The organism is Polynucleobacter yangtzensis (genome assembly GCF_027924165.1).
Taxonomy (GTDB): Bacteria; Pseudomonadota; Gammaproteobacteria; order Burkholderiales; family Burkholderiaceae; genus Polynucleobacter; species Polynucleobacter yangtzensis.
Genome location: NZ_AP026973.1, coordinates 1,777,515 through 1,835,185 on the forward strand (window position 1 = coordinate 1,777,515; position 57,671 = coordinate 1,835,185).

Sequence of the window (57,671 nt, forward strand, 5' to 3'; positions counted from 1 at the left end):
ATAAGCTACCCATTGCAAAAATGATGCACTACCAAGTGCTGCAGAAAAATGGTCAATTGGCTGACGTGCAGTTTGCCCGCCCTGCTCACCGCATCATCGCACTTCATGGGAGCACCATTCTCAATATCAGTGCTTTAGGCATTGATGCTGCCAATCAAACTGAAGGGCATCGCTTCCTGGCGCCTGGCAATGTAACGGTTTCTAGCGCAGATCAATACGAAACCGATTTGCAATCCAAAGCTAAGATTATTCCTAGCTTTAACCAGCGTCGCGCACAAATTGAAGCTGAACTTTTAAAGGCGGCTGGCGATGATTTAGTTTTGATGCCAGACAGCCTCTTAGATGAAGTGACTGCCCTCGTCGAATGGCCGGCTATCTATGAGTGCCACTTCGATCAAGAGTTCTTGGAAGTTCCACAAGAATGCTTGATTTTGACAATGCAAACCAATCAAAAGTACTTTGCGTTAACCGATAAGCAAGGCAAGTTACGCAATCGTTTCTTGATTGTTTCTAATATTGAAACCAATAAGCCTCATGCGATTATTTCTGGTAACGAACGTGTTGTGCGTCCTCGCTTATCGGATGCCCGCTTCTTCTTTCAGCAAGATCAAAAACGCCCGCTAGCTTCACGTGTAGTCGATCTTGGCAAAGTGGTTTATCACAATCAATTAGGCAACCAGCTAGACCGCACCAAGCGCGTTCAAGGCCTTGCTGTAGGCATCGCCAAAAAACTGAATGCCGATGAAAAACTTGCTTCACGTGCTGCTGAAATTGCTAAAACAGACTTATTGACCGATATGGTTGGCGAGTTTCCAGAGCTTCAAGGCATCATGGGTCGCTACTACGCCAATCATGATGGTGAGAATGCTGATGTTGCTAGCGCCTGCAGCGAACACTACATGCCACGCTTTGCGGGCGATGCATTGCCGCAAACCCAAACTGGAACCATTCTGGCAATTGCCGACAAATTAGAAACTCTCGTTGGTATTTGGGGGGTTGGTCTCGCGCCAACGGGCGATAAAGACCCATATGCATTGCGCCGTCATGCTCTTGGTATTTGCCGTTTGCTCTTAGAAAAAAATCTTTCACTCAATTTGCCTGAACTCATTGAATTGTCTCGTGCGCAGTTTCCACAGGCTGATGTGCAAGAAAAGGCAAAGGCTGCTGATATCTACGCTTTCATCATCGATCGCTTACGCGCCTATCTACGCGACCAATCTGTTGCTGGCAAAGCATTTACTAGCGCAGAAATTGATGCTGTTTTAAGTCAAGATCCAGCCCAAATTAATGATCTGATCGAACGCTTAACTGCATTGCGTGAATTTAATGCCCTTGCAGAAGCTGCTCAGCTTGCAGCCGCAAATAAGCGCATTAGCAACATCCTCAAGAAAACGACTACTGCCATCCCTGCGACTTGTTCAGCAAAATTACTACAAATTCCAGCAGAAGCTTCATTACATCAAGCATTGGAAGCGGTTACACCTACAATCAATGCGGCTTATGAAAAACGTCAATTTGTAGAACTATTGAGATCTCTTGTAGCTTTAAGTGGTCCAATTGATCAATTCTTTGCTGATGTGATGGTAATGGATCCGAATCCTGAGCTGCGCGATAACCGCTTAGCTCTTCTGCAACAACTTCACCAGAAAATGAATCTCATTGCCGATCTTGGCAAATTAGCATGAGCACCAGCTCTTCTAAACTTATCATTCTCGATCGCGATGGCGTGATCAATGAAGACAGTGATGATTACGTCAAGTCGGTGGATGAGTGGATTCCACTCCCAGGCAGTCTTGAAGCAATAGCTCTGCTAAATCAAGCAGGCTACCAAATTGCTATAGCGACAAATCAATCAGGCCTCTCCAGAGGCTACTTCACAATCAATGATTTGCATGCGATGCATAGCAAAATGGAGGCCTTGCTTAAGCCGTTGGGCGGTCGTATCGACAGCATCTTCTTTTGCCCCCACCAGGATGCGCATCAATGTGATTGCCGTAAACCTGCGCCTGGCCTGATGAAAGAAATTGCTTTGCGCTATAAAAAAACTGACAGCATCAAGCCACTTACCGGTACCCCTATTGTGGGTGACTCTTTGCGTGATCTTCAAGCTGGTGTTGCTTTAGGAGCAACACCCCACTTGGTTCTCACCGGCAAAGGCGAAAAGACGCTGGCTAAAGGTAATCTACCAGATGGCACCCAAATACATGCCGATCTCTTGGCTTTTGCTAATGCACTTTTAGAAGATAAGGCCTAAATTCATCATGCAATTCATTCGCTCGATTCTCTTTGCCATATTTCTAGTAGTGTTCACACCCATTTGGTCTGTGTTGTGCATGCTGGCATTTCCTTTTTTAAGCCCCGAAAATCGCTATACCTTTATTGGGCTCTGGAACAAAATCGTTATTGCACTACTGAAGCCGCTATGCGGAATTCATTATGAAATCCGCGGCATGGAAAACATGCAAGCGGTGCTCAATGAGCGCGTCATTATCCTTAGCAAACACCAGTCTGCTTACGAGACGATCGCTTATATTGCCTTGCTACCAAAACAACTTTGTTTTGTATTTAAGCGCGAGCTACTCTGGATCCCTTTCTTTGGTTGGGCATTAGCCTTGCTCAAAATGATTCACATTAATCGCTCCAACAAACAGACTGCAGCCCATTCTGTAGCCACCCAAGGGCGCAAGCGCTTAAGTGAAGGCAAATGGATCATGCTCTTTCCAGAGGGCACCAGAACAGCCACAGGCTCAACCAAGCCTTACCGCAAAGGCGGCGCACGCCTAGCCAGCGCTACCGATGCACTTGTCATCCCAATTGCACACAATGCTGGGCGCTGCTGGCCAAAAAATAGCTTTATCAAGAATCCAGGTACAGTCATTTTTTCAATAGGGCCTGCGATCAGCTCAGCCAACAAGTCAGCAGAACAGCTTCAGAAAGAGGTTGAAGGTTGGATTGAATCTGAAATGCGCGTTATTGACCCAAGCGCGTACAAATAGAATTGTTTCTAAACGTTTAATACGTCAGACACCCCTGGGGCTGACTTAAGCAGCTAAAACCTTAGCCCACTCAATATAACGATCTACTGAAATATCTTGTGCTCTTGCTTTGAGCTCAATTTCAGTTAGATTAAGCCTGTCAGCAAATGCTTGTAAATTGGTTCGAAGCATTTTTCTTCTTTGGGAAAAGGCTGCAGCAACTACTTTTTCCAAAGCGCTCCACTGGATATCACTCAAGGTGAAATCTCTTCTGGGGATCATTCTCACTACAGCTGAATTCACCTTAGGCTGCGGATCAAAAGCCTCAGGCAGAACTTCCAGCACCAAGTCCATATCGTAACGAGCTTGCAGCATCACGGAAAGACGACTGAAATCCGAACTTCCTTCCTTAGCAACCATTCGCTCCACAACCTCTGCTTGCAACATAAAGACTTGTTCATCAATTGAATTTGCAGCAGAAACCAAATGAAATAGAAGCGGTGAAGAGATGTTGTAAGGCAGATTACCGACTACCTTACATAAACCCTTCTTGCCAGCGCGATTCTGCGCCCATGCTAAGAAATCAAACTTGAGGGCATCTCCCTCGATCACCGTTAGGCCTTTGAGATTTTTTTCATTCCAAAAAGCGACCAAATCACGATCAATCTCTAAAAGATCTAAATGATCAAGATTCTCTAATAAAGGTAGTGTTAATGCACCAAGACCTGGACCAATCTCAATCACATGCGCATCAGCGGTGGGATTAATTAAGGCAACAATGGAATAAATAATTCCGTTGTCCTGTAAAAAGTTCTGACCAAATCGTTTACGTGCACGATGCATGTATTAGGGTTGCTTTCTTTGATTGACGGCTAATTGATAAGCCAGGCGTAAAGCTTCAAGCATGCTGCCGAAATCAGCAATACCTTTGCCAGCAATATCTAAAGCAGTTCCGTGATCTACTGAGGTGCGGATAATTGGCAATCCCAAGGTTACATTTACACCATTGCCAAAAGTGACAAACTTAAAAGGCGCTAAACCTTGGTCGTGATACATCGCAATAAAAGCATCTACCGTTGCAACTGATTCAGGATCAAACATTGTGTCACCTGGATAAGGGCCAGATACCTGAATGCCCATTGCCTTAGCCGCTTCAATTGCAGGCGTAATGATTTCAATTTCCTCGCGCCCCAAGTAGCCAGACTCTCCAGCATGAGGATTTAAACCGGCCATACGCACAACTGGGTTTGCTATGCCAAATTTTCTCTGCAAATCTCGATTCACAATTTGAATTGTTTCCAATATCAAGTCATAACTGAGGGCCTGTGGCACATCTTTCAACGGCACATGGGTGGTCACTAAGGCTACTCTTAAATCCCTAGGGGACTCAAGCCCTAAAAATCCAGTAGGCAATGGTGCACATAACATCATGACCACATGAGAAATATTGCATCGCTGCGCAAGGTGTTCGGTATGCCCCGTAAAAGGAGTACCGGCATCGTTAATGATGCTTTTTTGAAGTGGTGCAGTTACCATCGCGTCAAAACGACCTTGCTGACAACCATTAATCGCTTGATCTAATAGGGCGATGACATACTGAGCATTTTGGGGATTCAAGACGCCTGAAACAACCGGCGTTTTAAGCTTAATAGACTCAACCTGCAATCGACTAGCTAATGATGGATCAATGTTTTTTGGTAGAGTCAATAAATGATCATCGCCGAGCAAGGTAATGGCGACGCCATTCTGTTCGCGCAAAAATTCGACAGCGGCAGCAAGAGAAACCTCGGGCCCAATACCGGCTGGCTCGCCGGTACTTATAGCCAGATTAACGAGGGGTGCTACTTGCTTCATCATCCACGTTCAGAATTTTGACAGTGGCGTTATCACGTAATTCGCGCATCCACTCTTGATAAGCTTGATCAAATTTTCTTTCACGGATTGCTGCGCGTGCAAATTGACGTTGTTTCTCTACAGTCAGCTGACCTTCACGACGATCCATCACTTGAATCAAATGCCAACCGAACTCAGATTTAACTGGATTGCTGACTTCACCTATTTGCAAACGATTCATGGCCTGTTCAAACTCTGGAACCAAGTCGCCAGGACTCATCCACCCCAGATCGCCACCGTTTGGTGCCGAACCATCTTCAGAGTATTTTTTTGCCAGCTCAGCGAAATCTGCCGTCTTAGCGCGCACCTGATCGCGATATCCCTGCAAGCGTCTTTCAGCATCTTGATCACTTAAACCAGGACGATTACGCAGCAAAATATGACGAGATAAGGTTTGTGTAATAGGGATATTTTGCGGAGTGGTTGAGCCAGCATCTGGTACAGCTGCCTGCTGAGGAGGGACACTCGCTCCTGCTGCCCGGCGATCCAAAACCTTTAGAACGTGGTAACCGGCAGGACTCTTTACAACTGTATTTGCCACTTGTCCCCCACCAGTATTTCGAATGGCCTCATAAAATAATTGCGGCAAACGATCGGGGGTACGGTAACCCAAATCCTGAAACTTAATCTTGGGATTTTCTTTTGCAGCCATAGCGCCCAACTGCAAGAAATCAACATCGCCACGCGCATCCCGCAATAGAGCATCAGCTTTCTTTTTGGCCTCAGCCTGTGCTCCAGCACCAGCACCACCATCCACAGGAATAAAGATTTGGGCAACATCAATTTCTTCTGGCTCGCCCTTAGCTGCTGGCGCTGATCGCTGCGTCCCACCGGAGGTCATTGCCCTGGTGCGCTCGGTAATAAAGTTATCGATTTCAGCATCAGATATTTTGAGCTTAGCCTCAACTTCACGCTCTCGGTACCGTGTGATCAAGATATCATCACGGAGTAATTGTTTGTAGCGCTCGAAAGTAGAACCTGAAGCAATGACTTTTGCTTTAAATTCCGCAACTGTTAATTTATTTTTTGCAGCTATATCGCCAATGATCTTGTCTAGCTCTTTATTGCTTACAGATATACCCTCTTGCTCAGCATTTTGTAATTGAATTTTTTCAAGAATAAGACGATCCAAAATTGTTTTTCGCAAAGACCCATCTTCAGGCAGTTTCACGCCCTGCTTTTTCAGTGCTGCAATTCGATCATCAATTTCTTTGCGAGTGACAAAACCCGTGTTAACTACCGCAGCCACACCATCAATATTACGAATCTTGCTCTCAGCAACAGTATTTGATTTTGCTGCATCCTGAGCAAATGTGACATTCACAAACAATCCCAAGCCAATAAATATGGCGTGAACGCTGATCTTTTTAAAACGATTCATACAAAGCATCATTGATAGTTCTCGTATGTTGAAGGTGGTATAGGCTTAGAGGTAGGCATATATCCAGGAACATTTAGCCTCATGATATCAACTGGATTGCTGCCGGCGCTACCAAAGCCCCTAAATTCGATTTGAAATAGCACCTGAGTGGTGGTTATTTGGGAAGTATTCAAAACTTGAGAGTAGGCACCTCGGAAAGTCCAGCAATCTCTGCTCCACTCTAGAGCTAACAAGCTATTTAAAGTCTTAGTTGTCAACGCGTCGTATCCCCAGCGACCTAAGACTGATACTTCCCTGGTAATAGGCCATTGCCCAGAAATATTGTATTGATCTGTAGTGGTTGCTGCGGGCACAAACGCCTGGTTATTTTGAATGGATGCCTGAACTGGTGGAGACCATACATTGCGGTACCCGAAATTCAAACTTCTACCTTGGGTTGGGCGCCAGCTACCCCCAACCGTGCTTTGAACAAAACGATTGAGTTGGGTGTTGTATTGTCCAAAAATATCTGCGCTAAAGTTACCCAGTAATCGAACTGAGCCGGAACCTAAGGTATCCGAATAGGTAGTGGGATTAGCAATCGTGCCATTCAAGCCAACTCGCTGCCCTGTAAATTGCTGCTTTTGAGCTAATGTGACATTAGCACGTTCTGCTCCAGTATTTGCCTCAATCATGCGACTTGTGAGACCAAGAGTAGCTGCATTGTTGTCGGCAATACGGTCATTACCAATAAAAGTATTTTCACTAAAAATTTGCGAGATACCAAAGCCAGCATCCGCCGTATCAAACAAAGGAGTCTGCGCCTGACTTTGAAATGGCGTATACACATACAGAGCGCGAGGTTCCATAGTTAACAACATATCGCGACCATAAAAACCTTTTAATTCAGCAGCATCTCTTTCAAAAGCCAAACCAGAATCCAAGCTAAAAGTTGGAATTGTGAAGCCTTGCGCCACTGGCGCACCAGTTGCTGTAAACGGTGTGGCGTTATACATGTTTGACTGAAAACTCACTTTTGGAGTGATGTAATAGCCTGGTGTTATTTGTGGCAGGGCCATGGCACCCTTAATCACTGTTCTATCTGCCTGACTGTATACGCCTGGTGCAGTAGCTGCTAAATTACCGCCGATGTTGTATGAGAAGCGCGTGTAATCAGCAGAGAAAGTGGTTGCAGGTCCAGTCGGCAAAGTTACATACTTTCCACTTGTATCCGCTACTGCAGGAGTTAGTCGATTGTTGTAAGCCGCAGTAATGTTTGGCAATACGTTGTAAGGCGCCTGAATTGGAGTTGGGTCTGGTTGCAAAGTTTGGAAAGTTAAAGCCCTTGCTGACACATTCCAATTACTCAAGCTACCCGTTAATCCCTTAGTCGTCCCCACCTCTTGACGGAATTGACTTGTCACTGCTCCAGCAATACTTTGAGAGAAGTCGGTTGGATAAAAGTTATCTGAAACTCGCGACATATTGGCGTAACCAGTCCATGAGCCTGGGAGGGGTACACCGCCTGGTGCGAGACCACCACTAAACACCTGTCGCTGCTGCCAGTCATAGCGCCAACGATCGGTTCCCGTTTTATTGTCATGAGCCAAATAATCGCCAGCCAAAGTGCCGCTGTACTTGCTATCTAGAAAACGATAATTTGCACCAACCTGCAAGCCACGCTCACTCATATAACGCGGAAGAATCAATAAATCTCTATTAGGCGCAATATTGACGTAGTACGGCTGGGTGGCATCAAAACCATTATTAGAGTTATAGCCAACAACCGGTGCCAGAATGCCAGTACGCCTCTGATTAGATGTAGGCGCAGTGAAATATGGAACATATGCAATAGGCACATCGAAGAAACGCATCACACCATGCGTGCCAACCATTTCTTTTTGTTCGTTATCAATCTCTAAAGTGCTGGCCGAAAAATACCAATCCATATTTTGCGGTGTACATGTGGTGTAAGTGGCTTTATCAAAAACAAAAATATCTGAGTTTTCAATCGTCAGTTTTTTGGCAGAGCCGTTACCGCGGGTGTCACGCAGTTCATATGTAGGCGTCTCCATCTCACCTTCGCGTGCATCCACTTTAAATTGAGCTGTTGGACCCTTAAAAGTAGTGTTGCCTTTTGTTAACTCAGCATTCCCAATTAAGTCTGCAATATCGGTATCAGGGTCGTAAATGATTTCATCTGCTTTAATAACTCCGCCGTTACGACGCATTTGCGCGCGACCCTTGAGTTTCATCTTACGGTCAACGACACCTTCAATGACATCGCTAGATGTAAACGTTAGTGCTTTACTATCGTCTATTGGTACACCGGTACGTAACTGATCATCCAACTTTAAAACGGTGACATTTCCACGATCAGGCAATAAAACAGTGTTCGAGTTAGCCTGTGCATTTGCGGGTAAAGGAGCAGGAGCCTGAGCATATCCCTGGAGCGTAAATTGCAGCAATACCACCCCGGTCATTACGCGCAGGGTTACATGCAAAAAAAGAGGGGCGCGAAGGCCGGCGCGAAGGCGATAATGACTCATAGATCCAGACCGCCTTATTATACGAATCGACCATGACTGACGCACGCTTAAACACCCTCCGCAACTGGCTAAAAGCCCTAGAAGCTAGCTGGCAATTAGATCTCGACTCTTTGGTACCAGCCTCGGCTGATGCCAGCTTTCGGCGCTATTTCCGAATTACATCTAAAAACCCCAGTTTTGGGACTTTGATCGTGATGGATGCACCGCCCCAACATGAGCCTTTAGATGCCTTTATTAAGGTCGATTTATTGCTCTCAGAAGCTGGTTTAAATGTGCCAAAAATACTAGAGCAAAATATTGCTGAAGGCTTTTTGCTATTAAACGATTTGGGTACAAAAACTTACCTGGCTGAACTGAATAATGAGACTGCAGATCATCTTTATAAAGATGCAACTCATGCGCTAGTTTTAATGCAGTTGGCAAGCAAGCCTGGCGTCCTACCAAACTATGACCAGGCATTGTTACAACGAGAGCTCGATTTGCTTCCTGAATGGTATTTAAAGAAACATCTCAGCATTGAACTCAGCACACAACAATCGGATCAACTAAAAAAATCATTTGAGCTCATTATTGAAAATAATTTAGCTCAAGCAAAAGTCTATGTTCATCGTGATTACCACTCGCGTAATTTAATGGTTACAGAAAAAAATAATCCTGGAGTAATTGACTTTCAGGATGCAGTTTATGGTCCCATTACTTATGACGCTGCATCTCTTTGGCGCGATGCCTATATTGCATGGCCAGAAGAGCGAGTAATTGATTGGGTTATTAAATTCTGGGAGGCAGGCCGTAAGGCAGGGTTGCCGATGCCAGACGATTTTGGTCACTTCTATCGTGATTTTGAATGGATGGGTTTACAGCGTCACCTTAAGGTACTTGGCATCTTTGCACGGCTATATCACCGCGACGGCAAAGACGGCTATCTCAAAGATATTCCACTCGTGCTTGAGTATGCAATTGCAACAGCCAATCGTTATATTGAATTAAAGCCTTTGGCTCGCATTCTGGAATCGACTCGCATTCGTAAAGACTAGTTAGATATACATGATGAATAAGAGCAATCTCATTCCTTGTTTTTTACTTGCTGCTGGTAGAGGTGAGCGTATGCGACCTCTCACAGATGTCTTACCCAAACCCTTATTAACCATTCAGAACAAATCTTTACTAGCCTGGCATTTAGAAGCTTTAGCTAAGGCAGGAATTCAGAATGTCGTCATTAACCATGCTTGGTTGGGTGAAAAAATTGAGGCAGCTCTCGGGAACGGTCAGCAATTTGGTCTCAACATCCAATACTCCCCTGAAGGTAGCGCTCTAGAGACTGCGGGCGGAATTTGCAAGGCATTACCCATAATTGCACCCGATGATTACTTTCTGGTTATCAATGGAGATGTATTTAGCCCCAATTTGCCTATAAGTACGCTATTGGAAACAGTCCCCAGAATGCGCGCTGACCCAAGTAAGCCATTGGCCCACTTACTCATGGTTCCCAACCCAGTGCAGCACCCTGAAGGGGATTTTTACCTGCAAGACACCACCGTGGGAGACACTGAATCCGTAGAGAGCGAAAAGCTAACCTTCTCAGGGATTGGGGTTTATCACAAAGACCTCTTTAAGGACCTGGAATTCGGAGCGCCTGCCAAGTTAGCCCCTTTGCTGAGAACCGCGATGGAGCAAAATAAAGTGACCGGTGAAAAATATACCGGTCCATGGCACGATGTAGGTACGCCACAACGCTTACAAGAGCTTAATGCAGCATATGAATAAACCAGATATTTATCAACTTCGTCGAAATGAATTAGCAAAACAAATATTTGCTAAGACTGGCGGCGGAATTGCAGTCGTTTCTACAGCGCCTGAAATTGCTCGCAATCGCGATAGTGAATTTCCATATCGTCACGATAGCGACTTTTACTATCTGACGGGCTTTGAAGAACCAGGCGCAACCCTTGTAATGAAAGTTGATGGTGATGGAAAAAATCTTCAACTTCAATCTCATTTATTTTGCAGACCCAAGGATCCCGAGAGGGAAATTTGGGATGGTATTCGTCTTGGCCCTGAAGCAGCGCCTGAAGTTTTGGGTGTTGAATATGCGCATAGCAACCAGGAGCTCGATCGAAAACTAGGCGAGCTAATGGCAGATCAAGACGCAGTCTATATTCGTCTTGCGGAAAGTGCTGAGGCTGATAGGCGCTTGCGTCATTGGATGAAACAAGTTCGCGGGCAAGTTCGCTCAGGCGTGAATCCACCATCAGAGTTTCATGACATTGAAGTGCTGATTCATGAAATGCGTCTATTTAAAGATGCACATGAAATTGACATCATGCGCCGTGCTGCTGCCATCTCTGCTCGCGCACATATCCGCGCCATGCAAATCTGCAAGCCTGGTATGCGTGAATATCAACTCGAAGCTGAATTGCTCCATGAGTTCCGCAATAGCGGTGCGCAAAACGTTGCCTACAACAGCATTGTTGCTGGTGGCGCTAACTCATGCATCCTGCACTATCGCGCAGGCTCAACAGAATTACGTAGCGGCGAACTTTGCTTAATTGATGCTGGTTGCGAACTGGATGGTTATGCATCCGACATCACTCGGACCTTTCCAGTAAATGGAAAATTTACTGGCCCGCAACGTGCTCTATACGACATTACATTAGCTGCGCAAGAGGCCGCAATTGCCATGACCAAACCGGGCAATACTTTTATGCAGCCGCATGAAGCAGCACTGAAAGTACTAACTCAAGGCTTACTTGATGAAAAGTTAATCAAGCTTGCCGATCTAGGCTCACTTGAAAATGCCATAGAAACAGGTGCTTACCGCCGCTTTTACATGCACCGCACATCACATTGGTTGGGCATGGATGTGCATGACGTAGGCTCCTATCGCGAGACCAACCATGCTTCATCTAGTGAAGATAAGCCATGGCGCGTCCTCAAGAGCGGCATGGTAATTACGATTGAGCCTGGTCTCTATATCAGACCAGCTGCCGATGTGGATGAGAAATTTTGGAACATTGGTATTCGCATTGAAGATGATGCCGTCCTTAACAACTCTGGGTGTGAATTAATTTCTCGTGGTGTACCCGTCAAAGCAGATGAGATTGAAGCTCTCATGAAAAACTCTTGAACACATTTAATTACCAATGAGCTCATCCAATTGCGATATTTTGATTCAAGGCGGTGGCCCGGTTGGACTTGCTTGTGCCGCGTGGACACTGCAGAAATTTCCAGATGCAAAAATCACACTACTCGATCGCAATCCAATTAATGATGATGATTTAGCAAATGCCGATAGTCGCGGCATTGCGCTATCACATGGCAGCAAGCTATTACTAGATACGATCAACGCTTGGCCAAAGGAATCCGCACAAATTCATCGCGTACATGTTTCACAAGCTGGACGCTTTGGCAGAGCCCTGATGACCCGAGAAGAACTCAATCAAGATGCCCTGGGGCACATTATTCGCTATCGTGATATCCACATCACACTGCGTCAGGCTTTAAGAGCGATTCAGGCAAAGTGCCCCAACTTTGTTTGGCGACATATCGATAAAGAAGCCGAAGAAAATAATATCCACGCCAACTGTATCGTGCATGCTGAAGGCGGCTTATTTAAAACACAAGATTGGGTTGAATCTGGTCGCGATTATGGTCAGTCAGCCTTAGTCGGATTGGTTGAGGTAGAAAATGCGGCGCCCCATCATGCTTGGGAACGTTTTACTGCTGAAGGTCCTTTAGCAGTTTTGCCAAGTCATTACGGCCCCAATATTTTGAATCTAGTTTGGTGTGGTTCACCAGAGTCGTCAGGACATCGCTTGCAACTCAGTGATGCCGATTTCTTAAACGAACTAGAAAAAGAATTTGGTTCACGCATTGGTCGCTTTCTGAAAATTCAGGATCGTCGTTTATATGAGCTAGGTTTGAACTATCGCAAAGAAATTACCAAAGACAATGAAGTGTGGATTGGTAACGCTGCTCAAACTTTGCACCCGGTAGCAGGCCAAGGGTTAAATCTAGGCTTAAGGGATGCCTTCTTGCTGGCGGAAAAATTGGTTGGCGTATTTTCTGGGTCAGCAGAAGATCAATCTCCAGTAGATATCCAAAATGCGCTCCAAAGCTATGCTCAAAGCCGCAAAATTGATAGAACAACTACGATTGGCCTAACGGACTTTATGGCCAGGGTGTTTACCTCTAATCTTGCCCCAGTTGTGCTAGCCAGAGGACTGGCTTTAAGCTCCCTTCAGTGGCTTCCACCAGTAAAGACAGCCTTAGCCCGCCAGATGATGTTTGGTAGGCACTAAAGGGCTTAAATCGCCCCTAAATATAAGTATTCCTGATTTGATCTGTAACAAGCAATCTGCCTAAAAAATAGGCAGATTTGGGGTCGACTGTGCTAAAGTGTCATGCTTTCCGCCCAAGCCCCCTTTTTGATGAACATTGGCCCTCACACACTCGCAAATAAGCTATTTGTAGCCCCCATGGCTGGGGTAACAGATCGCCCGTTTAGGCAGCTTTGCAAGAAATTGGGTGCAGGCTATGCGGTTTCTGAAATGGTGGCATCTAATGCCCTGCTTTGGAAAAGCGAGAAAACACAACGTCGCGCCAATCATGTCGGTGAATTCAAACCTATCGCAGTGCAAATCGCTGGGGCCGATCCAGCAATGATGGCAGCTGCGGCAAAAATTAACGTAGATCATGGCGCACAAATTATTGATATCAATATGGGTTGCCCCGCGAAGAAAGTTTGCAACGTAGCTGCTGGTTCTGCGCTATTGCGAGATGAACCTTTAGTGCAGAAAATTTTAGAAGCCGTTGTGAATGCTGTCGGTGTTGGACCAGATGCAGTGCCAGTTACCTTAAAGATTCGTACTGGTTGGGATCGCGAACATAAAAATGCAATCGAGATTGCGCGTCTCGCAGAAAAGTCTGGCATCTCCATGTTGACGGTTCATGGTCGCACTAGAGCTGACCTATATCACGGTGAAGCTGAGTACGAAACTATTACTGCAGTCAAAAGTAACGTAGGCATTCCGGTGGTTGCAAATGGTGACATTACAAGCCCCGAGAAAGCAGAGCAAGTTTTAAAGATCACTGGGGCTGATGCCATCATGATCGGACGTGCGGCACAAGGTCGCCCCTGGATCTTCCGCGAGATCAATCATTACCTTGAAACTGGTAGCAAGTTGCCAACACCTGAGATCAATGAGATTCAGGCGATTATGAATGCCCACCTCTTAGATCACTATGAGTTCTATGGTGAACATATCGGCCTTCGCACAGCTCGCAAGCATATCGGTTGGTATTGCAAAGGTCTACGAGACTCACATGCATTCCGTCAGCGCATGAATACTGCTGATGATTGCAAAACCCAATTGCAAATGGTGAATGATTATTTTGATGAGATGAAATTGCATTCTGAACGCTTACTATTTTTAGAGGCAGCTTAATTCCTGCCGAATCCCTGCTGTATTTTTTATTTTCTTGTTTTTGTATTGATAGACTGTTATGACCAATAAGCACCCAATTACCGAATGTATTGAAACCCAACTACAGGGTTACCTAAATGACCTCAAAGGAACTGCACCAACCGATATCTATCAAATGGTCTTGGCTGTTGTAGAAAAGCCTATGCTGGAACTAGTTATGCAGCACGCTAAACAGAATCAATCACTGGCAGCACAGTATCTTGGTATTAACCGCAACACACTTCATAAGAAGCTCGTTGAGCATCAGCTGCTGAAGTAAGCATTCATCACAAAGTCATTTCTTTTAATTAAACCCTCCGAAAACTATGATCCGTACAGCACTTCTCTCAGTATCCGATAAAAATGGCATCGTGCCTTTTGCTAAAGCCCTCCATGAGCAGGGTGTTAAGCTTATTTCTACTGGCGGCACCGCAAAACTTCTAGCTGAAAATAATCTGCCAGTAGTTGAAGTTTCTTCGCTAACAAAATTCCCAGAAATGCTCGATGGTCGCGTAAAAACCCTTCACCCTATGGTGCACGGTGGCTTGTTAGCTCGTAGAGACTTCCCAGAACATATGGCCGCCTTAAAAGAGCATGGAATCGATACCATCGATATGCTCGTCATCAACCTATACCCATTTAATGAGACAGTCGCTAAAGAAAGTTGCTCATTTGAGGATGCTGTAGAGAATATTGATATTGGTGGTCCTGCTATGTTGCGAGCCGCCGCAAAGAACCATCAAGACGTTACCGTTTTAATCTCGCCGGAAGATTACGCCCCAGTATTAGCTGAGATGAAGGCAAATAAAAATACCGTTTCTTATAAGACAAATTTAGCTTTAGCCAAAAAAGTATTTGCGCATACTGCTCAGTATGACGGCGCTATTGCCAATTACCTCTCTGCATTGGGCGATAATTTAGATCACAAAGCGCGTTCTGCTTACCCAGAAACTTTGCATCTTGCTTTTGAAAAAGTACAAGAGATGCGCTACGGCGAGAACCCACACCAATCTGCCGCCTTCTATAAAGATATTTACCCTGTTAATGGCGCGCTAGCCAATTACAAGCAACTTCAAGGTAAAGAGCTTTCGTACAACAATATTGCGGATGCTGACTCTGCCTGGGAATGTGTGAAGAGCTTCACCGGTAACGCTGGTGGCGCTGCTGCTTGCGTCATTATCAAACACGCCAATCCTTGTGGCGTAGCTGTTGGAGCCAGTGCTCTTGAAGCCTATCAAAAAGCATTCAAAACTGATCCTAGCTCAGCCTTTGGCGGAATTATTGCTTTTAACGTTCCTTGCGATGGTGCAGCGGCAGAAGCGATCTCCAAGCAATTCGTAGAAGTATTAATTGCCCCTAGCTTTAGCGATGAAGCAAAGGCAATCTTTGCTGCAAAACAAAATGTGCGTCTTTTAGAGATTCCATTGGGTACTGCATTTAATACGTTTGATTTCAAACGCGTTGGTGGTGGCTTGCTCGTGCAATCGCCTGATGCCAAAAATGTTCTCGAAAATGAAATGCGCGTTGTCAGCAAGCGTCTACCAACTCCAAGCGAAATGCATGACATGATGTTTGCATGGCGCGTTGCTAAATTTGTGAAGTCCAATGCCATCGTCTATTGTGCAAATGGCATGACTCTCGGTATTGGTGCAGGCCAAATGAGTCGTGTTGACTCTGCACGTATGGCCAGCATTAAAGCTGAGAATGCTGGCCTGAGCCTTAAAGGTTCTGCCGTTGCAAGCGATGCCTTCTTCCCGTTTCGTGATGGCTTGGATGTAGTCGTCAATGGCGGTGCAAGTTGCGCCATTCAGCCGGGCGGCAGTATGCGTGACGATGAAATCATTGCAGCCGCAAATGAACATGGTATTGCCATGATCTTTACTGGCACACGTCACTTCCGTCACTAAGCAAACAGGAAGTAATAAACAAACTTATGCGCTGGATAGGAATTGACCCAGGTTTGCGTACTACCGGTTTTGGCGTCATTGATGTCGACGGCCAAAAGCTGACCTACGTAGCCTCTGGGACGATTGAAAGTGGTGATCCAGCCAAAGGCTTACCTGAACGTTTGGGCGCTCTCTATGCGGGTCTTAAAGAAGTTTTAGAGACCTATCATCCTGAGTCTGCTGCGATTGAAGAGGTTTTCTTAAATGTGAATCCTCGTTCAACGCTAATGCTAGGTCAAGCAAGGGGTGCCGTGATCGCTGCGCTCGTATCTGAAAAGCTTCCTGTAGCCGAGTACAGCGCTCTGCGCGTGAAGCAAGCCATTGTTGGCACAGGTCGCGCAGCCAAGCCACAAGTGCAGGAGATGGTTAAGCGTCTTTTAAGACTAAATCGTGCCCCAGGTACTGACGCATCTGATGCATTGGGTGTTGCTATCTGCGCCGCTCATCATGCGCAAATACCAAAAGCTATAACTGCAGCTACCGCCGCATTAGCACCAAAGAAACGTAGCAAGTAAAAATACACATCACAGGTTAAGATCTCTACATGATTGGTCGCATTCAAGGTACTCTCGTTTCAGTTCATCCACCCCGTCTCTTGGTAGATTGCCAAGGTATTGGTTATGAGGTTGATGTACCTATGAGTACCCTTTATCAACTTCCTCAAGCCGGTCAAAAAATTACGCTTCTTACGCACTTTCAAGTTCGTGAAGATGCGCAGCAACTTTTTGGCTTTGCTACCGAGACTGAACGTGAAGCATTTAGACAGCTCATCAAGATTAGTGGTGTTGGTTCCCGTACCGCACTAGCAGTTCTCTCTGGTATGAGCGTCAATGAGTTAGCCCAAGCGATTGCCCTACAAGAGGCTGGACGCCTCACTCAAGTACCAGGCATTGGCAAGAAAACCGCTGAACGTCTTTGCCTAGAACTCAAAGGTAAGTTAGCCCCTGACCTGGGTATTACAGGCGGCAAATCACAGGCGATTGAAGCTAGCAGCGAAGTCTTGCAAGCTCTGTTGGCATTAGGCTACTCAGAAAAAGAAGCGCTCTTGGCGCTCAAGCAAATCCCGCCAGAGACAAATGTATCGGATGGTATCCGTATGGGCTTGAAGTATTTATCTAAAGCCTAATGCCAAACGGAACTAAACTCTAAACATGGCAATTCATACAGACGACCTAAGCTCCATCCCCGAAGATTTACCGGAAGGCAATGACCGCATTGTGAGCGGCTCAGCGGGTAATTCTGAGGCCGTCTTTGAGAGAGCGCTACGGCCAAAACAACTTGATGAGTATGTTGGTCAAACTAAAGCACGCGCCCAATTAGAGATTTTCATCAGCGCCACAAGAGCACGTCAAGAAGCCTTAGATCACGTTCTCTTATTTGGGCCTCCTGGCCTTGGTAAAACTACCTTGGCCCACATCATTGCCAGGGAGCTTGGCGTTAACTTGCGCCAAACTAGCGGCCCCGTACTGGATAGGCCCGGTGATCTTGCTGCCCTACTAACTAATCTAGAAGAAAACGATGTTCTCTTTATTGATGAGATTCATCGCCTATCTCCTGTGGTTGAGGAAATTCTTTACCCAGCACTAGAAGATTACAGTCTTGACATCATGATTGGCGAAGGCCCTGCAGCACGCAGCGTAAAAATTGATCTCAAGCCATTCACATTGATTGGTGCCACCACCCGTGCTGGCATGCTGACCAATCCATTACGTGATCGCTTTGGCATTGTGGCAAGACTGGAGTTCTACACCACCGAAGAACTGACCAAAATTATTAATCGCTCAGCCAGTCTGCTCAAGGCCGATATTGATCCAGAGGGATCAGTAGAAATTGCTAAGCGTGCACGTGGCACTCCACGTATCGCAAACCGATTACTACGTCGTGTACGTGACTACGCAGAAGTCAAAGGCACGGGAACCATTACTAAAGCTATGGCTGATGCAGCCTTGAAGATGCTAGATGTCGATCCAAGCGGCTTTGACGTAATGGATAGAAAATTACTAGAAGCCATCTTGCACAAGTTTGATGGTGGCCCAGTGGGTATCGATAACTTGGCAGCAGCTATTGGCGAAGAACGCGACACCATTGAAGACGTGCTTGAGCCATATCTGATTCAGCAGGGCTACTTACAGAGAACCTCGCGTGGACGAGTAGCAACACGCCAGGCTTATGAGCATTTTGGATTAACGCCGCCTAGCGGCAGCGCTAGTCTAGATATTTAAGCTAGCGTCACTTTCGCAAACTTACGTTTGCCTACTTGTACAACATAAGTTCCCGCTTCAACTTTCAGATGTTTATCAGTGATCGTTGCGCCATCAATCTTGACACCGTTTTGCTCGATATTGCGATTAGCCTCTGATGTGGATGGGGCTAAACCAGCAGCTTTCAAAAGATTGGCGATTTGCATTGGGGCTCCGGAGAGATTGACCTCTGGAATGTCATCCGGTACACCACCTTTAGCGCGGTGATTAAAGTCTTCTAATGCCTTTTCAGCTGCAGCTTGAGAGTGAAAGCGTGCAACAATTTCTTGTGCTAGCAGCACTTTGCAATCCTTTGGATTTCTACCGGCGGCAACTTCTTGCTTCATCAAGTCGATTTCAGCCATTGGACGGAAAGAAAGTAATGTGAAGTAATCCCACATCAATTCATCGGAGATGCTCAAAAGCTTGCCAAACATTTCTCCCGCCGGCTCGCTGATGCCAATGTAATTACCTTTGGACTTACTCATCTTGTCCACGCCATCCAAACCAACCAGGAGTGGCATCGTCAAAATACATTGAGGCTCTTGGCCATATTCACGCTGGAGCTCGCGCCCAACTAAGAGATTAAATTTCTGATCAGTACCACCGAGCTCTAAGTCGCTCTTCAAGGCAACAGAGTCGTAGCCCTGCATCAATGGATACAAGAACTCATGCACAGAGATGGGTACGCCACTACGGTAGCGCTTTGTAAAGTCATCGCGTTCTAACATCTGCGCAACGGTGTATCGCGCTGCTAACTGAATCATGCCGCGCGCACCCAATGGATCACACCATTCGCTGTTGTAACGCACTTCAGTTTTTGCAGGGTCAAGCACCATGCTCGCTTGACGATAGTAAGTCTCGGCATTAACCGCAATTTCTTCTGCAGTTAATGGTGGGCGAGTAGCGTTACGTCCAGATGGATCACCAATCATGCTGGTGAAGTCACCGATCAAGAAAATAACGGTATGGCCTAAATCTTGCAATTGGCGCAATTTATTCAAAACAACCGTATGCCCCAAATGAATATCAGGCGCCGTTGGATCTAAGCCTAATTTAATTCTGAGTGGGATCTTGGTAGCCTGACTGCGCGCCAGTTTTTGAACCCAATCAGCCTCAACTAATAACTCATCGCAGCCACGCTTAGTGACTTCGAGAGCTGCAAAGACTTCAGGGGTCAAAGGGTATTTTTGTTCTGGTTTAGCCGTCATGCTGATTCGGATTGCTGATTCAGTTAAATTAGTAGTTAAATTGCTAAAGCATAATTGTCGCATTCCTGAGAGCCACATGAACAAACCCCATTCCCTCTATATCGGACTGATGTCCGGCACCAGCCTGGATGGGATAGATGCCGTCCTGGCAAAGATTGGGTCCAGCGGGGAAGTAAGCGCCCTGGATGCGGTGAGCACCTCCTTTAGTACTGAACTACGCAAAGCCCTATTTGAGCTTCAAAGCCCTGGGACTAATGAGCTGCACCGGGAGAAACAGGCTGGAAATGCCCTAGCCTTGGCTTACGCAGAAGCAGTAAATCAATTGCTTCAAAAGACAAAATTGCAGGCGTCAGATATCACTGCTATTGGCGCTCATGGGCAGACCATTCGCCACCAACCGCATCTTGGCGAAATGGCCTATACCCACCAAACGCTCAATCCTGCTCTCTTGGCAGAAAAAACAGGCATCGATGTCATTGCTGATTTTAGAAGCCGAGATTTGGCTGCTGGTGGGCATGGCGCCCCTTTAGTCCCAGCGTTTCATGCGCAGCAATTTGTAGAAAATAAAAATTTAGCCATTCTCAATATTGGCGGCATTGCTAACTTCACGCTACTTCCCAAGGATGGGCAAGTGACCGGTTTTGATTGCGGTCCAGGAAACATGTTGATGGATGCCTGGATACACGAACATCAAGGTAATGCATTTGATGAGAATGGCAACTGGGCATTACAAGGCAAAGTTAATGAAGCATTGCTTGCAAGAATGCTGACTGATCCATTTTTTACAAAAGCGCCGCCTAAGAGTACAGGCAGAGATGACTTTCATCTTGGTTGGTTACAAGAAAAATTGAATGGTGATAATTTTCTTTGTGAAGACGTGCAAGCAACCTTGCTTCATCTAACAGCTCACTCAGCCTTAGAGGCTCTAGCGCGTTATGCCCCGCAGACCCAGAAGCTGATTATCTGCGGAGGTGGTGCCAGAAATCATGCACTAATGAATTTATTCAAAGTGAAGTCGCAACACTTCTTTAAACAACCCTTAGAGATTACAACTAGTGATTCTGCCGGGATCGATCCACAACTAGTTGAAGGTCTCGCTTTTGCATGGCTTGCATGGGCCTATAAAGAAAAACGGCCAGCAAATTTGCCAGCCGTTACGGGAGCGAAGGGCTCTAGAATTCTAGGCGCTTGCTACCCTGCTTAAATAATTAAATTTTTTCTTAAGCAGAGAAAGAAGATCCGCAGCCACAAGTTGTTTGTGCATTTGGATTCTTAATCACAAACTGTGAGCCGTTGATATCTTCTTTGTAGTCGATCTCAGCACCAACCAAATATTGGAAGCTCATTGAGTCTACTAACAAAGTGACGCCGTTCTTTTCAAAGAGTGTGTCGTCTTCATTTACGGCATCATCAAATGTGAAGCCATACTGAAAGCCTGAGCAACCACCACCTTGTACGAATACGCGCAACTTCAATTCTGGATTACCTTCTTCAGCAATCAAGTCAGCCACTTTTGCAGCAGCGCTATCGGTGAACACCAATGGGGTTGGTGGCTCAGCTAAATCTTGTGCAGGTTGTGTAGCTAATTCAGTCATGATTTACTCCTAATTCAAAAGGCAATGTCTCATTTTAGGCTTTTAATGCCCAGTTTGCTGAAGGGTCATTACGGGGATACAGCTATCTGGGTGAGCCCCGTAGTCTCTGGCAAGCCAAACATGAGGTTTAAACACTGAACCCCCTGTCCTGAGGCCCCTTTTACTAAATTGTCCTCAACCACCAAAATGACCAAAGTATCACCGCCGCCTGGACGATGGATCGCAATCCGAATGCCGTTGCTACCACGTACTGAACGTGTTTCTGGATGACTGCCTGCAGGCATCACATCGACAAATGGCTCATCTTTATAGAAAGTCTCATAAAGTTTTTGATAATCAATATCTTTACCAGCATCAGTCAAACGCACATATAGCGTTGAATGAATACCTCTAATCATCGGAGTTAAATGTGGCACAAAGGTCAGGCCAATTTGCTCGTGACCAGCAATCGCCTTTAAGCCTTGCTCAATTTCTGGCAAATGACGATGCCCTTTAACGCTATACGCCTTAAAGTTGTCACTTGCCTCAGACAATAATGTACCGATCTCTGCTTTACGGCCAGCACCAGAGGTGCCTGACTTGGAATCCGAGATGATGTGCGTGCCATCAATCAAGTGCTTGCCGCCAGTCGATTTTGGTGACAGCAAAGGTGCGAGTCCAAGCTGGACAGATGTTGGGTAGCAACCAGCCAAACCCACTACACGTGCTTTTTTAATTGCTTCGCGATTAATCTCTGGCAAACCATAAACAGCCTCAGCCAAAATTTCTGGACAACCATGCTCCATGCCGTACCACTTAGAAAATTCTTTAACATCCTTTAAACGGAAGTCTGCAGCAAGATCCAAAACCTTGACATTGTTAGCAAGCAATTCTTTTGCTTGCGCCATCGCAACACCATGTGGAGTTGCAAAGAACACTGCATCGCATTCGTTTAATTTAGCTTCATCAGGTGTTGTGAATTTCAGATCAACACGACCACGTAAAGATGGGAACATCTCAACCACAGGCATACCCGCTTCTGTACGAGAAGTAATTGCAGTCAGTTTTACCTCGGGATGCTGCGCCAATAAACGCAATAACTCCACTCCGGTATAACCAGTGCCACCTACGATGCCAACTTTAATCATGCCATTCTCCAAAATACCGACTGATGAATTTTATTTCTCTAATACCTAGATTGTAGAAACAAAAAGGGCCGCTTGCGCGACCCTTTCGATAAAACTTGAGCGACTGAAAGAATTAGCGCTTGCTGAACTGCTTACGACGACGCGCGCCGTGCAGACCAACTTTTTTACGCTCAACTTCACGAGCATCGCGAGTTACCAAACCTGCCTTAGACAGAGTTGGCTTCAAGGCGTTGTCGTAGTCGATCAATGCACGAGTAACACCGTGACGAACTGCACCAGCTTGGCCAGTTTCACCGCCACCAGAAACGTTTACTTTGATATCAAAGGTCGTTAAGTGAGCTGTGAGAGCCAAAGGCTGACGAGCGATCATACGTGATGTTTCACGAGCAAAATATGCATCGATAGGCTTACCATTAACAATGATGTCGCCTTTGCCAGATTTAATGAATACGCGCGCAACAGAACTCTTGCGGCGACCAGTACCGTAATTCCAATTTCCGTAATTAATAGCCATGTGGTTTCCTTAAATCTCTAACGCTTTTGGCTGTTGAGCCGCATGCGGATGATTGGCGTCGCCGTAGACTTTTAATTTCTTAATCATGGCATAGCCTAGTGGGCCTTTTGGCAACATACCCTTCACAGCCTTCTCCAAAGCGCGACCTGGGAAACGGTCTTGCATCTTGTCGAAGTTAGTTGAGCTAATACCACCAGGGTATCCGCTGTGACGGTAATAAATTTTGTTCAAGCCTTTTGTGCCTGTGACACGGAGCTTAGAAGAATTGATAACGACAATAAAGTCGCCAGTATCAACGTGTGGAGTGTATTCAGGCTTGTGCTTGCCGCGTAGACGGAGTGCCACTTCACTGGCGACACGACCGAGGACTTTGTCCGTAGCGTCAATCACGAACCATTCATGCACTACCTCATGGGATTTTGCAGAAAAAGTTTTCATGATTTCTCAAATTGTTATGGTCAAAAAAATTACCCCAACCAAACTACGTCCACCTTGGCCCTGCTTATGTTTGCAAGCTCGCAGATTCTGCAATTTAACTGGTACAACAAATTACCGCTGACCGGCTCGGTAATTCAGTAAAGCCTTGAATTGTAACCTAAAAAAAACCCAGGAACGAGTCCTGGGTTGGAATCCACCTATGTTTGGGTGGAGGAGACACTGGGAGGTAAGTCGCAGTCTTATACAAGACTGACTACCAATATGGTTATTCTACACAAACAATATGGTGCAACGCAAGAATATTGACCAAAATCAATTTTTTGATGCTTTTTGGCTATTTTGAGCAGCAAACGGCATGCCATAAATATTGGTAAACTATTGATAATATTGGTTAATTTAGTAAGTTAGGGGTCACTACGATGGATTGTCGAGTATCTTGGTTGGGTAATGGCGGTATGGCTTTTTCAGCCGAAACTGGCAGTGGCCACCTCGTCAACATGGATGGAGCCCCAGAAGCGGGTGGCAGAAACCTAGCTCCAAGGCCAATGGAGCTCCTTTTAGCCGGTGCGGGCGGCTGCTCTGCATTTGATGTGGTTTTAATCCTACAAAGGGCCCGTCAGGCCATTAGCGGCTGTGAAGTGAACCTCCAAGCAGAACGCGCCACAGATGACCCCAAAGTCTTCACCAAGATCAATCTGCACTTTACGGTCAAAGGAAAAGACCTTGATCAGGCTAAAGTGGATCGCGCTGTAAAACTTTCTCATGAGAAGTACTGCTCCGCCACCACCATGTTGGCCAAAACCGCAGAATTAACTTACAGCGTAGAAATCGTTTCAGAATAAGTGCAGAGTCAATCGATAAGCCGGATTCTGTCGCCTAGATTTGCATCTAGGGGCAATCATTCCTCTAGGCCGTTAGTTACCCAACGGCTCAAGCTCCCTACCCGCAGACTCAGCGGGACGCCTCATCGCCTGCTTACTTGGGATTGCTCCAGGTGGAGGTTACCGCGTTTCACCGTAACTAAATACGCTCGTCTCTGTGGCCCTATTCCTCACGTCGCCGTGGATGGCCGTTAGCCATCACCCTTCCCTATGGAGTCCGGACTTTCCTCCCCCTCAATAAAGAGGCGGCGATTGCCCAATTGACTCTGCGCCTGCAGTCTAACGCAGTCAGAGCAATTTGGCTAAGAAACTAATGATTTGAGTTTTTTAAACGAGTGACCAAGCAATCGTTTCGCCGGCGCGCAGCGGAACGATGGTGGCATCACCCAAAGGCAATTCCATAGGAATGCTTTGCGCGTGTTTTACCAAAGTAATCTTTTTACTATTGCGTGGCAAAGAATAAAAATCGGGGCCAAAGAAACTAGCAAAGCCTTCTAATTTATCCAACTTACCAACACTCTCAAATGCTTCGGCATATAAACCTAGTGCGTTAAATGCGCTGTAGCATCCCGCACAACCACAGGCCGCCTCCTTAGCACCCTTGGCATGCGGCGCACTATCAGTTCCCAAGAAGAAGCGAGAGTTACCACTTGTAGCAGCCTCCAAAAGCGCAACTCGATGCTCCTCACGCTTAAGAACCGGCAAGCAATAATTGTGTGGACGAATCCCACCCGCAAAAATCGCATTACGATTCATAAGCAAATGCTGAGGCGTAATCGTGGCCGCAATCGTATTTTTCCCACCAGTCACTGCATCACGAACATAGTGAGCGGCTTGCTTGGTAGTGATGTGTTCAAACACAATCTTGAGTTCAGGTAACTTTTTACGTAACGGCTCTAATACCGTATCAATAAATACCGCCTCACGATCAAAGATATCAATATCTGCATGTGTTACTTCGCCGTGCACAAGCAAGGGCATACCAACAGCCTGCATTGCCTCTAAAGCAGCATGGCAATGTTTAAGGTCACTCACACCAGCGTCGCTATTAGTGGTTGCTCCTGCGGGATACAACTTGAATGCAGCAATACCTGCATCCTTAGCCTTACGAACTTCATCTGCAGAAGTGTTATCAGTAAGATAGAGAGTCATCAAAGGCATAAATTCAGTGACGCTCAATAATTTCAAATTCGATTCAATGCGTGACTGATAAGCTTTTGCCAAATCCACAGTGGTGACTGGTGGCTTTAAGTTTGGCATGATGATGGCACGTGCAAATTGACGCGCAGTATCTGCTAATACATCTTTCATTACTTCGCCATCGCGAATATGTAAATGCCAATCGTCCGGCTGAGTTAATTCAATTTTTGTAGGGCTATTGGACATATTATTTATTAAGCAAGATGATGCGGAAGTCATTCACATTCGTAAGTGTAGGGCCAGTTTCCACTAAAGCATCCATTTCTGCAAAGAAGCCGTAGCAATCATGTGCCAATAAGAATTTTTCTGGCGTAAGTTCTGCTGTTTGACTAGCTTGACGTACGGAACCATCAAACCAAGCGCCAGCATTCTTCTCGCTACCATCAATCCCATCGGTATCAGCAGCCAAGGCAGCCAATTGAGGTAAATCGTTTGATGCCGCAAAGAGTGAGAGCAAATACTCGCTGCAACGACCACCACGGCCTTTGACTCCAGCTGGGATAGTCACAGTGCATTCACCCCCAGAAATTAAGGCTAGCGGCTTATCAAATCCCTTAGCCACATAGTCTCGCACTAAAGCGGCCTGCTCTAAACCAACCTCCTGTGCCTCGCCGGTAATTGTGTCACCCAAAATAATTGGCTCATAGCCTTGGTGACGGACATACTCAGCAGCAGCTTCTAGGCTTTTATAGGCAGTTGCAATGACATGATTCGAAACTTGGCTATCAACCAAATCAATATCTTTTAAGGTCTCAGGGATTTCTCTTGCTAAACCTCGCTTGAGATGATCAAGAACAGATGCCGGAATAGTAGATGCATCTAAATCGTATTTTTGCAAAATATTGAGCGCATCTAAATACGTAGAGTAATCCGCAGCACAAGGACCACTAGCAATATCTGCAGGTGAGTCACCTGTGACGTCAGAAATCAATAAAGCTTCCACTCTTGCGCCACGTGCAATCGCAACTCTGGCCAAGTTACCACCCAAAATTGCAGATAGGTGTTTGCGTACCACATTCATCTCTTCAATCGGGGCGCCACTTCGCAAAAGCGCTTCTGTGGTCTTGCGCATGTCATCAATAGAAATGCCTTCTTGAGGCAAAGTCAGAAGGCTTGAGCCTCCCCCAGATACCAAAGCGATCAATACATCGCCTTGCTCTAATTGCTTTGTTAGCGCCAACACTTCCTTGGCCCCATCCATACCGGCTTGGTCAGGTACCGGATGCCCAGCCTCAACAATCTTAATATGGCTTGTTGGTGAGTTATGGCCGTAACGCGTCAGTACAGCGCCTTCTAATTTCGCCTGCGGCCAATTAGCTTTTGCGTAAGCTTCAAATGCGCTAGCCATAGATGCACTAGCTTTACCGGCACCCACAACTAAACAGCGCCCTTTAGGTTCTTGACCCTTTGGAAATATCTGCGCTAAATACTGCGGAACAATCACTTGTGGATCAGCAACTGCGACAGCAGCGGCAAAAGCATTTTTTAAGATTGCTTCTGTACTGTTGGCTGCCGAGCTTGGAGAGACGCTTTTGGTCATAAAGCTATTTTAATCAAGAGTGGCGCGCTCTTGCATCTGCCACATCTCGGCATATTTACCCTTTACCGCAAGCAACTCCTCATGGGTTCCATGCTCCACAATTTGTCCATGATCCATTACCAAAATTTGATCTGCATGAATGATGGTTGAAAGACGATGGGCAATGATGAGTGTTGTTCGGTTCTTAGCTAAGCTGAGAAGCTCTTCTTGAAAAGCGCGTTCGGTTTTAGAGTCGAGCGCTGAAGTAGCTTCATCAAAAATAAGCATGGCAGGTTTCTTTAAGAGTGTTCTCGCAATAGCAACCCTTTGCTTCTCACCCCCGGATAGCTTGAGACCCCGCTCGCCAACTTGAGTGTCATAACCCTCAGGCAAGCGCTTAATAAAGCTATCAATTTGCGCGGCTCTGGCCGCCTCCTGCACCTCTTCAATAGTTGCAGAGGGATTGCCATAGGCTATGTTGTATCCAATCGTGTCATTAAATAAGACTGTATCTTGTGGCACGATACCAATAGCTTTGCGCAAACTAGCCTGAGTGACATCCTGAATATTTTGACCATCAATCAAAATCTTTCCTGATTGAACATCATAAAAACGGAACAACAATCTTGCGAGGGTACTTTTACCAGCGCCACTTTGACCAACCACCGCTGTAATCGTCCCAGCAGGAATATTGAAGCTCACATCGCGGAGAATTTCACGCTTAGCATCATAGTGAAACGATACGTGCTCAAATCGCACATCTGGGCCACGATCATGATTTTCAATTTGAAGTGTCTTAGCATCCGGTGAATCCGCTATCTCTTTCTCAGTATTGAGTAAAGAAAACATGCGATCCATGTCAGTCAATGATTGCTTAATCTCTCGATAAATCACGCCCAAGAAGTTCAGGGGGATATAGAGCTGAATCATTAAGGTGTTAACCAAGACCAAATCGCCCAAAGTCATGGTGCCATTGACTACACCAACCGTGGCGCGCCAAAGAATCAGCATTAAGCCAACTGCAATAATGATTTGCTGACCAAGATTCAATACCGCCAAAGTCTTTTGGGACTTCACCGCAGCCGATTGATAGCGTAGAAGATTTTCATCGTAACGACTGGCTTCAAATGCCTCGTTACCAAAGTACTTCACTGTCTCGAAATTTAATAAGGAATCAATCGCCTTTTGATTGGCTTTCGAATCCATATCATTCATCGTGCGGCGAAAATGTGTACGCCACTCTGTAACTACGACTGTGAAAACAATGTAAAGAACCAAGGCGACTAAAGTAATCGCAGCAAACCAAATATCGTAGGAGTAAGCAAGGTAGCCTAAAACCAAACAGAATTCGATCAGTGTGGGCAGAATGCTATAGAGAGAATAAGAAATCAGTGACTGTATGCCACGTGTGCCACGCTCAATATCTCGACTTACGCCACCAGTTTGACGAGCAAGGTGAAAGCTCAGCGCTAAGGAGTGCAAGTGCTCAAAAACTTGAAGCGCTACTTTACGAACCGCGTTCTGTGTGACCTTAGCAAACAATGCTTCGCGAAGCTCTGTAAATACGGATGCAAAAATTCTTAAAAGGCCATAAGCAACAATAATTCCTAAGGGAACGACCAAAAGCGCTTGTGGCGAATTGACATTGATATTTAAAGAATCAATTAAGTCTTTCAAGACAATTGGTATGCCAAGATTGGTAACCTTGGCGGCAATTAAACAGCTTAGGGCAATCAAGACCCTAAAGCGATATTCCAATAGATAAGGAAGTAGGTCGCGAATAACGCGCCAGTCACCGCGCCCCGCTGTTTTTGAATCTGCGCTACCGTGATGATGTCCCGATGAATGTCTCATCGCTCTATCTTATTCCTTATTCAAGCTGGCTTTTGTCTGCTGAAAATAATTTGAGAATCGCCTCTCCATTACTAGGAGAAAAACATTTTTTAGCGGCCTCTTGGTATGGGAGCCATTCATAGGCCACATGCTCCCTGGGGGCTAGCGTAATAGGGGTGTTATCGGGAACCTCTAATGAGAACCAGTGTTCAGTATTGCGCGTGACGCCAGGCGCATAACGAGACCGCCAGGCAGGATAGATTTCATATTCGATCTGGTGGTGCATATTTTTCAATGCATCTTTTGGCAACCCCTCTACCGCAATACCCGTCTCTTCAAATACTTCACGGGCTGCCGCCAAAGCAAGATCTTCATCGCTAGCATCAAGGCTACCAGTGACGGACTGCCAAAAGCTCGCGCGATCTGCACGCTCTATCAATAAAACATCCCTATTCGATTTATAGATAACTACTAAAACCGAAATAGGGATTTTCAAGGTGGATCTAAAACGCTACTTAAGTTGTTTTAAGCAGCAGGTGCTGCTTGACGCAAGCGAATGTGTAACTCACGCAATTGACGCTCATCCACTGGGCTAGGAGCCTGAGTTAATAAACATTGCGCACGCTGTGTTTTAGGGAAGGCGATTACATCTCGAATTGATTCGGCACCAGTCATCATGGTGACGATACGATCCAAACCAAATGCGATTCCACCGTGTGGAGGCGCACCATATTGGAGTGCATCTAACAAGAAACCAAACTTAGCTTGAGCCTCTTCCGCATCAATCTTCAATGCACGGAATACCTGGCTTTGAACTGCTTCTTGATGAATACGTACAGAACCGCCACCAATTTCACTACCGTTCAACACCATGTCATAAGCCTTGGCTAAGCACTTGCCTGGATCAGACTCCAAGTACTGCATATGCTCATCTTTAGGGCTGGTGAACGGATGATGGCAAGCAACCCAGCGCGCTTCGCCTTCATCGTAATCAAACATTGGGAAGTCAACTATCCATAATGGCTTCCAGCCTTCTGTAAACAGTCCATGCTCTTTACCCCAAGCAGATTGACCGATACGTAGACGTAAATTACCGATTGCATCGTTTACTACTTTTTCTTTATCAGCGCCAAAGAAAATGATGTCGCCATCTTTTGCACCAGTGCGCTTCAAGATGCCTTCAATCGCAGCGTCATGCAAATTCTTCACGATTGGTGACTGCAAACCATTGCGGCCTTCAGCCACAGAATTGACCTTAATCCACGCCAAACCTTTGGCGCCATAGATGCTAACGAACTGGGTGTAGTCATCGATTTCGCTACGGCTAATTTCAGCACCACCAGGCACACACAAGCCTACTACGCGGCCGCCAACCTGGTTCGCTGCGCCTGAGAACACTTTGAAATCAACGTCTTTCATCAAATCCGTCAATTCAGTGAACTCAAAGTTCACGCGCAAATCTGGCTTATCAGACCCAAAACGCGCCATACCTTCTGAGTAAGGCATTGTTGGGAATGGATTCGGCAACTCGACATTCATTGTCTTCTTGAAAATATGACGAATCATGTTTTCAAATAAATCACGAATTTCTAACTCGCTCAAGAAAGCAGTTTCACAGTCGATCTGCGTAAATTCAGGCTGACGATCTGCGCGTAAGTCTTCATCACGGAAGCACTTTGTAATTTGATAGTAACGATCAAAGCCGGCCACCATTAACAACTGCTTAAACAATTGAGGAGACTGTGGCAATGCAAAGAACTGGCCATCATGTACACGTGATGGAACTAAATAATCACGCGCGCCTTCTGGGGTACTCTTAGTGAGCATTGGTGTTTCAATATCGATAAATCCTGCGTCATCCAAATAACGACGGCACTCCATTGCAACGTTGTAACGCAAGCGCAAATTCTTTTGCATTTGTGGACGACGCAAATCTAATACACGATGAGTCAAACGAGTAGTCTCGGATAAATTCTCATCGTCAATTTGGAATGGTGGTGTTACAGACGCATTCAAGATCACTAAGCTATGGCAAAGAATTTCTACTTTTCCACTAACTAAATCTACATTCTCAGTACCAGCAGGACGTGCACGCACGAGACCCTTAATCTGTATGCAGAACTCGCTACGCACTTGCTCAGCCAGGGCGAACATCTCTGGACGATCTGGATCGCAAACTACTTGCACAAAACCTTCGCGGTCACGCAAGTCAATAAAGATAACGCCTCCGTGGTCACGGCGACGATTCACCCAACCAGAGAGAGTGACTTCTTGACCAATCAGTGAATCGGTTACCTGGCCGCAGGTATGGCTTCGCATCGACATAACAATTTCCTATAAATCAAAAATGGTGTGGTAACTGGGTTGCAGTTATGCCACTAGAACTATTGGGAGGAACAGAGCCCATGGAAACAATATGTTTCAGGGCCTCTTCCACACTCATCTCCAATTCAATCGTTTGTGCACGGGGCACAATCATAAAAAAACCAGAGGTAGGGTTTGGGGTTGTTGGTAAAAATACGTTAACGTAATCTTCGCCCAATTTGGCAGTCACTTCTTTTGCAGGAGTGCCTGTTTGAAAAGCAATCACCCATGAATCAGCATGGGGGTAACGAATTAGCAACGCTTTACTAAAAGCTTGGCCGCTTCCGGAAAATAAGGTGGAAGAAACCTGCTGAACACTTGAATAAATAGAGCGAACGATTGGAATACGATTGATCTGTTTATTCCACATCCGGATCCACCACTGACCAGCAAAACTGATTGCTAACAAACCAGTGGCCATGATCACGCCGATCACAATCAAAATGCCAACACCAGGCAATTCGCGGAAATGCTGCAAATCTCCAGCAAATTGACGTGGGAAGACTGTAATGATGGCGTGCATTACAGAACCAAATACGCCATCGAGCAGACCCAAGCCCCAGGCAATCACCCAGATGGTGATCGACAATGGTGCCCATACGAGGATGCCAGCGATAAAGTATTTTTTCATGTGTTCTGCCTAACCCGCTATTTTAGCGGGTTAGGCAGCCAATCAGGGAGAGACTAATAAAAGCCCAGGCTGATGATCAAAATTCCCGCCAAAAACCCGCCTGCAAAGAGCAAAGCGCCGGCCAGTAGGCGGTGAGTACGTCTTTCTTGGAGCAAAAGAGCCTTTAAGACCTCAATTTCGCCGTTTTGGTCTTTTACGGGATTTCGGCCTTTAGCCAAGCTATCCGCTATCAAACGAGGCAATGTGGGCAGAATCTTGGCCCAAGTAGGCGCCTCTTCCTTTAAGCCATCTAATAAACCACGCCATCCCAATTGCTTACTTACCCATCTCTCCAAAATCGGCTTGGCTGTTTTCCAAAGATCCAGATCAGGATCAAGTTGACGAGCCAGACCCTCTACATTCAAGAGAGTTTTTTGCAATAAGGTCAGTTGTGGCTGAATTTCCACTTTAAAGCGGCGTGACGTCTGGAATAAACGCATCAAAACAATACCCAGAGAAATTTCTTTTAGCGGGCGATCAAAGTACGGCTCACAAACAGAGCGCACTGCACCCTCTAATTCCTCAACACGAGTATTGGCTGGGACCCAGCCTGACTCGATATGCAACTCAGCAACGCGTCGGTAATCACGATTAAAGAATGCCAAGAAATTCAGCGCCAAATAGTTTTTATCAGTCTCACTTAATGCGCCAACGATTCCAAAATCAAGTGAAATGAAACGGCCAAATGTTTCTGGCTCTAAGCTAATCATGATGTTGCCAGGATGCATATCTGCATGGAAGAACCCATACTCAAATACTTGAGTAAAGAATATCTCTACGCCATCAGCAGCCAGCTTTTTAAAGTCAACTCCAGCCTCTCGTAGTGCATCAGTTTTTCCAATAGAGATGCCATACATTCTCTCCATCACAATCACATTGGTATGACAAAGATCCCAATACATTTCAGGAATCATGAGTTTCTGGGAATCAGCAAACTGCCTGCGTAATTGGCTTGCATTGGCAGCCTCGCGCATGAGATCCAGCTCATCATGCAAATACGTATCAAACTCTGCTACGTTCTCACGCGGCTTTAAACGTCGACCATCTTCGGAGCTTTTCTCAATCACCTTGGCAAGGTCATACATCAATGCCAGATCACCGTTAATCACCGGTAAAATGCCGGGACGTAGAACTTTGATAGCTACTGCACGACCTTCCCACTCAGGACGTTTGTCTGTTCCACGCAATACACCAAAGTGAACCTGCGCCACAGAGGCGCTAGCAACAGGAGTTGCATCAAAACTAATAAACACCTCCTCAATCGACTGCCCTAGATCTTTCTCAATTAAGCGACGAGATTCTTCGTTTGAGAATGGTGGTACTTGATCCTGTAGCTTGGCTAACTCATTGGCAATGTCTTCTGGCAACAAGTCGCGACGTGTAGAAAGAACCTGCCCAAACTTTACAAATATCGGGCCTAGCGCTTCTAGCGTTAATCGAATGCGTTCACCTCTGGGCAAATGTGTGCCAGGAGAAACCCAACAAAGCATCATTAAGAAGCCACGGCGAATGCCTGGTTTTAAAAGATCGCGAAGCAAAGGCAATAAGCCATAACGCCAAGCAGTAAAAAAGATGAAGTAAAGACGAGCAATGCGACGCACGATTATTTAGCCTTTTGCTCTAGAAGTTGAATGCGCTTTTCCATGCGATCCACCGATTCACGCAATTCGCTTAATTCAGATTTACGAACCATAAAATCTCGTTTATTTAAAAGCACTTTTCTCTCTTCGCTGACATACTCCACTACATTGTCCAGCAAATCACTAGCAGCGGAGCGAGTGGCGGAGACAAACTTTTTCCCCTGCCTTACCGCAAAGTTTGCTGGTGCATCGCCCACTAAACGAGCTAAATCTTCCTCGTACTCCCAACGTAGCTGTCCGGCAAGACGGCCCAATAGTTGAGCCAAATCTGCATCACCAGTAATTTTTACCGCCTTGAAGGCTTGCTCGCGCAATGAACCAGTGCTGCCAGCCAAATCGCTTAGTGCTTTTGAGGAAACCTCTAAAGTAAGTGCAGGAGTCTCAATCTCTTTTAGGCTAGCCAATAAACCATTGGGTTTTATCTCAAAACATAGATCGCCCAGCGGAAGCTGTAACAAAATGGTTTTATTAGCATGGCGAGCCAACTCAGTACATGCCCATGGCTCACTAACTAAAACATGGTTAATCCCCCGGCAGGCAGCGCTGGAGGCAATGGTATGGGTAGTTGAGGAATGTGTGTTCATAAGTGTAAAAAACCCGCACAAGTGCGGGTTTTCCGACGGCAAGTACCTAAAGCTTAAACCAACTGGGTGATACCCGCCAGTACCCAGCCACCAGGGCCCTCTACTGGCTTACTTAGATTCCAAATTTCGGAGAAGTCACTTGCTGGCGCGCCCTGCTGCTCACGAATCATGCCGCTGAACTGAACGCTACAGAAATAATGACCATCAGCCGTCTCAATTCCCAAGAGTTGAGCATTGATAGTGACAACATCGGTTTGATTGCTCGCATCAGTACGACCGGCTAGATCCTGTTGGATCGTGGCAAACATTTCTGGAGTTGTAAATTCTCGCAAAGAAGCAAGATCACCTTGATCCCATGCTTTTTGCAAGGTTGCAAAATATTGTTTTGCATTCTCAAGGAATGTCTGCTGATCAAAACCAGGAGGCAAGGTTGATTGAAATGGCTCTGGCTCTGCACTGACTCCGCCAAATGCGTTTGCAGCAGGAGTAAAAGCAGGTTCCTGTCTTGGCGTCTGATCCAAGCCAGTGCGCTGCATTCCATTAGAGGAAAGATTAGGGCTTTGACCTGCAGTAGACATTTTTGGCATGAGCTTGCGCATTACAAACATAATCGCAAAGCCTGCCAAAACAGCAATCAGCAAACCAGTGATCAAAGAAGAGGCTGCCTCACCCAAACCAAAATGGGACAAGAGGTAACCAATACCCAAGCCTGCAGCTAAGCCACCCAAAATGCCACCCATGCCGCCAAAACGACTAGGTGCAGGAGCTTGTGGAGCTGGAGCGGGTGCAGCAGGCTGTGCTTGCTGTGCAGGTTTTTGTACTGGCGCAGCTTGCTTTTGAATTGGCGCACTTGGGGCTCTGCCTACGCTCTTGCCACCACCTAAACGAGCTGCATCAACATGGCCCACTGTTGCAAAAATTAAAGTAAGACTTAAGAGTGTTGCTTTAAAAAAATGTTTATTCATAAACCCGTACCCCTTCTTATAACTGCTGAATTTCTTTAGTTTTTAAGACTTTAAAAACTATACAACCATCAGTATTTAATACCAATATGTAGGGCAACGATACCCCCAGTCATCCTATGGGTTTCCACTTCATCAAAACCCACTCCTAACATCATTTCTTTGAGGGTTTGGGCATCTGGATGCATACGAATGGATTCCGCCAAATAGCGATAGCTCTCTGAATCTTGGGCAATCTTCTCACCCAACCATGGCAAAACTTTAAAAGAATAGGTGTCATATACCGGCTGCAAAAAGGCATCTGGCTTCGAAAACTCCAATACCAATACACGGCCACCCGGCTTTATTACCCGACGCATTTCACCTAAAGCCACCTCTTTGTGCGTCATATTGCGCAAACCAAAGGCAACCGTAACTACGTCAAAATGATTATTAGGAAATGGAATCTTTTCTGCATCAAACTGCACACAAGGCAAAGCCATTCCGCGATCCAAGAGTCGATCGCGACCAACTCCCAGCATAGAGGCATTAATGTCGCTTAACCAAACTTGAGCGTCGGGGTTGCGACCCCAGTCAGCCGCTTTTGCAAATGCTGCAGCTAAGTCTCCAGTTCCACCGGCAATATCTAAAACCTTTTGACCTGGGCGAACATTTGCGCGCGCAATCGTAATTTTTTTCCAAATACGGTGTAAGCCAAATGACATGAGGTCATTCATCACGTCATATTTACTAGCTACCGAGTGAAATACTTCAGCGACCTTACCAGCCTTCTCGGCCTCATCAACGCTTTGATAACCAAAATGCGTTTTACTCATTAGTGACTTCCACAAGAATGACCGCCCGACTGTCCTGCCTGCACCATAGGCGCATCACGATCAAGACCAGCAGCAGCCAATTTATCTAAATGCTCTTTCCATAACTGCTCTTGGTTTTCGCATAAGAAATATAAAAAATCCCAAGAGTACAAACCTGAATCGTGTCCATCAGAAAAACTTGGCTTGAGGGCGTAATGGCCAACAGGCTCAATATTTGCGATCAAGACATCGCGCTTACCAGTTTGTAATGTTTCTTGCCCAGGTCCATGACCTTGAACTTCAGCGGAGGGAGATAGAACTCTTAGAAACTCAAAGGGTAATTTATAAGTCTGGCCATTCTCGTACGAGAGCTCTAGAACCTTGGACTGTTGATGCACAACGATATTGCTTGGAATCATTAAACAAGAACCCTCTCAATACCGCCTTGGTTTGCTTTAGCAACGTAGTCCTGCATCCAGTCTTTGCCTAACAACTTCTGCGCCATCTCCACCACAATGTAATCCGCTGTTGTATCGCTATCAGCATCAAAACGTGTCAGGCCTTGCAAACAGGATGGGCAGCTTGTCAACACTTTGACTTCGCCAGTGAAATCACCTTGACGCAATTCATTGGCAGCTTTTTCCATTTCAATCTGCTTACGGAAACGAACTTGTGTAGAGATGTCAGGACGAGTTACAGCCAGAGTTCCAGACTCGCCACAGCAACGATCATTTTTAGCAATAGCTTTACCATCTTCGAGTTGGATTAACTCATTGACTGTCTTCAATGGATCCTGCAACTTCATTGGTGAGTGGCAAGGATCGTGATACATGTATTTCACGCCAGTAACGCCAGAGAGCTTCACACCCTTTTCAGCCAAGAACTCATGAATATCAATAATTCGGCAACCAGGGAAAATCTGCTCAAACTGATAGCCAGCCAACTGGTCATAACAAGTGCCGCATGAAACTACGACGGTCTTGATATCCAAATAATTCAGGGTATTAGCAACGCGGTGGAATAAGACACGGTTATCCGTGATCATCTTCTCAGCTTTATCAAAGTCGCCATTGCCGCGCTGTGGGTAGCCGCAGCAAAGGTAGCCCGGTGGTAATACCGTTTGCACGCCTACATTCCACAACATAGCCTGAGTAGCTAAACCTACCTGTGAGAACAAACGTTCAGAGCCACAGCCGGGGAAATAAAACACTGCTTCAGTATCAGCAGAAGTCGTTTTAGGATCCCGAATAATTGGTACGTAGTTAGCGTCTTCAATATCCAATAAAGCGCGAGCGGTTTTCTTAGGTAAATTGCCTGGCATCTTCTTGTTAACAAAGAAGATCACCTGCTCTTTAACGCTCGGCTTACCTACCGTTGCAGGAGGGTGTGCTGTTTGTTGTTTGGCGAACTTGCGCAGAACATCATTACCCAAGCGCTGTAGCTTGTAACCCCAACCAATCATCGTCTTGCGGGCAAGATGGATGCTTTCTGGGCTAGTCGCATTAAGGAAAAACATCGACGCAGCAGTACCAGGATTAAAACGTTGCTGACCCATCTTGCGCAATAAATTACGCATATTCATAGTCACGTCACCAAAGTCAATCTTGACCGGGCAAGGCGTCAAACACTTGTGACATACGGTGCAATGCGCAGCTACATCGTCAAACATTTCCCAGTGACGAATCGAAACACCACGACGCGTCTGCTCTTCGTACAAGAAGGCTTCAATCAGTAATGAGGTTGCCAGAATCTTATCGCGTGGGCTGTAAAGCAAGTTTGCACGCGGCACATGTGTAGAGCACACTGGCTTACATTTACCGCAACGCAAGCAATCTTTCACGCTATCAGCAATCGCGCCAATATCACTTTGTTGCATGATGATTGACTCATGACCCATCAAACCAAAGCTTGGTGTGTAAGCCATGCTCAGATCTGCATGCGGCATTAATTTGCCTTTGTTAAAGCGGCCCTCTGGATCAACGCGATTCTTATAACTACGGAAATCTTTAAGCTCGGCTTCAGTAAGGTACTCTAATTTGGTGATACCAATACCATGCTCGCCAGAAATCACACCGTCCAAAGAGCGCGCTAACTTCATGATGCGGTCTACAGCACGATGGGCATCTTGCAACATCTCATAGTCATCAGAGTTCACAGGAATATTGGTGTGAACGTTACCGTCACCCGCATGCATGTGCAAAGCTACGAAGACACGTTTACGCAAAATGTTTTTATGAATGGCTTCCAACTCAGTGAGGATAGGCTCAAACGCCAGACCACCAAAGATGATGCGCAACTCTGAACGTACTTCCTCTTTCCAGGAAGCACGCAAGCTGTAATTTTGTAGTTGCGGGAAATGCACATCCATCTGTGTGAGCCAATCAGCCCAACGAGTACGCACCTTAGCAATTAACTCCAAAGCTTGTTGAACACGATCGCCCAAGATTTCTGCTGTTGGAATCTCGTACTCAGCATCACTCTTACCAAGTGGCAGAGCACTCTTCTTCAAGAAAGCCTCTAGACCATCGAGCACTTGGAGCTTATTTTTGAGAGAAAGCTCAATATTGATGCGATCAATGCCATCGGTGTACTCGCCCATACGTGGCAAAGGAATTACGACGTCTTCATTGATCTTAAATGCGTTGGTATGACGGGCAATCGCGGCCGTACGAGCGCGATCTAGCCAAAACTTCTTCCGTGCTTCTGCGCTAACGGCAACAAAGCCTTCGCCAACCCGTAAATTGGCCATACGCACTACTTCACTAGTTGCAGCGGCAACGGCCTCTTCATCATCGCCTGCAATATCGCCAATCAACACCATCTTCGGCAAGCTATTGCGCTTAGATTTTGTTGAGTAACCAACCGCTCTTAGGTAACGATCATCTAAATGCTCAAGACCAGCCAAAATTGGACCGCCTTGCTTGCTTAATCCATCTAGGTAAGCCTTGATTTCTACAATGCTCGGAATAGCTTCGCGTGCTTGACCAAAAAACTCCAAACAAACAGTGCGCATGAATTTAGGCATGCGATGCAAAACCCAAGTTGCACTGGTAATCAAACCATCGCAACCTTCTTTTTGCACGCCAGGTAATCCTGATAAAAATTTATCAGTAACGTCTTTTCCTAAACCCTCTTTACGGAAACGCTTGCCTTCAACTTCTAATAATTCTGTTTTGAGAACGCGCTGACCAGGTTCGCTTGTTCCTTCGGACCAAGTTAACTGAAAACGCACCATTGCCACATCATGAATCTTGCCCATGTTGTGATCAAGACGTTCCACATCCAACCAATTGCCTTCTGGATCAACCATGCGCCAGCTAGCGAGATTATCTAAAGCCGTTCCCCAGAGAACTGCTTTTTTACCACCAGCATTCATCGCAATATTGCCGCCAATACAGCTGGCATCAGCAGAGGTCGGATCAACTGCAAACACAAGCCCAGCATGCTCTGCAGCATCCGATACGCGGCGGGTTACAACACCTGCACCTGTAAAGATGGTTGACACTTCGCGGTCAAGGCCAGGAAGTTTTTTAGCTTTGACGCTACCAATATCTTGCAACTTCTCAGTGTTAATAACTGCGGACATTGCATAAAGCGGAATTGCACCACCGGTATAGCCAGTGCCGCCTCCACGAGGAATAATTGTCAAACCTAATTCAACACAAGCTTTCACTAAACCCGGAATTTCGGATTCGTAGTCAGGCTTGAGAACGACGAGTGGAAACTCAACACGCCAGTCTGTTGCATCAGTAACGTGCGCAGCACGAGACACACCATCAAAACAAATATTGTCAGAAGCGGTATGACGGCCCAACTCTTTTCGAGCACGCTTACGAATGACTTCAACTTCTTTAAATCCATTTTCAAAATTTTCAATTGCGCGATAGGCAGCGCTTAATAAAATTTCGACTTGATCTGCAGAGTCGCCATTATTGCGCTTCTTGACTTCGCCCAAGCGATGCCAGAGAGCATCAATTAATTGCTTGCGACGATTTGGACTATCAAGTAAGTCATCTTGCAAGAAAGGGTTACGTTGAACAACCCAGATATCACCGAGAATCTCAAACAACATCCGGGCAGAACGGCCAGTACGGCGAACGCCACGCAAGTTATTTAGTACGCGCCATGACTCCTCACCCAATAGGCGAATAACAATCTCTCGATCGGAAAAGGAGGTGTAGTTGTAGGGAATTTCACGCAGACGGGGGGAACCCGCCTCAGCGTTCAACAACTGGTTCAAAGCTAGTGGGGCGTTCATAGCGACATATTTGATAAATAAGCATTTTAATAGAGCAATCCTGATACTGGCAGTATTCCGAGAAAGCTGCTCCCAAATTAGATAAACCCTTGCAAATCTAAGGGCTTAGGAGCCATCCGTGGTACGCTCATTGGATGGCAACGAACTATTTAAAGAAAATTTTATCGGCTCGCGTCTATGACGTAGCCAGAGAAACCGAGCTTCAGCCCGCCCCCGAGCTGACAAAGCGTTTGGGCAACCAGGTACTTCTAAAAAGGGAAGATAACCAGCCGGTTTTCTCCTTCAAACTGCGTGGCGCCTATAACAAAATGGCCCATTTACCCCCGGAAGCCTTAAAACGCGGGGTTATTGCAGCCTCCGCAGGCAATCATGCCCAAGGCGTTGCCCTATCGGCAGCCAAAATGAAGTGCAAAGCTGTAATCGTGATGCCGGTAACCACTCCTAGTGTCAAAATTGATGCAGTTAAGGCTCGAGGTGGATCTTGGGTCGAAATCATCCTTTATGGCGAATCCTATAGTGATGCTTTCAAGCATTCTGAAGTTTTAGGCAAAAAACGGGGTCTCACTTTTGTTCACCCATTCGACGATCCGGATGTCATTGCAGGCCAGGGAACTATCGCCCATGAAATTTTTACCCAATATGAAAAACCAATCGATGCAGTATTTGTAGCTATTGGTGGTGGCGGCCTGATTGCAGGCATTGGCGAATACATCAAAGCAGTTAGTCCAAAGACAAAAGTAATTGGCGTTCAAGCGTCAGACTCAGATGCCATGAATCAATCGCTCAAAGCGAATAAGCGCATTGAGATGAAAGATGTTGGTTTGTTCTCAGACGGCACTGCTGTGAAACTCGTCGGCAAAGAAACATTCCGCATTTGCAAAAAAGTAGTTGATGAAATTATCACTGTCGATACAGATGAAATCTGTGCAGCGATTAATGATGTCTTTACCGATACTCGCAGCATTCTTGAACCCGCTGGCGCACTAGCCATTGCCGGGATGAAGAAGTACGTTGAGAAAAAACGGATCAAGAAGAAAACCTTAGTGGCTGTGGCTTGCGGGGCTAATATAAACTTTAGCCGCCTGCGCTTTGTAGCCGAACGCGCAGACGTTGGCGAGTTCCGTGAAGCCGTATTTGCAGTGACAATTCCTGAGGAGCGCGGCTCATTCAAACGCTTCTGCGAATTGCTTGGCAAACGCAATGTAACTGAATTTAACTATCGCATTGGTGATCAAAGCGAAGCGCATATTTTTGTAGGCATCAGCACACAAAAGTCTGGTGATAGCGAAACAATTGCAAAGCATTTCCGCAAAGCAAAGTTTGCAACGATTGACCTGACTCACGATGAATTAGCGAAGTCACATTTACGCCACATGGTGGGCGGACATTCTGCGCTCGCTAAAGATGAATTGCTCTATCGCTTTGAATTTCCAGAGCGTCCAGGTGCTTTGATGAAGTTCCTCACCAGCATGGCGCCGAACTGGAACATCAGCTTGTTCCACTATCGTAATCATGGCGCTGACTATGGACGTATTTTGGTTGGTCTACAGGTCCCCAAGAATGAGCAGAAGAAATTCCAAAGCTTTTTGGCTGGCCTAGGCTACCCACACTGGGATGAGAGCAATAACCCTGCTTATCGTTTGTTTCTTAAATAATGTCATACACACTCACCGGGAAACTCGTCGTCGCGATCTCCTCGCGCGCCCTGTTTGATTTCGAAGAAGAAAACCGCATCTTTGAATCAACCGATGACAGCGCGTATATGAAATTGCAGCTTGAGCGTTTGAGTGAAGCAGCCCAAAAAGGGGTGGCTTTTCCATTGGTCAAGAAACTACTCGCCTTTAATGAAGAGGGTGAGCAGCGCGTTGAAGTGGTAATTCTTTCTCGCAACGATCCCGTAAGCGGCCTACGCGTCTTCCGCTCTGCAGAGCATCACGGCTTGCATCTTGAACGTGGCGTATTCACGAGAGGTCGCCCACCGTACCATTACCTACGCTCACTGCATGCCAACCTCTTTTTATCTGCAAATGAAGATGATGTACGCGCAACGATTGATGCTGGATTTCCTGCGGCGCGTGTCTTTCCGGAATCCAGCAAAACAGCAGAGTCTCACCCGAATGAAATCCGTATTGCCTTTGACGGTGACGCGGTACTCTTTTCAGATGAAGCTGAACAAGTGTTTCAGAAAAAAGGACTTGAGGCCTTTGTTGATCATGAGAGCAAAAAGGTCGATATTCCCTTGCCTCCAGGCCCATTTAAACCCTTGCTCGAAGCGCTCCACAGACTGCAGCGCTCCACTAGTGAAAATGGCATGCGCATTCGTACTGCACTAGTGACAGCGCGCTCTGCGCCTGCACACGAGCGCGCCATTCGTACTCTGATGGCATGGGGTATTGATGTTGATGAAGCAATGTTTTTAGGTGGCCTCTCGAAGAGTGAGTTTTTAAGAGAATTTGAGCCGGACTTCTTCTTTGACGATCAAACTGGTCACTGCCAATCTGCAGCATCTGTTGCGCCAACAGGGCATGTAGTATCAGGCGTATCTAACAAGCCCAAGAAATAAAACAATTCATGGCAACACTTCCGCTCGGACAATCCACGCAATATCCAGATCAATACGATCCAAGCTTGTTATTTCCCATTCCAAGAATAGAAAATCGCAAGAAACTTGGCATCAAAGAAAATCAGGCGCTGCCATTCGTTGGGGTGGATATTTGGAATGCATTTGAGCTGAGTTGGCTCAACAAAAAAGGAAAGCCGCAAATTGCCTTAGCGGAGTTTCAAATTCCGGCTGACTCGCCCAACATGATTGAGTCCAAATCCTTTAAGTTGTATCTCAACAGCCTCAACAGCGCACGCTTTGAAGATGATAATGAAGTTAAAGACAGACTGATTACAGACCTATCAGCAGTTGCTGGCAGCAAAATTACTACTCGCATCAACCCTACGGAAGCTATCTCTAAAAAAGGGATGCAAGAAATGGGCGGCATCTTGATGGATCGCCTGGATATTGAAATTGATCCAAACCTACCCGCAGACCCAAGCCTGCTGGGCGTGAATGAATCCTTTGGCCCAATTGAACAATGCCTAGTTTCCCACCTGCTCAAATCTAATTGCCCTGTGACAGGTCAACCAGATTGGGCAAGCGTACAAATTCGCTATCAAGGCAGACCAATTCTGGAAGAAGGTTTATTGCGTTATCTCATTGGCTTTAGACAATTAGGTGAGTTTCATGAGCATTGCGTAGAAACTATCTTTACGGATATCAAGCGTCAATGCAAACCAGAGAAGTTGTCTGTGTATGCGCGATATACAAGACGCGGTGGACTAGATATCAATCCTTTTCGCACCGACCACAACTCTCCGTGGCCTGAAAATATTCGTCACGCAAGACAGTAGACAAATAAAAACCCCTTGCAGGAAATCCTAGAAGGGGTTTTTGGTATTGCGGCATTCACCGCATTAGTTAGTCTTGTTTAAAACGGAATATCGTCGTCCATTGCACCTAGTGATGCAGCGTTGGAGGCTGCTGGAGCAGACTGCTCAGCCGGCTTTGAGCGGCTGTAGCTTTCGCCGCCATCACCACTGCCACCAACTGGCTTGCCACCGAGCATTTGCATAGTTTCTGCAACGATCTCTGTGGAATACTTTTCTTGGCCGCTAGCGTCAGTCCATTTGCGAGTACGCAGACGACCTTCAACATAAACCTGTGAACCTTTTTTGAGGTACTGACCAGCGATTTCTGCAAGCTTACCGAAGAATGCAACACGGTGCCATTCTGTGGTTTCTTTCATTTCGCCAGTTTGTTTGTCTTTGTAGCGATCAGATGTTGCTACTGAAATGTTTGTAACGGCGTCGCCGCTTGGCATGTAACGAGTTTCTGGATCGCGCCCTACGTTACCTACGATGATGACCTTATTTACCGAAGCCATGTTGTCTCCCGAAGAAAAATACTACTGTTATTACTGCTAAAAAATAAACTGCTCGCTTTAATTTAATCTATGAAGCTGCGGTTATGTCTTTGTGGCTGCATCCTTTGATTCTGTTGCTCTCGTTGGCATTTCACCCATCGACCGAGCAATTATAAGCCAGCAAACCAAGAGCACTGCCCCCATTGCAAAGACCGATAAATCACCATGGCTATCCATTAAATAACCTCCAATTACAGCCCCAGAGAACAAGCCAATCGATTGCGTAGTGTTATAAACACCTAGGGCGGTGCCCTTAGATTCTTTTGCAAAACGTGACACTAGGGATGGCTGCAAAGCCTCCAGCAAATTAAAGCCAACAAAATAAATTAGTAGCGCAGTCGCTATAGACATGACTGAATTAGCTTGGGTGAATAGTGTTTCAGCAATCAATAACAAAACAATCGCTACTAACAATACCGTTCTTAATTTCTGCTTCTTCTCGCCATAAATAATTGCAGGCGCCATGAAGACAAATGAGAGCAGCACTACAGGAAGATAAATTTCCCAATGCGAAGAAAGTGGTAAACCTGCTTGTACCAAAAGCCTTGGCACTACCAAGAACATAGCAACTTGAGTTGCATGCAATACAAATACGCCGAGATTTAAACGCATCAACTCTGGACGAAAGAAAACTTCTTTCAAAGAAGCTTGTTGAACTTTTGCTTCTGGTTTACTTGTTGGCAAGATGTAATAAGTGACAAACATCGCAATGACACCTAACACCGCTAGAACAATAAAAATTCCACTGAGGCTTATCGCGCGATAAATCGGAGCAGCAATCACCAAAGAAAGAGCAAATGAGAGGGCAATACTGCCACCAACCAAGGCCATTGCTCGAGTGCGAACTTGTTCTCGGGTTAAATCAGCCACCCAGGCTGAAATAGCAGCTGAAACTGCTCCAGCACCCATAATTCCGCGACCAATCGCAATCCACAACAAATCATCTTTGGCGGCACAAATCAGAGCGCCAGCTACAAATAAGGACAGTCCCCACAAAACGACTGGTTTACGCCCAATTCGGTCCGATAAACGACCTAAAGGGATATAAAAACAGGCCTGAACAATATTGAATATCCCAAGCGCCAAACCAACCCAAAGGGCATGCTCACCACCCGGCAAGCCTCGTGCATGAATGCTGAAGATGGGCAATAGCAGAAATAAGCCCAACATGCGGAGGCCAAAGATGCCTGCTAAGGCCAGAGTGGAGCGAAGTTCAGAAGAATTCATGGGAAAGAGCTATATTAACAAGTTACGCTAAAAAATCATGAATAACGAAATCAAGATCCGCGGTGCCCGCACCCACAACCTCAAAAACATCAATCTAGACATCCCTAGAGAGAAATTAGTCGTCCTCACTGGTTTATCCGGTTCAGGCAAAAGCTCATTGGCTTTCGACACTCTTTATGCAGAAGGCCAGCGCCGATATGTTGAGTCCCTCTCTGCATACGCACGTCAGTTTTTACAACTCATGGAAAAACCAGACGTTGACACGATTGAAGGGTTATCGCCAGCGATTTCGATCGAGCAAAAAGCTACTAGCCATAACCCTCGATCAACCGTAGGTACCGTTACTGAAATTCATGATTACTTGCGTTTGCTATTTGCACGTGCCGGAACGCCGCATTGTCCAGATCACGATCTTCCATTAGAAGCGCAAAGCGTTTCTCAAATGGTCGACACCGTATTGTCGATGCCCGAAGATACGAAGTTTATGATTTTGGCTCCTGTTATCAGCGAGCGAAAAGGCGAATTCGTTGACCTCTTCCAAGACCTACAGGCACAAGGCTTTGTGCGCTTCCGGGTACGCTCTGGCGGCGGCACAGCTAATGCTGCTAAGGCGGAGATCTTTGAAGTTGATCAACTACCAACGCTGAAGAAAAACGATAAACACTCGATTGAAGTGGTTGTCGATCGCATTAAAGTACGCCCCGATATTCAGCAACGTTTAGCGGAGTCTTTTGAGACTGCTTTGCGCCTAGCTGATGGCAAAGCCATGATCGTTGATATGGATACTGGCAAAGAGATGATCTTCTCAAGCAAGTTTGCTTGCCCAGTGTGCTCATACTCCTTGCAAGAATTAGAGCCTCGCCTCTTCTCCTTCAATAATCCAATGGGCGCTTGCCCATCCTGCGATGGTCTAGGCCACCAGTCCTTCTTTGATCCCAAACGAATTGTTGCTCATCCAGATTTATCGCTGGCATCAGGAGCCATTAAAGGCTGGGATCGTCGTAATCAGTTCTATTTCAAGTTACTGCAGACCTTAGCTAAGCATGGCGGCTTCGACGTAGAAAAACCATTTGAGACACTCAACAAGAAACAGCAGGACCTGATTTTATTGGGCTCTGGCGATGTCACCATTCCATTTGAGTACATCAACGAGCGTGGCAAGAACAGCATTCGTGAGCATGCTTTTGAAGGCATTGTTGCGAACTTTGAAAGACGCTATCGCGAAACCGACTCCATGACAGTGCGTGAAGAATTGTCGCGTTATCAAAATGTACAAACATGTCCTGAATGTAACGGCAGTCGTTTACGCAAAGAAGCTCGCTTTGTCAAAGTGGGCGAGAAAAAACAATCGCGCGCTATTTATGAAATCAGCGCCCTACCTCTAAAAGAGGCAAAAGAATATTTTGAAACGCTTGAGCTCAAAGGTGCTAAACGAGAAATCGCCGACAAGATTGTTAAAGAGATTGGTGCACGTCTACGCTTTTTAAATGACGTAGGCCTTGATTACCTTTCTCTAGAACGTAGTGCAGATACTCTTTCAGGTGGTGAAGCGCAGCGTATCCGCCTGGCAAGCCAGATTGGCTCTGGCTTAACCGGCGTCATGTACGTCTTAGATGAACCATCGATTGGTCTACATCAACGTGATAATGACCGCCTCATTGGCACGCTAAAACACTTACGTGATTTGGGCAATAGCGTCTTAGTGGTTGAACACGATGAAGATATGATTCGCGCCTCTGACTGGGTGATTGATATTGGCCCTGGAGCAGGCGTTCATGGTGGTGAGGTGGTTGCTCAAGGCACCCCAGCAGAAGTAGAAGCCAATCCGAACTCTTTAACTGGCGCTTACCTTGCTGGACGCGAGGCGATCGCTGTTCCAGAAAATCGCATTCCAGTAAACGATCGTTTCTTAGAAATCATTGGTGCACGCGGCAATAATTTGCAATCAGTGCACGCCAAGATTCCAGTTGGATTGTTAACCTGCGTTACTGGCGTTTCAGGCTCCGGTAAATCGACTCTCATTAATGACACCCTGCATCATGCTGTAGCCCAGCATCTATATGGCTCTAATGCAGAACCAGCAGCGCACGATGCAATTAAAGGTTTAGATCATTTTGACAAAGTCATTAGCGTTGACCAGTCACCGATTGGCAGAACACCACGCTCCAACCCAGCCACTTATACGGGACTCTTTACTCCAATCAGAGAACTCTTTGCAGGCGTTCCAGCTTCACGCGAACGTGGCTATGAGGCAGGTCGTTTCTCTTTTAACGTTAAAGGTGGTCGCTGCGATTCTTGTGAGGGCGACGGCGTTCTCAAGGTAGAAATGCATTTCTTGCCAGATGTCTATGTTCCTTGCGATGTTTGTCACGGTAAACGCTATAACCGCGAGACTTTAGATATTCGTTACAAGGGTAAGAATATTCATGAAGTGCTATCGATGACCATCGAACAAGCCCATGAATTCTTTGAAGCAGTTCCTGTAGTAAAGCGCAAACTCAAAACATTGCTTGATGTTGGCTTGGGTTATGTGAAGCTTGGACAAAGCGCGACCACTTTATCTGGCGGCGAAGCGCAACGCGTAAAGCTCTCTCTAGAACTTTCCAAACGTGACACTGGCAGAACCTTGTACATCCTCGATGAACCGACTACTGGCTTACATTTCCATGACATCCAGTTATTGCTGACAGTCATTCAGACACTCAAGAAACAGGGCAACACGATTGTCATCATTGAGCACAATCTCGATGTCATTAAGACGGCAGATTGGATTATTGATCTAGGTCCTAAGGGTGGTGCTGGTGGTGGACAGATTATTGCTACTGGTACACCGGAAGATGTGGCTAAGAATGAAGTGAGTTTTACAGGTCACTACTTGGCACCATTACTAACTCGCAAAGCGCCGACCCCTGTAGCAAGCAAAAAGAAAAAGTAAGGCGCTATCAGATCTCAGAGCAATTTGGCTTCAGCCAAATCGGTTGCTTCTGAATTGCCTGAGATCACCAAAATATCGTTAGCTTCTAGCTGCAGATCTAGAGTGGGGTCCAACTTCACATAATCAGCGTTACGGCTCTTACGACGAACCGCCTGGATGTTGACGCCCTCTTTCTCAAGGTCAAGCTCACCTAGAGTTTTACCAATTGCCTGTGAATGGGGCAACAGAGTAATGGCATGCAAACGCCAAGATTCATTGGAACCAAAGTCATCATCCGCAGATCCGCGGAAGTAACCCCTCAACAAGCTATAGCGCTCTTCCCGTGCAGTAGTAATGCGGCGGACCACCTTGCGCATCGGTACGCCCATAATTAACAAGACGTGTGAGGCAATCATCAAACTGCCCTCGATTAACTCAGGGACAACCTCGGTAGCGCCCGCAGCCTGTAACTTCGCAATATCCGCATCATCCCTAGTGCGAACCAATACAGTCATACCCGGACGCAAATGCTCAACTTGACGAAGAACGCGCATGCTTGCGGCAGTATCCGCATAGGTAATTACGACTGCCTTAGCCCTTGAAAGGCCTGCAGCGACTAAATAATTTTCACGGCTGGCATCGCCATAAACCACATTGTCGCCGGCAGCCGCAGCCTCTTTAACGCGATCAGGATCTAAATCTAATGCGATATAAGGAATCTTTTCTTGATCAAGCATGCGCGCCAAACTTTGACCTGAACGACCAAAGCCACAAATGACGACATGGTTTTCATTGCGTACACTCTTGGCAGCAACACGTGTCAATGCAAGAGATTGCAATAGCCATTCATTGCTTGAGAAACGCATTGCAATACGATCGCTATATTCAATGAGAAATGGTGCGCAGAACATCGAGATCAACATAGCTGCTAATACTGCTTGACTCAAAGTGGGATCAATCAAATCCAAGCCATCAATCTGATTGAGCAACACAAAGCCGAATTCACCTGCCTGAGCTAGACACAAGCCAGTTCTAATGGAGATGCCAGGGCTTGAACCAAAGACCCTAGACAACAAAGCGATAAGGCCAAACTTAAAGATAAGTGGCCCGATTAACAAAGCGAGAACAAGCACCCACTGCTCGCGAATGACATTGAAATCAAGCAACATGCCAATCGTAATAAAGAAGAGACCCAGCAAGACATCACGGAATGGTTTGACATCTTCTTCCACCTGATGGCGATAAGGAGTTTCAGAAATCAACATACCGGCCAAGAATGCGCCAAGCGCTAGAGACAAGCCAAAATGCTCTGTTAGCCCCGCCATGCCGAGCACAATCAACAAAAGGTTCAGCATGAACAACTCTTGTGAGCGCAACTTAGCAACCAACTTAAACCAATGACTCATCAAGCTTTGGCCAATAAAGAAAATCAATACCAAGGCAATCGTGATTTTGATTGATGCTGCAGTCAATGCAACAAATAAGTCAGAAGGATTTTTTCCAAGAGATGGCAATAAGATCAAAAGGAATACAACTGCCAAATCCTGGAATAGCAAAATACCCACAACGTTACGACCATGTTCGGTTTCTAATTCAGCGCGATCCGAAATCAATTTAGTCACAATTGCCGTAGATGACATTGCCAATGCACCACCTAAAGCAATGGCGGCATGCCATGAGATGGGGTAAATCCAATTCATTAATAAGCTAGCGGGAATCGCCAACAGCATTGTCAGAATGACTTGACTACCGCCTAGGCCAAATACGATAGATCGCATTGCCCGCAGCTTGTGGAGGTTAAATTCCAGACCGATCGAGAACATCAAGAAAACTACGCCAAATTCGGCTAAATACTTAACGGTGGCTGAGTCATTGGCCAAACCCAAGGCATGGGGGCCAATCAGCACGCCGATGGCCAAATAGCCCAAAATAGGGGGCAAGCCAAAATAGCGGAAAATAACTACTCCGGCCACACCTGAGGCCAGGAGAATGAGGGTTAATTGAAGGACTGACGGCATATACTTACTCGATGATAGCTAAGACTCGTGAACGTACCCTAAAGCTTGCGCGCGACACCCTCACTATTGAGGCTGCTGCACTGCAAACAATGCGTGATCGCCTAGAAGGCGTCAATGCTGACGCCCTTGTGCTGGCGGTTGAACTTCTGCATGGCTGCAAAGGCCGAATCGTGGTTTCCGGAATAGGCAAATCCGGTCATATTGCTCGCAAAATTGCCGCCACCTTTGCATCTACCGGCTCCCCTGCCTTTTTTGTTCACCCTGCCGAGGCAAGCCATGGTGATCTAGGCATGGTTACTAGAGACGATGTTTTTGTAGCGCTATCTAATTCCGGTGAAACGGATGAGCTTTTGACCATCGTACCTATTGTGAAGCGCACTGGCGCCAAACTCATTGCGCTAACCGGCGCACCAAATTCTTCTCTTGCCAAATTAGCAGATGCTCATCTGGATACCAGCGTAGAAAAAGAAGCTTGTCCATTAAATCTAGCGCCCACTACCAGTACTACTGCTGCATTAGCTATGGGTGATGCCTTGGCTGTTGCATTGCTTGACACCAGAGGATTTAAAGCTGAAGACTTTATTCGCTCTCATCCTGGTGGCAGACTGGGTCGCAAGCAACTCATGCATGTCAGCGAAGTGATGCGTAGTTTTGCAGACACCCCAAAGATCTCGGTCGATGCATCTCTACAAGACGCCTTATTAGAGATGACTTCAAAACGTATGGGCATGGTGGTAATTCTGGATGCCAACAAAAAAGTGTTTGGCATATTGACCGATGGTGATTTACGTCGCCTTCTAGAAAAAACTACTAACCTAGATGGCATCAAACTCGAGAGTGCAACTACTGCCGATCCTCGCACCATCCCGGCAGAACTGCTAGCTGAAGAAGCGATTGAGATGATGGAGAAGCATCGCATCAATCACCTAGTAGTGACCGATGACAAAGGTCATTTATTGGGCGCCCTAAATCTGCATGATTTATTTGCGGCAAAAGTAATTTAATTTCATTAGCAATCGATCTATTCATGCCCAGCGCCTTTAGCACCCATAACACCAACCCATTAGCCCAATATCCCCAAGCCTGGGAGCGCGCGGGCAAGGTAAAGCTCTTGGTTCTAGACGTAGATGGCGTCTTAACGAATGGTCAAGTGTGGATTGGCGCCGATGGTAAAGAATCTTTAAAGGCTTTTGATATTCAAGATGGTCTGGGAATTAAGTTATTAGAACAATGTGGCATTCCTACTGCAATCATCACTGGCAGAAATTCAAAAATGGTTTTGGCACGCTGTGAAGAGCTTGGAATTAAACATGTCCACATGGGCGTTGAAAACAAAGCTATTGCATTAGCAGAAGTCATCAAATCCCTAGGACTCACTTCAGCAGATTGTGCCGTTATGGGTGACGACTGGCCAGACATGCAAATGATGAAACAGGCTGGTTTAAGAATTTGTCCAGCACAAGGTCATGAAGCTGTTAAAGAATTTGCTCACTTAGTAACTACCCGTAACGGCGGCAATAGTGCTGTACGCGAAGTGTGCGATCTCATTCTCAAAGCACAGAATCGCTATGAAGAATTACTAGCCAAGGCTCGTATCTAAGCAATGCAACTGAATCCCCAACAAATTAGGCTTGGTATTGGTCGCACATTGTTGCGCCTGATGCCGTTGCTTTTGATGGGCGTCCTGACTCTATCCACTTTTTGGTTAGTGCAAAAAACTACTCCGCCAGAAAAATCTCCTTTAGAGCGAGTACGCCTTCATGAGCCTGATTACACTATTAAAGATGGCGCGCTATCTGCGCTAAATGAATTAGGAAACACTAAATATCGAATTCTGGGTGTGAAGGTAACTCACTATGATGATGACGCATCCATCGATATTCTGACGCCCCGCATGCGTTTGTTTCAAGCTGATAAGGCGCCGGTAACAGTCAAGTCCGATACTGGGCATCTTGATGGCGATCTCACCATTTTGGATTTATACGATAACGCTAGCATTTACCGACCTGCTCAAGAGGCCACAGCAACCCAGCCAGCCACTTTAAGAATGTTGGCTAGCTCTAGTTATTTCAAAGTTTTAATTAACGACGACATTATTGAAACGAATCGACCCATTACCCTGGAACAGGGAATGTCAATCATGAATTCCACAGATGGCGGAGTATTTAATAATATTGAACAAAGTATGGTGCTCAGCGGTCAAGTTAAGGGACGTATTGAACGCGCGCCCCGGAGAAATCCATAATGCGCATCATTCATTGGCAGCAGGCTCGAATCCTTCTTGGCTTCCTTGTATTAGGGCTCTATATAGCGAGTCCAGCGCACGCTGAAAAAGCAGATCAAGACAAGCCCGTTATTTTGGAAGCAGAGAAAGTTTCCGTAAACGACGTTAAACAAATTTATGACCTTAACGGTCAAGTTCTCCTTATCAAAGGCAGCATTATTGTTACCGGTGAAGATGGGCACATTACAGTCGATCCTCAAGGTTATGAATTTGTTGATGTCATCGGTAATCCCAATGAGGTAGCCAGCTTCAGGCAACGTCGCGAAGGACCCGCAGATGAATTTATGCAAGGGCGTGGCGCCCAGGTTACATATGATGCCAAAACAGAGTTCCTAACAATCACTGGAGACGCCAGCCTGAAACGCTTACTCAATATGCAAATGCTCGATCAATTAAAGGGCTGGAAAATTGAGTACGATGATGTAAAGCAGTACTATCGTGTCATCCCTCCAAAGGATGCAAAGCCAGAAGACCTACCATTAGCAAGAGCCATCCTTTCACCAAGACGAAAAGCAACATTAGAGAAATGACAGCGGATTTAACTCAAGCCAGCGATGCGCCCACACTCAGCGCCCATAACCTACAAAAACGTTATGGCTCAAGGACTGTGGTTCGTGACGTATCCGTTCAAGTGCGATGTGGAGAGGTAGTAGGTTTGTTGGGTCCCAATGGAGCGGGTAAAACAACCTCCTTCTACATGATTGTTGGCCTTGTTCCTCTCGATGGTGGAAACATTGTTTTAGACGGCGCAGATATTACGCATTTGCCAATTCACGAAAGAGCCCGCATGGGCCTTTCTTATTTACCGCAAGAAGCGTCTGTATTTCGAAAGCTCAACGTAGCTGAAAATATCCAAGCCGTACTTGAGCTCCAAGTTCAGGGTGGCAAACCTCTCAGTAAAGCTGAGATTGCCAATCGCCTAGATGAGCTCTTGGGCGAACTCCAGATTAGCCATCTGCGCAATAATCCAGCACTCTCCCTGTCGGGTGGCGAGCGCAGGCGCGTTGAGATTGCAAGAGCCCTTGCTTCCCAGCCTAAATTTATTCTGTTAGATGAACCCTTTGCCGGCGTTGACCCTATTGCCGTTGGGGAAATTCAGCGGATCGTACGCTTTTTGCGAGACCGTCAAATTGGGGTTCTGATTACCGACCACAATGTCCGCGAAACCCTAGGCATCTGCGACCACGCTTACATCATCAGCGAGGGCAGCGTGCTAGCCGAAGGGAAACCAGATCAGATTATTCAAAACGATGCTGTTAGAAGAGTCTATCTGGGTGAAAACTTCCGGATGTAAGCCCAGCAAGGCTTCCGACCTTTTTAGTAATAAAAATCGCTTCACCCTCTTGGTTTTCAGCAAATTCGCTGATACGCTGGAGTCTCATGGTTTATTTTTCCAAAAAAAACAGCTCAAAAAATTTCAGGGGCCTGCTGCGCACCCTAAGCATCACTATGCGCACGCATTAATAGTATCTATACAAGGAGTTGCTAATGAATTTAAAAATTAATAGCCGTCATGTAGAAGTTACACCCGCAATGCGCTCACACCTTGAGGCGGGGCTAGCCAAAATTCGTAAGCACTTTGACCACGTGATTGATGCGTCCGCCTTTCTGATAGTGGATAAGGCCAAGGAAAAGGATCTTCGCCAAAGCGCTGAGATCACTATTCACCTTAAGGGGAAGGACTTGTTCGCTGAAGCACATAACGCCGACCTCTATCATGCGATGGATGCGGTAGTGGATAAACTGGAGCGTCAAGTTGTCAAACACAAAGAAAAGATCCAAGATCATCACCACGAAAAGCATTTTGAGTGATCTCTTGCGTCAGGACACCTATAATCGATTCACATGAATGCCCTGACCCAACTTTTTACTCCCGACTGCATTGCATTGGACGTACCTGCCAAAAGTAGGGCCGATGCATTTGCAGCCGCTGGAGAGCTATTTGCCAAACAAACTGGGATCGACAAAAGTTCTGTAGTCGAGTTCCTCAATGCACGCGAAGATTTAGGCTCTACCGCCCTTGGTGCTGGGGTAGCTATTCCTCACGGTCGAGTTAAAGGGCTTAAGCAACCAAACGCAGCCTTTATGCGACTCCAAAGTCCTATTGAGTTTGCAGCTCCCGACGGTGAACCGGTATCCATTCTGATTTTCTTATTGGTACCTGAAAAAGCCACACAACAACATTTAGAAATCCTATCTTCAATTGCTCAACTGCTATCAGACGCAGATGCGCGCCAAACTTTACTTTCATCTACAGACCCCTCAAAAGTTTGTGACCTCCTACAACGCTGGGGTACAGCAAAATGACTCAGCCATTACTCCTAGACGGAGTAACTGCTCAGCAGATTTTTGATGACAATGTTTCAGAATTAAAACTTTCTTGGATTGGTGGCCTCGAAGGCGCTGATCGCACATTTCCACCTGAGGCTGTAAAAGCCGCTGCTGCCAGCTCTGACTTGGTGGGGCACTTAAATCTAATCCACCCGAGCCGTATACAAATCTTCGGCGAGCAAGAGGTCGACTATCACGCTGCTCTGGAGCCAAAACAAAAACAAGAGCAAATTGCGAGTTTGATTTCTAAAACTCCACCATGTGTGATTGTGGCCGACGGCAAGAGTGCAGACCCTGATTTACAACTTTTCTGCCAACGTTCTTCAACACCTTTATTTACTACTGCGATTTCTGCTGCAGAGGTAATTGATCATTTACGTACCTACCTAACCAAAATTGGCGCGCCTCAAATCACAATGCATGGTGTCTTTATGGACATCTTGGGTCTTGGCGTCCTACTCACTGGCGAATCTGGTCTTGGCAAGAGTGAATTGGGTCTTGAGTTGATCTCACGTGGCCACGGCCTGGTTGCGGATGATGCAGTTGACTTTGCGCGGCTTGGACCTGATTACATTGAGGGTCGCTGCCCTGTTATCTTGCGCAACTTACTCGAAGTTCGTGGATTGGGATTATTGGATATCCGGACGATCTTCGGTGAAACAGCTGTTCGTCGCAAATTAAAACTGCGCCTAATTGTTCAGCTTGTACGCAGAACTGATGGTGAATTTGAGCGCTTGCCGCTTGAAGCTCAGCACATTAATGTATTGGGTATTCCAATCCGTACGGTCAAAATTCAGGTTGCTGCTGGTCGCAACTTAGCCGTTCTAGTTGAGGCAGCGGTCCGCAATACGATTTTGCAATTGCGCGGCATTGACACCCTGAAGGAATTCATTGAGCGCCAACGTCTGCAAATGAATGCAGAGGCAGACTCCATTAAGTCACAGGGTCGCTTACTTTAAGTTATGCAAATTAATCTGATTACCGGAATCTCAGGCTCAGGTAAATCAGTAGCCCTGAGGGCTTTTGAAGATGCAGGCTATGACTGCGTTGATAACCTTCCTGTTTCTCTTTTAGAAAATCTCATCTCCACTCTAGAGCAAGAGCAATGCGAGCGAGTTGCGGTTGCCATCGATGCTCGTCGAGGACAATCCATTGCAGAGCTGCCATCTATTCTTGAGAACTTACGCAAAAATCATCAGGTCCGAGTTGTATTCTTAAATGCCGATACCAATACTTTGGTGCAACGCTTTTCAGAAACACGTCGTCGCCACCCCTTATCTACCAATGCCAAGCAGTCCCAATCAGCAACGCTCATTGAGGCCATTGATAAAGAACGTAACCTGCTAGAGCCCTTACGCGCCCAAGCGCACAGCATTGATACCAGCAACATTCCTGCTCATGCGCTGCGCTCTTGGATTCAGGATCTTCTCAAAGATAAGCCTGTTGGCTTGACTGTGGTATTTGAATCGTTTGGATTTAAAAAAGGAGTGCCAAGCGAGGCAGATCTCGTTTTTGATGTGCGCTGCCTACCCAACCCTCACTACGACAAAATCCTAAGACCACTTACCGGCAACGACAAACCTGTCAAAGAGTTCTTAGAAAAAATTCCTGAGGTAGTTAATATGGAGGCGGACATTACGCAATTCATTCATCGCTGGCTGCCGCATTACATTGCCGACGGACGCAGTTATCTAACGGTGGCTATCGGCTGTACTGGTGGTCAACATCGCTCGGTTTATTTAGTTAATCGCTTAAGTGAATACTTTCGCAGCCAAAAAGACTTCAGCAACTTACAGCTTAATTTTTTAGACCGTCACCGCGAACTAGACTCAATCCCTGTAGCAAAATCTTAATCGGTTGCGGTAGGCCGTAGCGTCCCAACTGATTCAAGGGCACCCACTTTAAATCCGGGTTTGAAAGCGTCAACTCCTTTGAGCAATTTGATTGCCATATATGCATCCATAGACGTCTATGAGTAAATACATGCTTAATTTCATTTGCCTTCTGGAAGGGCTTACAAGCCTTTGCAAGGGCTAACGTCTTTAATTGTGGCATCGCAGCTTCAAACAATTCCTGTGAGCTTAAATCAGCCTCTTTAGAGCCCAGCACCCTAGGCTTCCAGGTTGATTCAGGCAGAGACCAGAGGCCGCCCCAAATCGCTTTGCTGGGGCGCTTTTGCAGCAAAACAGAATTACCTGAACGGATCAACAACATATTGCAGTCGAATTCAGGAGATTTCGTTTTCTTGGTTTTTTGCGGAAGCAGAAGTACTTGATCGCTCAAATTAGCCTGGCAGTCTTTTGCAAAGGGGCATTTTCTTTCAGAGCCCAAACAAACCGGTTTGCGTGATGTGCACCAGGTTGCACCAAAGTCCATCAAGGCTTGCGTATATACCGGCATATCAACCGATTTTTTTGGCAGCAAATCGGTTGCCAAATTCCAAAGTTGATCATTCACGGCCTTGTCTTGAATGCTACCCTCAACCGCAAATAAACGAGCCAAGATGCGCTTCACATTGGCATCCAAAATGGGCGCACGTTCATGAAATGCAAAGGCAGCGACTGCACCCGCAGTAGAGCGACCAATACCTTTTAATTGCTCTAGCAAAACGGGATCACTTGGAAACTTCCCCGCAAATTCTGTCATTACTTGCTTGGCACATGAATGCAAATTTCTAGCGCGAGAGTAGTAACCTAAGCCAGCCCATTCTGCCAACACTTCATCAATATCTGCAGCAGCTAATTTTTTAACCGTTGGGAAGCGCTTCATAAAGCGTGGGTAGCGCTCAAGCACAGTGGCCACCTGGGTTTGTTGCAGCATGATTTCAGACACCCATACCGCGTACGGATCTCGATTGCCTTGCCAAGGCAAGCCAGAGCGACCGCTGATGCCATGCCAAGCAATTAACTTT

The 57,671-nt window shown here is 46.2% G+C and carries 53 protein-coding genes and 1 other RNA gene (2 of these 54 cut by a window edge); 28 read left to right on the forward strand and 26 right to left on the reverse strand.

All coding sequences use genetic code 11. The features are described 5' to 3' along the window. The 3 genes in view from glyS to QMF28_RS08920 are tightly spaced (at most 7 nt apart) and all read left to right on the forward strand, a layout consistent with a single transcriptional unit that may run on beyond the window. Positions 1 to 1,685: the 3' portion of a glycine--tRNA ligase subunit beta gene (glyS, locus tag QMF28_RS08910; protein ID WP_281742388.1), read on the forward strand. Its footprint begins 454 nt before the window's first position; 1,685 of the gene's 2,139 nt are visible here — the last part of the coding sequence; the start codon falls outside the window, past its left edge; the stop codon is at positions 1,683 to 1,685. Next, the gene (gene gmhB / locus QMF28_RS08915) at positions 1,682 to 2,254 is read left to right on the forward strand and encodes a D-glycero-beta-D-manno-heptose 1,7-bisphosphate 7-phosphatase (protein WP_281742389.1); all 573 of its coding nucleotides are present in this window, start codon (positions 1,682 to 1,684) and stop codon (positions 2,252 to 2,254) included. Before glyS ends, gmhB begins: the two co-directional genes overlap by 4 nt. Positions 2,255 to 2,261: 7 nt before the next feature. Then, the gene (locus tag QMF28_RS08920; RefSeq protein WP_281742390.1) at positions 2,262 to 2,996 is read left to right on the forward strand and encodes a lysophospholipid acyltransferase family protein; all 735 of its coding nucleotides are present in this window, start codon (positions 2,262 to 2,264) and stop codon (positions 2,994 to 2,996) included. Between the two features lie 45 nt (positions 2,997 to 3,041). On the opposite strand, the gene rsmA is transcribed toward QMF28_RS08920, so the two are convergent. The 4 genes from rsmA to QMF28_RS08940 are packed head-to-tail and all read right to left on the reverse strand — an operon-like array spanning position 3,042 to position 8,777. Then, positions 3,042 to 3,818 carry a 16S rRNA (adenine(1518)-N(6)/adenine(1519)-N(6))-dimethyltransferase RsmA gene (gene rsmA, locus QMF28_RS08925; protein ID WP_281742391.1) on the reverse strand — a complete coding sequence of 259 codons (777 nt, stop codon included), beginning with the start codon at positions 3,816 to 3,818 and terminating at the stop codon, positions 3,042 to 3,044. 3 nt (positions 3,819 to 3,821) lie between these two features. Beyond that, positions 3,822 to 4,829: a 4-hydroxythreonine-4-phosphate dehydrogenase PdxA gene (pdxA, locus tag QMF28_RS08930; RefSeq protein WP_281743668.1), complete on the reverse strand. Its 1,008-nt coding sequence runs from the start codon at positions 4,827 to 4,829 to the stop codon at positions 3,822 to 3,824. Beyond that, on the reverse strand, positions 4,804 to 6,249 hold the full coding sequence (locus QMF28_RS08935) for a peptidylprolyl isomerase (RefSeq protein WP_281742392.1): 1,446 nt from the start codon (positions 6,247 to 6,249) through the stop codon (positions 4,804 to 4,806). The genes pdxA and QMF28_RS08935 overlap by 26 nt, the downstream gene beginning before the upstream one ends. Before the next feature lie 8 nt (positions 6,250 to 6,257). Next, positions 6,258 to 8,777 (reverse strand): LPS-assembly protein LptD, encoded by a 2,520-nt coding sequence (locus QMF28_RS08940; RefSeq protein ID WP_281742393.1) that lies wholly within the window; start codon positions 8,775 to 8,777, stop codon positions 6,258 to 6,260. 32 nt (positions 8,778 to 8,809) lie between these two features. Between QMF28_RS08940 and QMF28_RS08945 the strand changes: the two genes are divergently transcribed. From QMF28_RS08945 to ruvB, 10 genes are all read left to right on the forward strand, one after another. Next, positions 8,810 to 9,811, forward strand: coding sequence for an aminoglycoside phosphotransferase family protein (locus tag QMF28_RS08945; RefSeq protein WP_281742394.1), 1,002 nt, complete (start codon positions 8,810 to 8,812; stop codon positions 9,809 to 9,811). 13 nt (positions 9,812 to 9,824) lie between these two features. Then, on the forward strand, positions 9,825 to 10,541 hold the full coding sequence (gene murU, locus QMF28_RS08950) for an N-acetylmuramate alpha-1-phosphate uridylyltransferase MurU (protein WP_281743669.1): 717 nt from the start codon (positions 9,825 to 9,827) through the stop codon (positions 10,539 to 10,541). Beyond that, a complete protein-coding gene (locus QMF28_RS08955; RefSeq protein WP_281742395.1) occupies positions 10,534 to 11,901 on the forward strand; it encodes an aminopeptidase P N-terminal domain-containing protein in 1,368 nt (455 codons plus the stop codon). Before murU ends, QMF28_RS08955 begins: the two co-directional genes overlap by 8 nt. Positions 11,902 to 11,917: 16 nt before the next feature. Then, positions 11,918 to 13,075, forward strand: a complete 1,158-nt coding sequence (locus QMF28_RS08960) for an FAD-dependent monooxygenase (protein ID WP_281742396.1) — start codon at positions 11,918 to 11,920, stop codon at positions 13,073 to 13,075. A 129-nt stretch (positions 13,076 to 13,204) separates the two neighbouring features. Further along, positions 13,205 to 14,221 carry a tRNA dihydrouridine synthase DusB gene (gene dusB, locus QMF28_RS08965; protein WP_425594918.1) on the forward strand — a complete coding sequence of 339 codons (1,017 nt, stop codon included), beginning with the start codon at positions 13,205 to 13,207 and terminating at the stop codon, positions 14,219 to 14,221. A gap of 58 nt (positions 14,222 to 14,279) precedes the next feature. Next, complete coding sequence (locus QMF28_RS08970) at positions 14,280 to 14,519, forward strand: helix-turn-helix domain-containing protein (RefSeq protein ID WP_068319558.1); 240 nt, start codon at positions 14,280 to 14,282, stop codon at positions 14,517 to 14,519. Between the two features lie 46 nt (positions 14,520 to 14,565). Continuing rightward, the gene (gene purH, locus QMF28_RS08975) at positions 14,566 to 16,146 is read left to right on the forward strand and encodes a bifunctional phosphoribosylaminoimidazolecarboxamide formyltransferase/IMP cyclohydrolase (RefSeq protein WP_281742397.1); all 1,581 of its coding nucleotides are present in this window, start codon (positions 14,566 to 14,568) and stop codon (positions 16,144 to 16,146) included. Positions 16,147 to 16,172: 26 nt separating this feature from the next. Beyond that, the gene (ruvC, locus tag QMF28_RS08980) at positions 16,173 to 16,700 is read left to right on the forward strand and encodes a crossover junction endodeoxyribonuclease RuvC (protein WP_068319561.1); all 528 of its coding nucleotides are present in this window, start codon (positions 16,173 to 16,175) and stop codon (positions 16,698 to 16,700) included. A 29-nt stretch (positions 16,701 to 16,729) separates the two neighbouring features. After that, positions 16,730 to 17,311: a Holliday junction branch migration protein RuvA gene (gene ruvA, locus QMF28_RS08985; RefSeq protein ID WP_068319563.1), complete on the forward strand. Its 582-nt coding sequence runs from the start codon at positions 16,730 to 16,732 to the stop codon at positions 17,309 to 17,311. Positions 17,312 to 17,336: 25 nt separating this feature from the next. After that, positions 17,337 to 18,407, forward strand: coding sequence for a Holliday junction branch migration DNA helicase RuvB (gene ruvB, locus QMF28_RS08990; RefSeq protein WP_281742398.1), 1,071 nt, complete (start codon positions 17,337 to 17,339; stop codon positions 18,405 to 18,407). On the opposite strand, the gene tyrS is transcribed toward ruvB, so the two are convergent. Further along, the gene (gene tyrS / locus QMF28_RS08995; RefSeq protein WP_281742399.1) at positions 18,404 to 19,636 is read right to left on the reverse strand and encodes a tyrosine--tRNA ligase; all 1,233 of its coding nucleotides are present in this window, start codon (positions 19,634 to 19,636) and stop codon (positions 18,404 to 18,406) included. The two genes, ruvB and tyrS, sit on opposite strands and share 4 nt — an antisense overlap. 76 nt (positions 19,637 to 19,712) lie before the next feature. On the opposite strand from tyrS, the gene QMF28_RS09000 reads away from it, so the two are divergent. Further along, a complete protein-coding gene (locus QMF28_RS09000) occupies positions 19,713 to 20,840 on the forward strand; it encodes an anhydro-N-acetylmuramic acid kinase (protein WP_281742400.1) in 1,128 nt (375 codons plus the stop codon). Positions 20,841 to 20,856: 16 nt separating this feature from the next. Here QMF28_RS09000 and erpA read toward each other — a convergent pair whose 3' ends face one another. From erpA to rplM, 4 genes are all read right to left on the reverse strand, one after another. After that, complete coding sequence (gene erpA, locus QMF28_RS09005; protein ID WP_068319574.1) at positions 20,857 to 21,231, reverse strand: iron-sulfur cluster insertion protein ErpA; 375 nt, start codon at positions 21,229 to 21,231, stop codon at positions 20,857 to 20,859. 68 nt (positions 21,232 to 21,299) lie between these two features. Beyond that, positions 21,300 to 22,358, reverse strand: coding sequence for an N-acetyl-gamma-glutamyl-phosphate reductase (argC, locus tag QMF28_RS09010; RefSeq protein ID WP_281742401.1), 1,059 nt, complete (start codon positions 22,356 to 22,358; stop codon positions 21,300 to 21,302). Positions 22,359 to 22,470: 112 nt separating this feature from the next. Further along, positions 22,471 to 22,872: a 30S ribosomal protein S9 gene (gene rpsI / locus QMF28_RS09015; RefSeq protein WP_011903720.1), complete on the reverse strand. Its 402-nt coding sequence runs from the start codon at positions 22,870 to 22,872 to the stop codon at positions 22,471 to 22,473. Positions 22,873 to 22,881: 9 nt separating this feature from the next. Then, positions 22,882 to 23,310, reverse strand: coding sequence for a 50S ribosomal protein L13 (gene rplM, locus QMF28_RS09020; protein WP_011903721.1), 429 nt, complete (start codon positions 23,308 to 23,310; stop codon positions 22,882 to 22,884). A 419-nt stretch (positions 23,311 to 23,729) separates the two neighbouring features. Between rplM and QMF28_RS09025 the strand changes: the two genes are divergently transcribed. Then, the gene (locus QMF28_RS09025; RefSeq protein WP_281742402.1) at positions 23,730 to 24,152 is read left to right on the forward strand and encodes an OsmC family protein; all 423 of its coding nucleotides are present in this window, start codon (positions 23,730 to 23,732) and stop codon (positions 24,150 to 24,152) included. On the opposite strand, the gene rnpB is transcribed toward QMF28_RS09025, so the two are convergent. The 13 genes from rnpB to QMF28_RS09090 all read right to left on the reverse strand — a co-directional run bounded on the left by rnpB (position 24,153) and on the right by QMF28_RS09090 (position 40,015). Next, positions 24,153 to 24,459: RNase P RNA component class A (gene rnpB / locus QMF28_RS09030), an RNA gene on the reverse strand. A 59-nt stretch (positions 24,460 to 24,518) separates the two neighbouring features. After that, entirely contained in the window at positions 24,519 to 25,577 is a 1,059-nt protein-coding gene (gene pyrC, locus QMF28_RS09035; protein WP_281742403.1) for a dihydroorotase, read from the reverse strand. Position 25,578: 1 nt separating this feature from the next. Continuing rightward, positions 25,579 to 26,931, reverse strand: a complete 1,353-nt coding sequence (locus QMF28_RS09040) for a glycerate kinase type-2 family protein (protein WP_281742404.1) — start codon at positions 26,929 to 26,931, stop codon at positions 25,579 to 25,581. Between the two features lie 9 nt (positions 26,932 to 26,940). Then, positions 26,941 to 28,764 (reverse strand): ABCB family ABC transporter ATP-binding protein/permease, encoded by a 1,824-nt coding sequence (locus tag QMF28_RS09045; RefSeq protein ID WP_281742405.1) that lies wholly within the window; start codon positions 28,762 to 28,764, stop codon positions 26,941 to 26,943. 16 nt (positions 28,765 to 28,780) lie between these two features. Beyond that, the gene (gene nudB / locus QMF28_RS09050; RefSeq protein ID WP_068319585.1) at positions 28,781 to 29,239 is read right to left on the reverse strand and encodes a dihydroneopterin triphosphate diphosphatase; all 459 of its coding nucleotides are present in this window, start codon (positions 29,237 to 29,239) and stop codon (positions 28,781 to 28,783) included. A gap of 29 nt (positions 29,240 to 29,268) precedes the next feature. After that, a complete protein-coding gene (gene aspS, locus QMF28_RS09055) occupies positions 29,269 to 31,068 on the reverse strand; it encodes an aspartate--tRNA ligase (RefSeq protein ID WP_068319587.1) in 1,800 nt (599 codons plus the stop codon). 16 nt (positions 31,069 to 31,084) lie between these two features. After that, complete coding sequence (locus QMF28_RS09060; protein WP_216212726.1) at positions 31,085 to 31,738, reverse strand: DUF502 domain-containing protein; 654 nt, start codon at positions 31,736 to 31,738, stop codon at positions 31,085 to 31,087. Between the two features lie 53 nt (positions 31,739 to 31,791). Beyond that, entirely contained in the window at positions 31,792 to 33,378 is a 1,587-nt protein-coding gene (gene ubiB / locus QMF28_RS09065; protein WP_281742406.1) for a ubiquinone biosynthesis regulatory protein kinase UbiB, read from the reverse strand. A 2-nt stretch (positions 33,379 to 33,380) separates the two neighbouring features. Continuing rightward, positions 33,381 to 34,001, reverse strand: a complete 621-nt coding sequence (locus tag QMF28_RS09070) for a ubiquinone biosynthesis accessory factor UbiJ (RefSeq protein ID WP_281742407.1) — start codon at positions 33,999 to 34,001, stop codon at positions 33,381 to 33,383. Between the two features lie 53 nt (positions 34,002 to 34,054). Further along, entirely contained in the window at positions 34,055 to 34,966 is a 912-nt protein-coding gene (locus tag QMF28_RS09075; protein ID WP_281742408.1) for a Tim44 domain-containing protein, read from the reverse strand. A 68-nt stretch (positions 34,967 to 35,034) separates the two neighbouring features. Further along, positions 35,035 to 35,778, reverse strand: a complete 744-nt coding sequence (ubiE, locus tag QMF28_RS09080; RefSeq protein ID WP_216246649.1) for a bifunctional demethylmenaquinone methyltransferase/2-methoxy-6-polyprenyl-1,4-benzoquinol methylase UbiE — start codon at positions 35,776 to 35,778, stop codon at positions 35,035 to 35,037. After that, entirely contained in the window at positions 35,778 to 36,176 is a 399-nt protein-coding gene (locus tag QMF28_RS09085; protein ID WP_281742409.1) for a gamma-butyrobetaine hydroxylase family protein, read from the reverse strand. Before QMF28_RS09085 ends, ubiE begins: the two co-directional genes overlap by 1 nt. Further along, positions 36,176 to 40,015, reverse strand: a complete 3,840-nt coding sequence (locus tag QMF28_RS09090; RefSeq protein ID WP_281742410.1) for an FAD/FMN-binding oxidoreductase — start codon at positions 40,013 to 40,015, stop codon at positions 36,176 to 36,178. Before QMF28_RS09090 ends, QMF28_RS09085 begins: the two co-directional genes overlap by 1 nt. A gap of 134 nt (positions 40,016 to 40,149) precedes the next feature. On the opposite strand from QMF28_RS09090, the gene ilvA reads away from it, so the two are divergent. The 3 genes from ilvA to queF are packed head-to-tail and all read left to right on the forward strand — an operon-like array spanning position 40,150 to position 43,414. Beyond that, a complete protein-coding gene (gene ilvA / locus QMF28_RS09095) occupies positions 40,150 to 41,670 on the forward strand; it encodes a threonine ammonia-lyase, biosynthetic (RefSeq protein WP_281742411.1) in 1,521 nt (506 codons plus the stop codon). Then, complete coding sequence (locus QMF28_RS09100; protein WP_068319603.1) at positions 41,670 to 42,578, forward strand: 5'-nucleotidase; 909 nt, start codon at positions 41,670 to 41,672, stop codon at positions 42,576 to 42,578. Before ilvA ends, QMF28_RS09100 begins: the two co-directional genes overlap by 1 nt. An 8-nt stretch (positions 42,579 to 42,586) precedes the next feature. Next, entirely contained in the window at positions 42,587 to 43,414 is an 828-nt protein-coding gene (gene queF, locus QMF28_RS09105; RefSeq protein WP_281742412.1) for an NADPH-dependent 7-cyano-7-deazaguanine reductase QueF, read from the forward strand. Positions 43,415 to 43,491: 77 nt separating this feature from the next. Here queF and ssb read toward each other — a convergent pair whose 3' ends face one another. Both ssb and QMF28_RS09115 read right to left on the reverse strand, forming a co-directional pair. Next, entirely contained in the window at positions 43,492 to 43,947 is a 456-nt protein-coding gene (ssb, locus tag QMF28_RS09110; protein WP_068319607.1) for a single-stranded DNA-binding protein, read from the reverse strand. Positions 43,948 to 44,028: 81 nt separating this feature from the next. Next, positions 44,029 to 45,213 (reverse strand): MFS transporter, encoded by a 1,185-nt coding sequence (locus QMF28_RS09115; RefSeq protein WP_281742413.1) that lies wholly within the window; start codon positions 45,211 to 45,213, stop codon positions 44,029 to 44,031. 37 nt (positions 45,214 to 45,250) lie between these two features. Here QMF28_RS09115 and uvrA point away from each other — a divergent pair, with 37 nt between their 5' ends. Then, complete coding sequence (uvrA, locus tag QMF28_RS09120; protein WP_281742414.1) at positions 45,251 to 48,148, forward strand: excinuclease ABC subunit UvrA; 2,898 nt, start codon at positions 45,251 to 45,253, stop codon at positions 48,146 to 48,148. Between the two features lie 14 nt (positions 48,149 to 48,162). Here uvrA and QMF28_RS09125 read toward each other — a convergent pair whose 3' ends face one another. Next, a complete protein-coding gene (locus tag QMF28_RS09125; RefSeq protein ID WP_281742415.1) occupies positions 48,163 to 50,145 on the reverse strand; it encodes a monovalent cation:proton antiporter family protein in 1,983 nt (660 codons plus the stop codon). 11 nt (positions 50,146 to 50,156) lie between these two features. Here QMF28_RS09125 and QMF28_RS09130 point away from each other — a divergent pair, with 11 nt between their 5' ends. The 9 genes from QMF28_RS09130 to rapZ all read left to right on the forward strand — a co-directional run bounded on the left by QMF28_RS09130 (position 50,157) and on the right by rapZ (position 56,613). Beyond that, positions 50,157 to 51,149 (forward strand): KpsF/GutQ family sugar-phosphate isomerase, encoded by a 993-nt coding sequence (locus tag QMF28_RS09130; protein ID WP_281742416.1) that lies wholly within the window; start codon positions 50,157 to 50,159, stop codon positions 51,147 to 51,149. A gap of 23 nt (positions 51,150 to 51,172) precedes the next feature. Then, positions 51,173 to 51,745, forward strand: coding sequence for a KdsC family phosphatase (locus QMF28_RS09135; RefSeq protein WP_281742417.1), 573 nt, complete (start codon positions 51,173 to 51,175; stop codon positions 51,743 to 51,745). A 3-nt stretch (positions 51,746 to 51,748) separates the two neighbouring features. Then, positions 51,749 to 52,390, forward strand: a complete 642-nt coding sequence (gene lptC, locus QMF28_RS09140) for an LPS export ABC transporter periplasmic protein LptC (protein WP_068319617.1) — start codon at positions 51,749 to 51,751, stop codon at positions 52,388 to 52,390. Further along, entirely contained in the window at positions 52,390 to 52,959 is a 570-nt protein-coding gene (lptA, locus tag QMF28_RS09145; protein ID WP_281742418.1) for a lipopolysaccharide transport periplasmic protein LptA, read from the forward strand. Before lptC ends, lptA begins: the two co-directional genes overlap by 1 nt. After that, on the forward strand, positions 52,956 to 53,723 hold the full coding sequence (lptB, locus tag QMF28_RS09150) for an LPS export ABC transporter ATP-binding protein (RefSeq protein ID WP_068319620.1): 768 nt from the start codon (positions 52,956 to 52,958) through the stop codon (positions 53,721 to 53,723). Before lptA ends, lptB begins: the two co-directional genes overlap by 4 nt. A gap of 194 nt (positions 53,724 to 53,917) precedes the next feature. Beyond that, entirely contained in the window at positions 53,918 to 54,241 is a 324-nt protein-coding gene (hpf, locus tag QMF28_RS09155; RefSeq protein WP_068319625.1) for a ribosome hibernation-promoting factor, HPF/YfiA family, read from the forward strand. Positions 54,242 to 54,274: 33 nt separating this feature from the next. Then, entirely contained in the window at positions 54,275 to 54,736 is a 462-nt protein-coding gene (locus QMF28_RS09160; RefSeq protein WP_281742419.1) for a PTS sugar transporter subunit IIA, read from the forward strand. Next, on the forward strand, positions 54,733 to 55,719 hold the full coding sequence (gene hprK / locus QMF28_RS09165; protein ID WP_281742420.1) for an HPr(Ser) kinase/phosphatase: 987 nt from the start codon (positions 54,733 to 54,735) through the stop codon (positions 55,717 to 55,719). Before QMF28_RS09160 ends, hprK begins: the two co-directional genes overlap by 4 nt. Before the next feature lie 3 nt (positions 55,720 to 55,722). Beyond that, positions 55,723 to 56,613, forward strand: coding sequence for an RNase adapter RapZ (gene rapZ / locus QMF28_RS09170; RefSeq protein WP_068319632.1), 891 nt, complete (start codon positions 55,723 to 55,725; stop codon positions 56,611 to 56,613). Here the strand turns inward: rapZ and mutY are convergent. Next, a protein-coding gene (gene mutY / locus QMF28_RS09175) for an A/G-specific adenine glycosylase (RefSeq protein ID WP_281742421.1) crosses the window boundary here: on the reverse strand, positions 56,558 to 57,671 show its 3' portion. The gene runs 32 nt beyond the window's last position; 1,114 of the gene's 1,146 nt are visible here — the last part of the coding sequence; the start codon falls outside the window, past its right edge; it ends in the stop codon at positions 56,558 to 56,560. The two genes, rapZ and mutY, sit on opposite strands and share 56 nt — an antisense overlap.

Bases quoted from the DNA above. Each gene is read 5' to 3' on its own strand.
- gmhB (WP_281742389.1), top strand. From the start codon at position 1,682: ATGAGCACCAGCTCTTCTAAACTTATCATTCTCGATCGCGATGGCGTG.
- QMF28_RS08920 (WP_281742390.1), top strand. From the start codon at position 2,262: ATGCAATTCATTCGCTCGATTCTCTTTGCCATATTTCTAGTAGTGTTC.
- rsmA (WP_281742391.1), bottom strand. From the start codon at position 3,818: ATGCATCGTGCACGTAAACGATTTGGTCAGAACTTTTTACAGGACAAC.
- pdxA (WP_281743668.1), bottom strand. From the start codon at position 4,829: ATGAAGCAAGTAGCACCCCTCGTTAATCTGGCTATAAGTACCGGCGAG.
- QMF28_RS08935 (WP_281742392.1), bottom strand. From the start codon at position 6,249: ATGAATCGTTTTAAAAAGATCAGCGTTCACGCCATATTTATTGGCTTG.
- QMF28_RS08940 (WP_281742393.1), bottom strand. From the start codon at position 8,777: ATGAGTCATTATCGCCTTCGCGCCGGCCTTCGCGCCCCTCTTTTTTTG.
- QMF28_RS08945 (WP_281742394.1), top strand. From the start codon at position 8,810: ATGACTGACGCACGCTTAAACACCCTCCGCAACTGGCTAAAAGCCCTA.
- murU (WP_281743669.1), top strand. From the start codon at position 9,825: ATGAATAAGAGCAATCTCATTCCTTGTTTTTTACTTGCTGCTGGTAGA.
- QMF28_RS08955 (WP_281742395.1), top strand. From the start codon at position 10,534: ATGAATAAACCAGATATTTATCAACTTCGTCGAAATGAATTAGCAAAA.
- QMF28_RS08960 (WP_281742396.1), top strand. From the start codon at position 11,918: ATGAGCTCATCCAATTGCGATATTTTGATTCAAGGCGGTGGCCCGGTT.
- dusB (WP_425594918.1), top strand. From the start codon at position 13,205: ATGAACATTGGCCCTCACACACTCGCAAATAAGCTATTTGTAGCCCCC.
- QMF28_RS08970 (WP_068319558.1), top strand. From the start codon at position 14,280: ATGACCAATAAGCACCCAATTACCGAATGTATTGAAACCCAACTACAG.
- purH (WP_281742397.1), top strand. From the start codon at position 14,566: ATGATCCGTACAGCACTTCTCTCAGTATCCGATAAAAATGGCATCGTG.
- ruvC (WP_068319561.1), top strand. From the start codon at position 16,173: ATGCGCTGGATAGGAATTGACCCAGGTTTGCGTACTACCGGTTTTGGC.
- ruvA (WP_068319563.1), top strand. From the start codon at position 16,730: ATGATTGGTCGCATTCAAGGTACTCTCGTTTCAGTTCATCCACCCCGT.
- ruvB (WP_281742398.1), top strand. From the start codon at position 17,337: ATGGCAATTCATACAGACGACCTAAGCTCCATCCCCGAAGATTTACCG.
- tyrS (WP_281742399.1), bottom strand. From the start codon at position 19,636: ATGACGGCTAAACCAGAACAAAAATACCCTTTGACCCCTGAAGTCTTT.
- QMF28_RS09000 (WP_281742400.1), top strand. From the start codon at position 19,713: ATGAACAAACCCCATTCCCTCTATATCGGACTGATGTCCGGCACCAGC.
- erpA (WP_068319574.1), bottom strand. From the start codon at position 21,231: ATGACTGAATTAGCTACACAACCTGCACAAGATTTAGCTGAGCCACCA.
- argC (WP_281742401.1), bottom strand. From the start codon at position 22,358: ATGATTAAAGTTGGCATCGTAGGTGGCACTGGTTATACCGGAGTGGAG.
- rpsI (WP_011903720.1), bottom strand. From the start codon at position 22,872: ATGGCTATTAATTACGGAAATTGGAATTACGGTACTGGTCGCCGCAAG.
- rplM (WP_011903721.1), bottom strand. From the start codon at position 23,310: ATGAAAACTTTTTCTGCAAAATCCCATGAGGTAGTGCATGAATGGTTC.
- QMF28_RS09025 (WP_281742402.1), top strand. From the start codon at position 23,730: ATGGATTGTCGAGTATCTTGGTTGGGTAATGGCGGTATGGCTTTTTCA.
- pyrC (WP_281742403.1), bottom strand. From the start codon at position 25,577: ATGTCCAATAGCCCTACAAAAATTGAATTAACTCAGCCGGACGATTGG.
- QMF28_RS09040 (WP_281742404.1), bottom strand. From the start codon at position 26,931: ATGACCAAAAGCGTCTCTCCAAGCTCGGCAGCCAACAGTACAGAAGCA.
- QMF28_RS09045 (WP_281742405.1), bottom strand. From the start codon at position 28,764: ATGAGACATTCATCGGGACATCATCACGGTAGCGCAGATTCAAAAACA.
- aspS (WP_068319587.1), bottom strand. From the start codon at position 31,068: ATGTCGATGCGAAGCCATACCTGCGGCCAGGTAACCGATTCACTGATT.
- QMF28_RS09060 (WP_216212726.1), bottom strand. From the start codon at position 31,738: ATGAAAAAATACTTTATCGCTGGCATCCTCGTATGGGCACCATTGTCG.
- QMF28_RS09070 (WP_281742407.1), bottom strand. From the start codon at position 34,001: ATGAACACACATTCCTCAACTACCCATACCATTGCCTCCAGCGCTGCC.
- QMF28_RS09075 (WP_281742408.1), bottom strand. From the start codon at position 34,966: ATGAATAAACATTTTTTTAAAGCAACACTCTTAAGTCTTACTTTAATT.
- ubiE (WP_216246649.1), bottom strand. From the start codon at position 35,778: ATGAGTAAAACGCATTTTGGTTATCAAAGCGTTGATGAGGCCGAGAAG.
- QMF28_RS09085 (WP_281742409.1), bottom strand. From the start codon at position 36,176: ATGATTCCAAGCAATATCGTTGTGCATCAACAGTCCAAGGTTCTAGAG.
- QMF28_RS09090 (WP_281742410.1), bottom strand. From the start codon at position 40,015: ATGAACGCCCCACTAGCTTTGAACCAGTTGTTGAACGCTGAGGCGGGT.
- ilvA (WP_281742411.1), top strand. From the start codon at position 40,150: ATGGCAACGAACTATTTAAAGAAAATTTTATCGGCTCGCGTCTATGAC.
- QMF28_RS09100 (WP_068319603.1), top strand. From the start codon at position 41,670: ATGTCATACACACTCACCGGGAAACTCGTCGTCGCGATCTCCTCGCGC.
- queF (WP_281742412.1), top strand. From the start codon at position 42,587: ATGGCAACACTTCCGCTCGGACAATCCACGCAATATCCAGATCAATAC.
- ssb (WP_068319607.1), bottom strand. From the start codon at position 43,947: ATGGCTTCGGTAAATAAGGTCATCATCGTAGGTAACGTAGGGCGCGAT.
- QMF28_RS09115 (WP_281742413.1), bottom strand. From the start codon at position 45,213: ATGAATTCTTCTGAACTTCGCTCCACTCTGGCCTTAGCAGGCATCTTT.
- uvrA (WP_281742414.1), top strand. From the start codon at position 45,251: ATGAATAACGAAATCAAGATCCGCGGTGCCCGCACCCACAACCTCAAA.
- QMF28_RS09125 (WP_281742415.1), bottom strand. From the start codon at position 50,145: ATGCCGTCAGTCCTTCAATTAACCCTCATTCTCCTGGCCTCAGGTGTG.
- QMF28_RS09130 (WP_281742416.1), top strand. From the start codon at position 50,157: ATGATAGCTAAGACTCGTGAACGTACCCTAAAGCTTGCGCGCGACACC.
- QMF28_RS09135 (WP_281742417.1), top strand. From the start codon at position 51,173: ATGCCCAGCGCCTTTAGCACCCATAACACCAACCCATTAGCCCAATAT.
- lptC (WP_068319617.1), top strand. From the start codon at position 51,749: ATGCAACTGAATCCCCAACAAATTAGGCTTGGTATTGGTCGCACATTG.
- lptA (WP_281742418.1), top strand. From the start codon at position 52,390: ATGCGCATCATTCATTGGCAGCAGGCTCGAATCCTTCTTGGCTTCCTT.
- lptB (WP_068319620.1), top strand. From the start codon at position 52,956: ATGACAGCGGATTTAACTCAAGCCAGCGATGCGCCCACACTCAGCGCC.
- hpf (WP_068319625.1), top strand. From the start codon at position 53,918: ATGAATTTAAAAATTAATAGCCGTCATGTAGAAGTTACACCCGCAATG.
- QMF28_RS09160 (WP_281742419.1), top strand. From the start codon at position 54,275: ATGAATGCCCTGACCCAACTTTTTACTCCCGACTGCATTGCATTGGAC.
- hprK (WP_281742420.1), top strand. From the start codon at position 54,733: ATGACTCAGCCATTACTCCTAGACGGAGTAACTGCTCAGCAGATTTTT.
- rapZ (WP_068319632.1), top strand. From the start codon at position 55,723: ATGCAAATTAATCTGATTACCGGAATCTCAGGCTCAGGTAAATCAGTA.